At 68.1% G+C, this 49994-nt stretch carries 43 protein-coding genes and 10 pseudogenes; 24 read left to right on the forward strand and 29 right to left on the reverse strand.

Annotation, left to right across the window (positions count from 1 at the left end; translation table 11 throughout):
- Positions 1–155 precede the first annotated feature (155 nt).
- On the reverse strand, positions 156–929 hold the full coding sequence (locus tag IF67_RS0134875) for a class I SAM-dependent methyltransferase (protein ID WP_030992562.1): 774 nt from the start codon (positions 927–929) through the stop codon (positions 156–158).
- 158 nt (positions 930–1087) lie between these two features.
- Positions 1088–2164, reverse strand: a complete 1077-nt coding sequence (locus IF67_RS0134880) for a serine/threonine-protein kinase (RefSeq protein ID WP_030992564.1) — start codon at positions 2162–2164, stop codon at positions 1088–1090.
- A 768-nt stretch (positions 2165–2932) separates the two neighbouring features.
- Here IF67_RS0134880 and IF67_RS0134890 point away from each other — a divergent pair.
- Positions 2933–3643 carry a haloacid dehalogenase type II gene (locus IF67_RS0134890; RefSeq protein ID WP_030992566.1) on the forward strand — a complete coding sequence of 237 codons (711 nt, stop codon included), beginning with the start codon at positions 2933–2935 and terminating at the stop codon, positions 3641–3643.
- A 289-nt stretch (positions 3644–3932) separates the two neighbouring features.
- On the opposite strand, the gene IF67_RS42400 is transcribed toward IF67_RS0134890, so the two are convergent.
- From IF67_RS42400 to IF67_RS0134905, 3 genes are all read right to left on the reverse strand, one after another.
- Positions 3933–4352 (reverse strand): hypothetical protein, encoded by a 420-nt coding sequence (locus IF67_RS42400; RefSeq protein ID WP_078889812.1) that lies wholly within the window; start codon positions 4350–4352, stop codon positions 3933–3935.
- 262 nt (positions 4353–4614) lie between these two features.
- Positions 4615–5541, reverse strand: a complete 927-nt coding sequence (locus IF67_RS0134900) for an immunity 49 family protein (RefSeq protein ID WP_324608902.1) — start codon at positions 5539–5541, stop codon at positions 4615–4617.
- Between the two features lie 247 nt (positions 5542–5788).
- Positions 5789–6091 (reverse strand): hypothetical protein, encoded by a 303-nt coding sequence (locus IF67_RS0134905; protein ID WP_030992572.1) that lies wholly within the window; start codon positions 6089–6091, stop codon positions 5789–5791.
- A gap of 1352 nt (positions 6092–7443) precedes the next feature.
- On the opposite strand from IF67_RS0134905, the gene IF67_RS0134910 reads away from it, so the two are divergent.
- The 3 genes and pseudogenes from IF67_RS0134910 to IF67_RS46075 form a co-directional block, all read left to right on the forward strand.
- A complete protein-coding gene (locus IF67_RS0134910; protein ID WP_030992573.1) occupies positions 7444–7767 on the forward strand; it encodes a hypothetical protein in 324 nt (107 codons plus the stop codon).
- Positions 7768–7853: 86 nt separating this feature from the next.
- Complete coding sequence (locus IF67_RS0134915) at positions 7854–8345, forward strand: hypothetical protein (protein ID WP_037840236.1); 492 nt, start codon at positions 7854–7856, stop codon at positions 8343–8345.
- Positions 8346–8472: 127 nt separating this feature from the next.
- Positions 8473–8598 (forward strand): annotated as a pseudogene (locus tag IF67_RS46075) (IS630 family transposase); the annotation flags it as partial.
- A gap of 74 nt (positions 8599–8672) precedes the next feature.
- On the opposite strand, the gene IF67_RS0134920 reads toward IF67_RS46075, so the two are convergent.
- Positions 8673–9626 carry a GNAT family N-acetyltransferase gene (locus IF67_RS0134920; RefSeq protein WP_030992576.1) on the reverse strand — a complete coding sequence of 318 codons (954 nt, stop codon included), beginning with the start codon at positions 9624–9626 and terminating at the stop codon, positions 8673–8675.
- A 551-nt stretch (positions 9627–10177) separates the two neighbouring features.
- Positions 10178–10627: a pyridoxamine 5'-phosphate oxidase family protein gene (locus IF67_RS44035; RefSeq protein WP_051818937.1), complete on the reverse strand. Its 450-nt coding sequence runs from the start codon at positions 10625–10627 to the stop codon at positions 10178–10180.
- 777 nt (positions 10628–11404) lie between these two features.
- Here IF67_RS44035 and IF67_RS40905 point away from each other — a divergent pair.
- Positions 11405–12196, forward strand: a complete 792-nt coding sequence (locus IF67_RS40905) for a TetR/AcrR family transcriptional regulator C-terminal domain-containing protein (RefSeq protein WP_234341543.1) — start codon at positions 11405–11407, stop codon at positions 12194–12196.
- Positions 12197–12331: 135 nt separating this feature from the next.
- On the forward strand, positions 12332–12667 hold the full coding sequence (locus IF67_RS0134935; RefSeq protein ID WP_030992581.1) for an STAS domain-containing protein: 336 nt from the start codon (positions 12332–12334) through the stop codon (positions 12665–12667).
- A gap of 211 nt (positions 12668–12878) precedes the next feature.
- Here IF67_RS0134935 and IF67_RS0134940 read toward each other — a convergent pair whose 3' ends face one another.
- The gene (locus tag IF67_RS0134940) at positions 12879–13763 is read right to left on the reverse strand and encodes a SigB/SigF/SigG family RNA polymerase sigma factor (RefSeq protein WP_051818939.1); all 885 of its coding nucleotides are present in this window, start codon (positions 13761–13763) and stop codon (positions 12879–12881) included.
- A gap of 1045 nt (positions 13764–14808) precedes the next feature.
- Here IF67_RS0134940 and tap point away from each other — a divergent pair.
- Positions 14809–16926, forward strand: coding sequence for a telomere-associated protein Tap (gene tap, locus IF67_RS0134945; protein WP_030992585.1), 2118 nt, complete (start codon positions 14809–14811; stop codon positions 16924–16926).
- A gap of 9 nt (positions 16927–16935) precedes the next feature.
- Positions 16936–17493 (forward strand): telomere-protecting terminal protein Tpg, encoded by a 558-nt coding sequence (tpg, locus tag IF67_RS0134950; RefSeq protein WP_030992587.1) that lies wholly within the window; start codon positions 16936–16938, stop codon positions 17491–17493.
- Between the two features lie 97 nt (positions 17494–17590).
- Here the strand turns inward: tpg and IF67_RS42415 are convergent, their stop codons facing one another.
- Both IF67_RS42415 and IF67_RS43375 read right to left on the reverse strand, forming a co-directional pair.
- Positions 17591–17920, reverse strand: coding sequence for a deoxyxylulose-5-phosphate synthase (locus IF67_RS42415; RefSeq protein WP_078889813.1), 330 nt, complete (start codon positions 17918–17920; stop codon positions 17591–17593).
- A 22-nt stretch (positions 17921–17942) separates the two neighbouring features.
- Positions 17943–18751, reverse strand: a protein-coding gene (locus tag IF67_RS43375; RefSeq protein ID WP_199812832.1) for an IS5 family transposase whose coding sequence is annotated in 2 segments (ribosomal slippage) — positions 17943–18401 and positions 18404–18751 — 807 coding nt in all. Because the reading frame shifts where the segments join, the coding sequence is not laid out codon by codon here.
- Between the two features lie 53 nt (positions 18752–18804).
- On the opposite strand from IF67_RS43375, the gene IF67_RS0134970 reads away from it, so the two are divergent.
- On the forward strand, positions 18805–19284 hold the full coding sequence (locus IF67_RS0134970; RefSeq protein ID WP_030992594.1) for an OsmC family protein: 480 nt from the start codon (positions 18805–18807) through the stop codon (positions 19282–19284).
- A 131-nt stretch (positions 19285–19415) separates the two neighbouring features.
- Positions 19416–19925 (forward strand): annotated as a pseudogene (locus tag IF67_RS42420) (IS5 family transposase); the annotation flags it as partial.
- A gap of 13 nt (positions 19926–19938) precedes the next feature.
- Here the strand turns inward: IF67_RS42420 and IF67_RS0134975 are convergent.
- On the reverse strand, positions 19939–20514 hold the full coding sequence (locus IF67_RS0134975) for a TetR/AcrR family transcriptional regulator (protein WP_030992595.1): 576 nt from the start codon (positions 20512–20514) through the stop codon (positions 19939–19941).
- Positions 20515–20584: 70 nt separating this feature from the next.
- Here IF67_RS0134975 and IF67_RS0134980 point away from each other — a divergent pair, with 70 nt between their 5' ends.
- The 5 genes and pseudogenes from IF67_RS0134980 to IF67_RS46085 form a co-directional block, all read left to right on the forward strand.
- Positions 20585–21478 (forward strand): NADP-dependent oxidoreductase, encoded by an 894-nt coding sequence (locus IF67_RS0134980; protein WP_030992597.1) that lies wholly within the window; start codon positions 20585–20587, stop codon positions 21476–21478.
- A gap of 926 nt (positions 21479–22404) precedes the next feature.
- Positions 22405–22938 carry a GNAT family N-acetyltransferase gene (locus IF67_RS0134990; RefSeq protein ID WP_324608903.1) on the forward strand — a complete coding sequence of 178 codons (534 nt, stop codon included), beginning with the start codon at positions 22405–22407 and terminating at the stop codon, positions 22936–22938.
- A 294-nt stretch (positions 22939–23232) separates the two neighbouring features.
- A pseudogene (locus IF67_RS45440) lies at positions 23233–23829 on the forward strand (helix-turn-helix domain-containing protein); the annotation flags it as partial.
- Positions 23830–23932: 103 nt separating this feature from the next.
- A complete protein-coding gene (locus IF67_RS45445) occupies positions 23933–24337 on the forward strand; it encodes a transposase (protein ID WP_234341548.1) in 405 nt (134 codons plus the stop codon).
- Positions 24338–24372: 35 nt separating this feature from the next.
- Positions 24373–24507, forward strand: a pseudogene (locus IF67_RS46085) (IS5/IS1182 family transposase); the annotation flags it as partial.
- Between the two features lie 26 nt (positions 24508–24533).
- Here the strand turns inward: IF67_RS46085 and IF67_RS0135005 are convergent.
- From IF67_RS0135005 to IF67_RS0135015, 3 genes are all read right to left on the reverse strand, one after another.
- Positions 24534–25244 carry a hypothetical protein gene (locus IF67_RS0135005; RefSeq protein WP_030992601.1) on the reverse strand — a complete coding sequence of 237 codons (711 nt, stop codon included), beginning with the start codon at positions 25242–25244 and terminating at the stop codon, positions 24534–24536.
- Between the two features lie 315 nt (positions 25245–25559).
- Entirely contained in the window at positions 25560–26054 is a 495-nt protein-coding gene (locus IF67_RS0135010) for a DUF3237 domain-containing protein (protein WP_030992602.1), read from the reverse strand.
- Positions 26051–26596 carry an ester cyclase gene (locus IF67_RS0135015; protein WP_078889815.1) on the reverse strand — a complete coding sequence of 182 codons (546 nt, stop codon included), beginning with the start codon at positions 26594–26596 and terminating at the stop codon, positions 26051–26053. The genes IF67_RS0135010 and IF67_RS0135015 overlap by 4 nt, the downstream gene beginning before the upstream one ends.
- 238 nt (positions 26597–26834) lie before the next feature.
- Between IF67_RS0135015 and IF67_RS0135020 the strand changes: the two genes are divergently transcribed.
- On the forward strand, positions 26835–27446 hold the full coding sequence (locus IF67_RS0135020) for a TetR/AcrR family transcriptional regulator (RefSeq protein ID WP_030992605.1): 612 nt from the start codon (positions 26835–26837) through the stop codon (positions 27444–27446).
- Between the two features lie 391 nt (positions 27447–27837).
- Here the strand turns inward: IF67_RS0135020 and IF67_RS43390 are convergent.
- The 7 genes and pseudogenes from IF67_RS43390 to IF67_RS45450 form a co-directional block, all read right to left on the reverse strand.
- Positions 27838–28505, reverse strand: a pseudogene (locus tag IF67_RS43390) (hypothetical protein); the annotation flags it as partial.
- Positions 28506–28929: 424 nt separating this feature from the next.
- The gene (locus IF67_RS0135030) at positions 28930–29748 is read right to left on the reverse strand and encodes an urease accessory protein UreD (RefSeq protein WP_037840237.1); all 819 of its coding nucleotides are present in this window, start codon (positions 29746–29748) and stop codon (positions 28930–28932) included.
- A complete protein-coding gene (ureG, locus tag IF67_RS0135035; RefSeq protein ID WP_030992609.1) occupies positions 29745–30446 on the reverse strand; it encodes an urease accessory protein UreG in 702 nt (233 codons plus the stop codon). Before ureG ends, IF67_RS0135030 begins: the two co-directional genes overlap by 4 nt.
- Before the next feature lie 39 nt (positions 30447–30485).
- Positions 30486–31160 carry an urease accessory protein UreF gene (locus IF67_RS0135040; protein ID WP_030992611.1) on the reverse strand — a complete coding sequence of 225 codons (675 nt, stop codon included), beginning with the start codon at positions 31158–31160 and terminating at the stop codon, positions 30486–30488.
- 73 nt (positions 31161–31233) lie between these two features.
- Positions 31234–33207 (reverse strand): urease subunit alpha, encoded by a 1974-nt coding sequence (locus tag IF67_RS0135045; protein WP_051818949.1) that lies wholly within the window; start codon positions 33205–33207, stop codon positions 31234–31236.
- A 5-nt stretch (positions 33208–33212) separates the two neighbouring features.
- Positions 33213–33926: an urease subunit gamma gene (locus tag IF67_RS0135050; RefSeq protein WP_199812833.1), complete on the reverse strand. Its 714-nt coding sequence runs from the start codon at positions 33924–33926 to the stop codon at positions 33213–33215.
- 442 nt (positions 33927–34368) lie between these two features.
- Positions 34369–34515: pseudogene (locus IF67_RS45450) on the reverse strand (short-chain dehydrogenase); the annotation flags it as partial.
- 348 nt (positions 34516–34863) lie between these two features.
- On the opposite strand from IF67_RS45450, the gene IF67_RS0135055 reads away from it, so the two are divergent.
- Positions 34864–35214: a hypothetical protein gene (locus tag IF67_RS0135055; protein ID WP_030992614.1), complete on the forward strand. Its 351-nt coding sequence runs from the start codon at positions 34864–34866 to the stop codon at positions 35212–35214.
- Positions 35215–35369: 155 nt separating this feature from the next.
- On the opposite strand, the pseudogene IF67_RS39820 reads toward IF67_RS0135055, so the two are convergent.
- The 3 genes and pseudogenes from IF67_RS39820 to IF67_RS0135070 form a co-directional block, all read right to left on the reverse strand.
- Positions 35370–35729, reverse strand: a pseudogene (locus tag IF67_RS39820) (thioredoxin family protein).
- A gap of 45 nt (positions 35730–35774) precedes the next feature.
- Positions 35775–36160, reverse strand: a pseudogene (locus tag IF67_RS39825) (MerR family transcriptional regulator).
- A gap of 199 nt (positions 36161–36359) precedes the next feature.
- A complete protein-coding gene (locus IF67_RS0135070; RefSeq protein WP_030992616.1) occupies positions 36360–37688 on the reverse strand; it encodes an aspartate aminotransferase family protein in 1329 nt (442 codons plus the stop codon).
- An 87-nt stretch (positions 37689–37775) separates the two neighbouring features.
- On the opposite strand from IF67_RS0135070, the gene IF67_RS0135075 reads away from it, so the two are divergent.
- Complete coding sequence (locus IF67_RS0135075) at positions 37776–38705, forward strand: LysR family transcriptional regulator (protein WP_030992618.1); 930 nt, start codon at positions 37776–37778, stop codon at positions 38703–38705.
- Positions 38706–38922: 217 nt separating this feature from the next.
- On the opposite strand, the gene IF67_RS0135080 is transcribed toward IF67_RS0135075, so the two are convergent.
- The 3 genes from IF67_RS0135080 to IF67_RS0135090 form a co-directional block, all read right to left on the reverse strand.
- Positions 38923–39693: a hypothetical protein gene (locus tag IF67_RS0135080; RefSeq protein WP_234341550.1), complete on the reverse strand. Its 771-nt coding sequence runs from the start codon at positions 39691–39693 to the stop codon at positions 38923–38925.
- Entirely contained in the window at positions 39690–40319 is a 630-nt protein-coding gene (locus IF67_RS0135085) for a hypothetical protein (RefSeq protein ID WP_030992621.1), read from the reverse strand. Before IF67_RS0135085 ends, IF67_RS0135080 begins: the two co-directional genes overlap by 4 nt.
- A 683-nt stretch (positions 40320–41002) precedes the next feature.
- Positions 41003–41464, reverse strand: a complete 462-nt coding sequence (locus IF67_RS0135090; RefSeq protein ID WP_051818943.1) for a hypothetical protein — start codon at positions 41462–41464, stop codon at positions 41003–41005.
- A gap of 482 nt (positions 41465–41946) precedes the next feature.
- On the opposite strand from IF67_RS0135090, the gene katG reads away from it, so the two are divergent.
- Positions 41947–44136 carry a catalase/peroxidase HPI gene (gene katG, locus IF67_RS0135095; protein ID WP_030992625.1) on the forward strand — a complete coding sequence of 730 codons (2190 nt, stop codon included), beginning with the start codon at positions 41947–41949 and terminating at the stop codon, positions 44134–44136.
- A 171-nt stretch (positions 44137–44307) separates the two neighbouring features.
- Here the strand turns inward: katG and IF67_RS46090 are convergent, their stop codons facing one another.
- Positions 44308–45054, reverse strand: coding sequence for a LysR family transcriptional regulator (locus tag IF67_RS46090; protein ID WP_051818945.1), 747 nt, complete (start codon positions 45052–45054; stop codon positions 44308–44310).
- Positions 45055–45063: 9 nt separating this feature from the next.
- The gene (locus tag IF67_RS0135105; RefSeq protein ID WP_078889819.1) at positions 45064–45753 is read right to left on the reverse strand and encodes a TetR/AcrR family transcriptional regulator; all 690 of its coding nucleotides are present in this window, start codon (positions 45751–45753) and stop codon (positions 45064–45066) included.
- 76 nt (positions 45754–45829) lie between these two features.
- Here IF67_RS0135105 and IF67_RS0135110 point away from each other — a divergent pair, with 76 nt between their 5' ends.
- The 5 genes and pseudogenes from IF67_RS0135110 to IF67_RS0135130 all read left to right on the forward strand — a co-directional run bounded on the left by IF67_RS0135110 (position 45830) and on the right by IF67_RS0135130 (position 49330).
- A complete protein-coding gene (locus tag IF67_RS0135110; RefSeq protein ID WP_030992632.1) occupies positions 45830–46522 on the forward strand; it encodes an NAD(P)-dependent oxidoreductase in 693 nt (230 codons plus the stop codon).
- Positions 46523–46998: 476 nt separating this feature from the next.
- Positions 46999–47333 (forward strand): annotated as a pseudogene (locus IF67_RS39835) (lipid II flippase MurJ); the annotation flags it as partial.
- 127 nt (positions 47334–47460) lie between these two features.
- A pseudogene (locus IF67_RS45465) lies at positions 47461–47855 on the forward strand (IS5/IS1182 family transposase); the annotation flags it as partial.
- A gap of 437 nt (positions 47856–48292) precedes the next feature.
- Positions 48293–48535 (forward strand): hypothetical protein, encoded by a 243-nt coding sequence (locus IF67_RS0135125; RefSeq protein WP_030992635.1) that lies wholly within the window; start codon positions 48293–48295, stop codon positions 48533–48535.
- A gap of 15 nt (positions 48536–48550) precedes the next feature.
- Positions 48551–49330: a hypothetical protein gene (locus tag IF67_RS0135130; RefSeq protein ID WP_051818947.1), complete on the forward strand. Its 780-nt coding sequence runs from the start codon at positions 48551–48553 to the stop codon at positions 49328–49330.
- The last annotated feature ends 664 nt before the right edge of the window (positions 49331–49994 follow it).

A 49994-nucleotide genomic window follows, 5' to 3' on the forward strand; every position in this document is an offset into this window, starting at 1 on the left:
CAATGGCTGCATACCTACAATCACCACCGCGGACACACCGCGCTCGCAGGCAAACCACCCGCCAGCCGCGTCCCCAACCTCACAGGGCAATACAGCTAGAGCGGTCGACGAGGTGTCCTGGTGCGCATCAACGAGGATGAGCGGGTAGCGACTGGCTAGTCGTCCGAGCCGGTAGCCGACGGCGGTACCTCGACGACGAAGAACAGGAAGCAGGGTTTGGTCGAAAGGCCGCGGAAGTCGTCGGGGAACAGTTGGCGGGCGGCCGGGTCGGGCTGCGGTTCGCTGATGACGGAAAGCCGGAAGCCGGCGGTGGTGAAGGCCTCGGTCATCGCGTGCAATGGCTTGCGCCAGAACTTCATCGGGACGGTCTGCCCGCCGAATGTCCAGTCGAAGGTATAGCTGGCGGTCGCAAAGTAGTCGGGCCGGGGATCCTGGATTGTGTAGGCCACGAAAGGGTGGTCCACCGACGCGATCAGCTGGCCGCCGGGCCTGAGCACTCGCCGCAACTCGGCCAGCGTGGGCCCCCAGTCCTCCAGGTAGTGCAGTACCAGTGACGCGACCACGTCGTCGAACGCTCCGTCGGCGAACGGCAGGGGGTCGCTCAGGTCGGCCATGTGCAGGGCTGCGTCGTCCCCGAGCCGCCGCCTGGCCAGTGCCAGCATCCGGGCGCTGGCGTCGATGCCGGTGACGTCGGCGCCGCGGTCGCGTAGTGCAGCGGACAGGGGGCCCGATCCGCAGCCGGCGTCCAGGACCCGGTGGCCGGCCACGTCTCCGGCGAGGGCTAACATCGCGGGCCGCGCGTAGTAGGCGTTCACGAGGTTGTTCTCGTTGTCCGCCGAGTACGCCTCGGCGAAGCTGTCGTAGTCATTCACCCGGGCCGGATCAACAGGCTGCGCGAGAGTCTCGGGCACATCGGTTACTCGGTCCATCGTCGCAGCTTAGAGGAGTAGTTCCATGGTCCGAGCTGTTGTGCGGGTTGATGTTGCATGCGCGCGTGGTCGGGCCGGCGTCGTGCCCGTGGGTGCTGCTGGAGGGCGACGTAGGGTGACTGATCCAAGTCGAGTGCCGACCTCCAGGCGTCCGACCGTCAGCAAAGGGAGGAGCCGTACATCCCGCCAAGCTGATGGATCTCCTCCACCGGGTATGGGGTCTGCCTGCTCTGGCGCTGGAACTTGAGATTGAAGTCGGACATCACTGCGGCGATCGGCGCGTGCCGGGCGAGGATCGCCGCGGCCACCTCTGGGATTCCTGCGGGGCGCTTGCCCTCTGCGTAGCCGCGTACCAGCGCGTAGCGGCCCTCCCGGTCTTCCCTCCGGTATCCGTACAGAGCGGTGACCAGCCAGTTCACCAGATACGTGGCGGTGTAGCAGCGGTCGTAGGTCTGATGCCGGTCGAAGAAATCGGCCTCGTCCTGCGACAGCTCGAACCCGGAGGACATAGCGAGGCCGTAGTCCGCGAAGTAGAGGCGCCGGCCGTCGGTCAGGATGTTCTCGAAGTGCGCGTCGAAGTGCAGGAGCCCGCGGCTGTTCATGAACGAGGTGCCGGCTGCCAGGTCCCTCTCCACCATGGCGCAGGCTCGGTCAGCGGTCTGGTCTCCTGCTCCGACCTGGGTGTCCAGCCATTGGTGCAGGTTCTGCGGAATGTACTCCAGGAACAGCGCGACGCTCGCCGAAGACTGCTGGAGAGCCTCGATCCGGCGACGCACCTGAGATCCCCTGCCCCAGTAGGCGACGGCCCGTTCGAGGTCGGCCAGTTCTTCGGGCAGGGGCGTTGAGTCCGGCAGCACGCGCCAGTGGTACATCAGAGGGAAGCCCTCGTATTCCGCCGCGAGCACCCAGTTCGTCGTCATGGTGTGCACGGCGAGCTCTCGCCAGGCCCCCCAGCCCGGGCCGCCGATGGTCCCGATGCCGTAATGGCAGAAGACGGGCAGCTCGAACAGATTCGCCGTGGACCGGGCGTGCTCAGGGTGCCTCTCCGGATCGGTGAGGGGCACCCGTTTCACGAAGACCGGGGTTCCGGCGACCTCCAGCAGGGCCGACTTCCCACCGATGCCGGACCCGATCGGCACGGCCGTGTCCACGAGTTCGCGCAGGGCGCGATCACTGCACAGGGCCAGGGATGTGGAGACGGCACTATGGGCGGTCAGACGCGCACCGCGCGACATGTCAGGACACTTCACTGCGGCCTCCACCTTGGTGCCGACCTCAATTCTGCAATCGCTGCGCAGTCCCGCCGAGCGCAACGACGCGTGGCTCTGCGGTTTGGCCTCCGGAGCGGGCAGAGGGCGCCCAAGATCCGTGTGTGATGACAGACCTGAACACCCTCCTGTCCGCACTCTACGTGAAGATCGACGACGAAATGAGAGGAGTCATCACCGGCCGCCCTTCCAGGAGTTGGGGCAGATGTCGCGACCCGGCCGGGGGCGGTGCCGGCCCCTGGTCGCGAGCAGTTGTCAGAGTTCGGTGTGGTTCTCGACCCGGACCTGCCACCTGCCCTCAGAGCCGCAGCTGCCGTCGGCCTCGGCGGGGTTTTCGGCGTCGCAGCGGGGCACCAGGTATGCGTCAGCCGTCATGCCGTCACCCCCAGGGGCGCATTGCGAGGCGCAACGTCGACGCCCGCCGACCGAGACACCCGAGCGGAATCCCAGCCAGACCACTGTCTGCTACTGCGCCTCGAAAGCGAGACGCCGAGGAAGGAGGAAGGCGGACACGGCATTTGCCGCGATACCCAGAGGTGAGCTCGGCGCCGGGCTCTGCGTTCCACGCGCACTGTCGCCGCTGTTGCACCGGAACGCCCTTTCCCACGTGCGTCGTCGTTTCGCTGTTGCACCGGAACGCTCCTCACCACGCACACGGAAAGGCAAGGTGCGGCATGATCGGCAGCGCACCAAGTCAGCGCGCAGCAGCACGAGTTGAAGGGACGGGTATGCCGTATGGACGTTGATGCCGCCGTGTTCGATGTTTTCGGGACGATGACCGACTGGCGCTCCAGCGTGACCGGTGAGCTGGCCGATATCGGCGGTCGGGCCGGACTGGATGCCGACTGGCCCGCTGTCGCCGATGCCTGGCGACGTCGCTACCGCCCGGTGCTGGAGCGGGTCCTGGGGGGAGAGCTGCCCTGGCGGCCGCTGGACGATCTGCACCGGCTCATGCTCGATGACGTCGTGGCCGAGCACGGCCTCGATGACCTCGGCGAGGCCGAACGGGAGGCGCTCGTGCAGGCCTGGCACCGTCTGCGTCCCTGGCCCGACGCCGCAGCCGGTCTGGAAATGCTCCACCACACCCGTGTGATCACCGCGACGCTGTCCAACGGGGGTGTGGGCCTGCTCGCAGGCCTCACCAAGCAGGCAGGGCTGCGGTTCGACTGCATCCTGTCGGCCGAGCTGGCCAAGTCCTACAAGCCCGACCCCCGTGTCTACCGCATGGCCGCCGAGCTGCTCGAGGTGGAGCCGAGACGGCTCCTCATGGTGGCCTGCCACCCCGACGACCTCGAAGCCGCCGCCGAGGCCGGGCTGCGCACCGCCTATATCCCACGCCCACTGGAGTGGGGGCCGGACGCCGAGCGCGTCGATCCACCCGCTGGGGTCGACCTCGTCGCCGACGATGTGATCGGCCTGGCCCGCGCACTGGGAGCGACGGGTTGACCAAGGCCGGCCACAGGACGTCCCGAGGGAAGCGGGACGGCCGGCAGGGCACGGCAGGCGGTAGCAGCCGAAGTGGGACACTCCGTTGCAGTTGCACCCGTAGCTCTCGGGGCGGAGCTCGTACGGCGCGACGCCGGACCGGGGAAGCAGCCGAGGAGGTGCGACACGTCACCGGCACTGGTTGGCTATGAAGGCAGCCTTCTCCGTGACACTGTTGGCGCCCCCGTGATGTCGGCCAGCGCCCTGGCGGTGACGCTCCAGGTGGGACCGGTGGGACAGCAGCGAGTGGTCATGCGCGACGACGCCGGGGGCCGGGGGACGGCCCGTAGGCCAGAGCGAGGGCATTGCGTACTGCGACGTGTCCGACCGCTTGAAAGGCATTGGGGTGAGAATCCGTGATGTGGAGACGCATGCTGCGCAGTACCACCGATACCGCCACAGTGGTTCCGACGCCCAGCTCAGCCAGCTCTTCGCGGACTCCCCGATCGACAGCGGTTTGGAAGGTGGCTATGTCCGCCTGGGCGAAAGCAGATCGATCGCGCTCGGGTATGTCCAGATCGGCGGCCACCTGGAACGTGATGCCCTCCTCCCAGGGCTCGAAGTCCACGGTGACCAGCGCGAAATCGGCGGGACAACTGCTCTGACGTGCATACACAGCCTGGACACCCCGGATGGGGTGGGGAGGGAAGGTTCTGGCCTCGGAGTCCACCTGATCACGGTAGCCCGGGAGGTGAGGTAGCCCGGGAGGTGAGGTAGCCCGGGAGGTGACACAGACGAACCCGAGAGGCGACAGACGAACCCGAGAGGCGACAGACGAACCCGAGAGGCGACAGACGAACCCGAGAGATGACAGATGCGGCTTCGCGCCTGCACCTTGCTGATCGAAACAGTGACATGACTACCCGAACCAGTCGGTCGGCGGTCAGGACTCATCCTGAGACGGCGCTCGAGACAGTGGCGAGGGCACCGGTTCAGCCACTGACCGACGGCGCGCCTTCCGGGGCACTCAGCAACGCCTGCGGCAGGTAGGCAGATTGGACGCGCAAGTCCCAGTCGTGTACTTGGACTGCCAGCGCGGCCAGTGCGATGGTCTTCTGCGGCAGGAGGCTGCGGGGCGCCGCATCGGCGGGGGCGTTCTCCCGGTGCTGGACGAGGCGCTGCCCCAGGGCCTGTTCGAAAGCCGACTGGTCGTCCTCCAACAGCACGCGCAGCAGGCGCTGATCTGGCGTCAGCGCGTCAAGGGCATCCAGCTGCCGCGTCGCCTCGGCACGTTCGTCGGCGGTCGGCTTGCACAGCGTTACCGACGGCCAGTGCCGGGGCAGATGCCCTTCGGCCTGGGTGAGATAGCCGCACAAGGCGTCCATCTCCGCCAGCTCGCCCGGGTCCGACTTCGATTCCAGCTTGGAGTGCGGCACACCGTTACGGATGTCAGGCGCATAGTCGTCGCGCAGCATCAGCCCGATGACCAGGCCCTGTTCCCAGACCATGCCGCTGATCACAGACAACGCGAATGCGTCCAGCCAGGTCCTCGCGGTGGCCGCCTGTTCCACCACTGCTTCGAAGTCATAGTCGTCGCTGCTGAGCTTCTCGCCGATGAGAGTGAAGGAGATCTCTTGGTCGCCGTTCGGATAGCAGCCCAGGCTCAGGAGTCCAACGGCGCACTCGGCCGCGGTGCGCAGGACGATGTGCGACGGGGCGGTGCCGGGCCCGGGATCCGCCACCGTGCGGGCGGCTATGTGGTCGAGGAGTTCGTCGCGCAATCCCTGCAACCTCCCATCGGAGTAGCAGTCGTATTGCATCGTGTGCCAGCGGCTGTGGGCCCGCCGCCCGATATCTGCAAGTGCTTGCTCGATCCGCTGCTCACTCACGTCGTGCCGGGCGACATCCTTGATGGTCATGAGCTTCATTCTGGCAGCCGCCACTGACACCGCAGCTGCCCAGACGTGCCACCCGGGGCTGGTAGCCGCAACGAGCAGCTCCGCGCGGCTAGAGAACCAGGCAGAAGTCGAAACTCAAGTTCAGGGAGCCCAGTTGGTTCGAGCACCTGGCGAGAGGCGGACCAGGTGCTCGAACGCGTCCGGGACGACTCCTGCCCGGCGACAACGACGGCCTCCACACGTCGCCGGTGAACCAGCCGGCGGAGGCTCATCCCGAGGCCATGGCCGCCCCGAGCAGGATGGCGTAGAGCAGAGGGAGCATTGCCAGGCCGAGCGCGGTGCCCGCGGCAGCCATGCGCAGGCCGCGCACGGAACGGCGGTGGGGGAGGAGCCAGGAGCCGGCAAGCAGCACCATGGCGATCACGATCGCCATCTCGATCCCGCTGGTATAGCCGTCGGCCCGGAACGTCATGTACTCCCACACAAGTGCGGGCAGACCAGGAAGCGACGCGACCAAAGGCGCCTTCCACCAGGTGGCATGCATACGGGGCTGGACGTCATCAATGACCATGCTGCCCACTCCAGCAGCAGCGGAAGGGGAACACATCAGGTCGCGTACTCACCCCTCCGGGGAAAAGTACCTACCCGCCGCCGTCCACCGACAGAACAAGGCGGACCAGCCCGCCCCAGGTGGGTGGCAGTTCGAGAGGGAGACGGGGCAGCTCGGCTGAGACACGGTCCGCCATCCGCGCGCCCGGGTGCAGAACAACCGAGATTCCCGGCCCCCGGTCTCTCAACTGATCAGGGGCTCAGGTTTGCCACAGCCACAGCCACAGCCACGGCTCAGTCCACAGACCAGATCACCTGCGATGGGACATCCGTCAACGATCCAGCGAACTGATCGAGCCACCGTCACCATCGTCGTCATCGACGAAGGGCTGCGAGCAGTGCTTCAGGATGTGCTCTCGTACGGACCGCCCCGGAAGTAAAGGGCCCGATAGGGCCGAGGGCGGTCACCACGCTCATGTGCGGCATCGGACCGATCGGCGGGAGCCGACCGCTGGGCCAGACCGCGCAGCGTCTCCAGGCCGACCAGGACATCAGAGCGGTTGTCAGACCTGTTCATCCACCGTGGCAGCCGCGTGAGCATCGCCCGCTTCGGACTCGCCCCGTGCTCGCGCAAAGCGGCGCCGACATAGGCCGACAGTTCGTTGACGTGCTCTTCGTTGTAGGCCCACAGGATCCGGCCGACACAGCGCGTCTGTAGCCACAGCGGCCTTCGGAAGAACGGATCCTCTGTACCGCCCGGAGCCACTGCGGCCAGCCCGGCACCCCGAACTTCTGCTTCCCAATCAGCGACGGCACCACACCCTCGGCAGGCCAGGCGGCGTGGCTGGAACAACAGCTCATAGACGTATTTGCGCTCAGGGAGGCCGGGCCGGGGAAGGACGAGTGCGCAGCCGCCGCATCGAGGACAGACCACAAGTATGTGGCCAGTGAACTGAGCCAGCCAGCCTCCCCGGTCGTAGTGGCGGGCGGGACCGGTGCTCGGCTCAGAGTCCGACGCACACCATCGCAGGTCAGCCAATGCTGTCCGCCACCGGGCCTCGAACGCGCGCCACGGGTACATGGTGTTGGCGCTTCTCGATGGAGCTCTGAGCCCTGCTGTGGCCCCTGGTTCCCCGCTCGGTTCCCTGGCGACAGACCATCGTTGCCGGTCATACCGGTCATGGCGATATCGGCGCTGTCACCAGCATCAGCATCCAGGCGGTTTCACTGGGAACACCTGGCAGGCCAGAGGAAGATGCCCGCGACGTGCACGCCGGCCAAGTAGACGGTTGTCCGTCTTCTCGTGGCGGGTGGCGATCCCGCGCCCCGGCTTGAGACGTGGTCGAGCGCGTTCGTCACCAGATCACTGAGTGCGTGTTCACCGGTGGTGAGCGCTTCTCCTTGGCGCCGGGCGACCGGGAGGCGCACTTCGGCAACCGCGGCATGCCCGACACCACGACCTGCATGGCGAAGGCGGGCTTCGACTACCCCGAGCCCATGGCCGCCGCCATCAGCGAGCGCTGGAAGACGGACGAACCCACACCGGCCGAACGCGCCACCGCCCGCGCCGACGTGGCCTGCCAGCGGTCCAGCAAGCACGCCGGCTACCACGGCGCCAAGTTCTCCCTGGCGCCGGACGAGCGCGAACCCGACTTCCGCAACGTGGGCGAGCCCGACGGCAGCCACACGTTCCACTGACAGCGAGCGGCTGCTGTTGCCCACCGTCACCGATGCGTCAAGGAAATCGGGCTGCGTCGGGATGGGGTGCCAGGCAGTATGGCGGGGTGTCTGATCTGCTGTGGGATGACGTTGCGTACTTCTTCGATCCTGATCTGATGGGTTCGCTGCCGGACGTGCGTGTCCCGGATGCCTCGGTGGGGGACTGGCAGGCACTCCTCGATCTCGTGGGTGAGCGCGGCTGGAAGTGCCAGTACTCGGAGGGCGAGACGGTGCTGCCGGTGCCGAGGGCGGAGACCGTGCTCTCCCGCCCGGCCGACGCAGAGTTCTCTGAGCTGCGGGTCTGGCCATCTACTGAGGTGCTGGCGATCTTCCGTTTTCATGCGGCGGAGGAAATCGACTTCGACGTGGATCTGCGTCAGCTTCAGGGACAGGAGCGGCTCGACGTCTTCTGCCGTTTTCTGCGGGACATCGGTCGGCGGCTGGGCAAGCCGGTGCTGATGGATGCGGAGGGCGATTGCGGTCATCCGGTGCTCGGGTTCGATGTGGAAGCCGATCGTGTGGCTTCGTTCGCCTCCAGTGACGGCGTTTGTCGATGAGATTCAGCAGTAGTTGGCCATCGACCTGCTGGGGAATGTTCACGAGCAGTGGCGGCAATGTTGTGTCGCCGAGACGGACGGGCCGTTCGGCGTTCGGCGTTCGCGAGGGGACTGTGCTGCCCGAGTCCAGTTCACCGCGCTGCGCCACTTCGCCCTGGACCGCACCGACCACCGCAGCCATACAGAGCAAGACAGCATGATCCGCCGCTACATCATTTGGCGAAACCACGACGCCGACCACACCCGCTACGTCAGGTCGTCGCCCGTCGCCCGTCGCCCGTCGCCTGAGCCAACCTGGCCGACCAGCGACACCCGAACGACCAGTCCTCAGCCCGCGGTCCTGGTTTTGATGAGCGGCACGTCCCGTGTGAACTCTCGGAACCCGACGCTGTAGTACAGCCCGCGCGCCTGGGGATGCCCCGGCGCACCCAGACAGGCGACCGTCACGTGAGTGGCCCCGGCCGCCCGCGCCCGATGCATCCCGTGCAGAAGCATCGCCCTTCCCAGCCCCAGACGCCGGTAGTCCGGATGCGTCCCGACCGGCTCGAACTCGGCAGTCCTGTTCGCTTCGTCGAGCCACATGATCGTCGAGGACGCCATCGTTCCGTCCGGCGCCTCCACCAGGATGTGCAGGTCGCCGCGGTATGGCGCCGTCTTCCGGACGCCCTGGTAGCCCTCGGCCGTGTACGTCGACGGAGCCCAGGCGTCCAGATGAGCCTGGACCGCGGCCTTCGGCCCGGCCTCGTCGGCGGTGCGGAACCGGAATCCGTCTGGCAGTACCGGTTGTTCGACGTCGGTGAGGTCCCGCTCGTTGAGCTGGGTCCAGGACCCGGCGTCGCCGAGCGAGGCGGGGTCGGTCACATAGCCGTGCGCCGCCCATCGTTTCAGGGCGAACTCATCGGCGGCGCTCGGCATCACCGTACGCTCGATGCCCGCCGCAACACCGTCGTACCAGTCGATCACCTCGTCGACCAGCCCGGCGTGGTCGGGATGGACCTGATACGCCAGATAGGCGCCGGTGACGTCCTTCACCGACCCGTCGCTCCGCCTCACCTGGTGCGGAAGATACGCCCAGCTCCACGCCGCCAGAGTCCCGCCGGAGAACCACAGCCGACGCGGCCAGCTTGCGCCGTCGCCGGCGTGCCCCTTGCCCCAGTTCCAGGCCAGCTCGCCGAATGTCGCGTCGCTGTTCACCAGGTCCGGGCGGGTGGCGGTGACACGCTGCGCCAGACCCTGCATGAGCTGTACGTCCGCGGCGGTCACAAGCTCGAAGGTCGGCATAGTGCGTCACTGTGTCAGGACACCGCAAAGCCGTCGAACCGTTTTCCGGGGACGCCGACCGCGGCAGTCAACAGCACAACGCACGAAGCGCATCGTCGTGGCGGCGGAGCCGACGGCAGGCCGGGCAGCCGTGTCCCTCGATTACGCGCCGGCCGACTGCGGACATCGGCCGACACGCGTCACGACCTACAGGGCGAACGTTGCCTGCTATGGCACCGCTGGGCCTCGGCTTGGGCTTCTCCGGGCGAAGCCCCTCACACACCGCAGTGCGGTCACCAACTTGGTGCAGCAGTGCGGGATCAGCCCGGTGAAGGGACCTGTCCAGGACGACGTCAACGCCGTGATCACACCAGCCGACGCTCCGTCCACCAGCACACTTCCGAGGCTGTGCTGGAACACTTCGAAGGCTGCGGTTTTGGCCCTGGCCCAGGGTGGGGCATCGACGCGTCCTGGCGACAGCAGCCCGCCCCCCGTCTACAGCTGGCGGGCGGGCGTCGAAGTGGTCACCAAATTCTTTCCGGAGGCTCGGAAGCACAGGATCGAAACCGTGATCACCAAGGCGTAGCTGAGGATGGACGTCGCCAACGCGGACGCGACATCCAGATCGTCGCGCCAGCGGGCTTGTCCTCTGCTCCGAGTTGCTCCAGCAGGCCGGGGTCGTCGGTGAGGAACGCGTCGCCGTTCACCCGGACCGTCTCCCGTACGCCGGGGACGAAGAAGACCATGCCCACGGCCGGGTTGCGGGTGATGTTCTCAAAGGTGTCAGCGGTGCGGTTGCCCGGACGGTCGGGGACGGCCAGGGTCCATGGGTCCAGTACCCGGACCGCGCCCGGCGGGTCTCCTTTGGGGCTGGCGTCCACGGCCCCGCTGTCGTCGGCGGTGTCGAGGCAGAAGAAGGTGCTGTGGGCGATGAAGCGGCGCATGAAATCGCCGAGGAACGGCTCCTTCTTCTCCGCGATGAAGGGCTCCGGGTATCCGAGGATCTCCCGGACGCGCGCCATGCCGATGGCGCGGTAGGCGTCGGCGGCGGTGTCTTTGGGGGGCAGGGCCGTGGAGGTCCCATAGGCCGCAGGCGTAGACGGCCGTGCCTGGGTGGGTCTGCCCCAGCAGCGGAGCCAGCGGGATGCGCCCGGACTCGTCCCAGGGGTAGGGGCGGACGGCGTCGCGGTGGGGTGCCAGCTCATTGCGGAACGCCATGGAGGCTGCGGACCGCCCACCGCAGACGAGGCTCCACCTCGCACCTGAGGCGGCAGCCTGACGCACCATCGGCAGGATCGGGGTGATGCCGATGCCGCCCGCGATGAACAGGTACGAGTCGGCCGGCTCGAAGCGGAAGTGGTTGCGGGGGCCGCGGATCCGCAGTGGCTGACCGGGCCGCAGGAAGGAGTGCACGTACTCCGATCCCCACGGCTCGCGGGCTGGTGCCGCACCGCCACGCGGTACCCGGACAGGTCGTCGGGAGAGCCGCACAGCGAGTACTGCCGGACGATGCCGGTGGGCAGTACCAGCTCCACGTGGGCGCCGGGCTGCCAGGCGGGCAGTCGCCCGCCGTGCGGCCGGGCCAGCAGCACGGAGACCACTCCGACGGCCTCCCAGCGGAGCTGCCGCACCATCACCGAGGTTTCCTGCCGCTCGGTCTCCGGGGCCTGTGGTTCAGCGGCGGCGGGAACGGTCCTGGTCGCCATTCCTCCTCCTTCCGACGGGCTCCTCGTGGGCTGCCTATGCATCAGTAACGGCGTTAACAGCAATGGAGTGACGCTAGTGATAACGTCGTTAACATGTCAATGCAGGAAAGCAGCGGAGCCGGTACGCGCAAGAGCCCGATCCGGCCGGACACCGTGGTGGACGCCGCGTTGGCCCTGGTCAACCTCGGTGGTCTGGAGTCACTGACCATGCGGCGCCTGTCCGACGCACTGGGGACCCAGCCGCCCGCCCTGTACCGGCTGTTCCAGGACAAGGACGCGCTGGTGGACGCGATGGCCGACGCGGTACTGGCCTCCGTACTCGGCCCGCTCCCCGAGGCGAACTGGGAGACCCGCGTCAGCGTGCTGGCCGGACGGCTGCGGGCTGCCATGCTCGACCAACGCGACGGAGCCCGCATCGTAGGCGGCGCTTACACCACCCGGCAGCCCACGTTGACGGTCGCCGACTCCCTGCTGGCTGCCATGAAGGAAGCGGGTTTCACCGGAGCGGCCGCGGTATGGGCCATCACCACGGTCTTCTCCTACGTCCTGGGCGAGGCACTGGAACAGCAAGGGCGCACCGAGGTGGACGTGGAGGGAGTGCAAGCGACGCTCTCCGCCGAGGACTACCCGCATCTGGCTCGAAGCCCACTGCTGGCCCTGCTCGACTTCGACGCCAGATTCGCGTTCGGACTCCGGATGCTCACGACAGGACTCCGGGAGGGAGCGCAGACCTTCCACTCGGGTGAAACCGTCCCGGGAGCGGCATCGAGTGCGACTACGGACAGTCCCACCGATGGAACACCAGCACCAACGTCGAGAACTGCACCTTCTCCTTCACCTTCCTTCCCCTCCCGGAAGGCTGCTGCGGCGGAGCCTGGGCCATGAAAGTTCCCGCATACCCCCGCAGGCCGACCTCGCACGGCCGAGCCACGGTCGACCAGCGGGCCATCTGCACCGTCCGTTGAGAACATGGAGGCACGTTCGCGACGTGCTACTAGCTAGGAGGTCGCCGTGGCATCCATGCCCCCTCAGTCCGCTCAGCCGGAGCGCGCACCTGTAGCGTTCACCGAGGCTGATGAGCAGCATGCTGTCCTGACGTTCGCCGGTGTCCTGGACGCGCACGCTCTGCCTGAGCTGGAAGAGCTCCTCAGCGACCGGCGCCTGCGGCAGGCAGGCACCTGGGTATGGGACATGAGCGGCGTGCAGCGGATCGACCTCGCGTGCGCCTATGCCCTGCTCCGCGCGGTCACCCGTGCGCCGGAAACTGTCTCCGTCACAGTCCACGGGGCCCGCCGTGCCATTCAGCGCACCTTGCGGCATGCCGGTCTCGACGTCGTGGCGAGCATCGGGGAGTAGCGGAGCCGGCATGCGGCGGGTCTGCGGTCGGACGGCGGCGCTCGCGGGCGTCTTCCTCTGGCCCGCACGGTGATCTCGCTATAGCTGACACGGCAGACCGCATCCGCGAGCCACCCTCAACGCCTACCTACCTCGACCACCACCCCAAAGCAGCGCGTTGGCCGGGCGTTTGCCCGGCCAACCAGCTGGTTCGCACACAAGAGTCAGTCGGTCATGCCTCGGCGAGGAGGCTTTCGCGCAGGGTGGCGTAGGTGCGGGTGAGGAGGCGGGAGACGTGCATTTGGGACAGGCCCATTTCCTCGCCGATCTCGGTCTGTGTCATCTCCGAGCCGAAGCGGAGCTCGAGGAGAGTGCGCTCCCGCTGATTCAGCTGGGCCAGGTGCGGTTTGAGGGCCTGGAGGTCCTCGGCCAGTGCGAGGGCGGGGTCTTCGTTGCCGATCAGGTCGGCGACGAGTCCGGTCTGCTGCTTGCTGCCGCCGGCTTCTATGGGCCGGTCGATGGAACCGGCGTCGTAACCATTGCAGGCGACGAGCCCCTCGATAACCTCGTCCTCGCCCAGCCCCAGCTGGGCTGCGAGTTCGGCGACGGACGGCTCGGGGTTGCCCCGCCCTTCAAGTACTTCTCGGGCGCGGGCAAGGTCCACGCGCAGCTCCTGTAGACGCCGCGGGACGTGCACGGACCAGGTCGTGTCACGGAAGAACCGCTTGATCTCACCGGTGATGTAGGGGATGGCGAAGGTGGTGAACTCGTTCTCCAGCGACACATCGAAGCGATCGATGGCCTTGATCAGACCGATCGTGCCCACCTGGATGATGTCTTCCATCTCTTGTCCGCGGCTGCGGAAACGGCGCGCGACATAGCGCACCAGAGACAGGTTCATTTCGATGAGCGTGTTGCGCGCGTACTGGTACTCGGGCGTGCCTTCCTCCAGGTCGGACAGCCGCTCGAAGAACACCTTCGACAGGCGACGTGCGTCCTGCGGGGCGACGCGCTGCGCCTCCTCCACCTGCGGCACAGACGACCGAGCAGCCTCATGTGCGGCGTCCTTGTCCGAGCGGTTCACCGAAATGCGGGCCTGCGCCGCTGCCATTGCCATGGCTGCTCCTCCCTGATCTCCCCGTCATGCCGTCACGCCCTCACCTACCCGATGACCACACGCAAAACTGCCATGAGGCAATTATTTCCGTGAGGCAACTATGGCGACGGCTTTTCGGTGACCGGCTCGCCGTGAAAGCCTGACAGCTATGCAGGTCAGAGGCCCAGTGGACGGGAAGATCGAGGTCGGAGGGGCGAGGGTTTCCCTTCGTCGGGGCCGGCGTGCGGAGCACGGGTGATGTGCGAGCCCAGCGGCGGGCCTCTGCTCTCCGATCGAATGTAGGGGGAGCCGACGCCGCTGACGACGCCGTCCGATTCATGCTCGGGTGCTACGCCCATCCGCAACAGCAGTGCTGGGAGCGGACGCTGAGCGGGTCGACGATCACGGAGCTGGTGCGCGAATCCGCTTAGGGTGTGTCGGTGTGTCGGTGTGTCGGTGGGGCGGTGCGTCGGGATGGAGCTGCGCCACGGGGTCGGAGCGTCCTGTCCGCTGCCCTTCCGGAGTTCCTCGGCGCTCTCGCCGCAACAGCCGTGACTGCCCTCTGCCCGTGAGGCGTACGGGCTCTTAAGAGGCCGGCGTCTGCCCACCGAGGCCAATCCAACGACGCCGGTCCCGGTGGGCCCGGACCGGCTGATAGGAGGGGGATTTTCCGACCGGCCGAAGAACCGCTCCAGGTGAGCGCCAAGCTGTCCGGCGATAGCTGAGCAGGGCGTCTGACGGCGGCCGAGTTGGAGAGTCAGGGCTCACCGGGCTCACTGGGACAAAGCAGACCAACTCGTACTGGTGAGCATCCGCCCCGAAACGCGCCTGCTCCCAGTCCCGAGTCCCGTGCTGCCCTCTCCCGTATCCGAGCGCGTACGGTGCCCTCGTCGTCCTGGCTCTTCATCCGGCGACCGACCGTAACAATGGCGCCGCGCCCGGGCCGCGGCCCTTTGCGCTACGAGGCTGCCGTGGCGGCCTGCGGCGAGTTGACCTTACTCTCTTAGTTAAATGTAAAGATAAAATCGAGGCTAAATTGGTGCTAGGATCGGGGTGGAGGTGAAGCATGCCCACCGAGGAAGAGCTGTTCACGGCGGTCGATGCGCTGCTGGAAGGTGAGCCGCAGTTGCCGTCACCGGCGGAGCGGGCCCGGCTCCGGGAAGCGGCCGGTGTCACTCAGGCGCGCCTGGCCCAGGTGCTGAAGTCGACGACGCAGACGGTGAAGAACTGGGAGAACGGTCGCAGCGAACCGCGACCGCCTCGCCTTCAGGCGTATCAGCGCCTGCTGGAGGGCTGGGCGGCCAAGTACCCGCTCGCGCCGGCACCCGAGACACTCCCCAGCCCTGTGGTGGAACAGCCGGCCTCCCCCCAGCCCCTGGACGAACCGGCCCGGCCCTCCACGGCGTCGGCGTCGGCTCCAGATCCCGTGCGCGTGGCGAGTCCCGGCAAGCCGTCGACGTCGCGTCGTCCGGCCGCGAAGCAGGCCGCCTCGAAGCCTGTCGCGTCTCCGGCCGTCGTCGATGAGCGGTTCACGAACGGTCCGCTCGCGGTGCTGGACGGTGACGGATCGGCGTACTGCGTCGGTGGCCTGGTCCTGGACTGCCCGGCCAAGACCTTCCCCGCGCTGGTCGATTGGGCCCTGACCGAAGCAAAGCTGGGCGCGCCCCGCCTCCACCGCCACGGCAAGGACGCCGACCCCCTGATCGTCCTCACCGACGAAGCCGCCGAACGCCTCGGCCTCCCCGCCGTCCTGGAGGACCGGCGCGGCCTCCGTCTGCCCGAGGACCACAAGGTCATCAAGCAGCTCACCAAGGCCAAGTGGAAACTGACCAAGCGCGGGTTCGGCCCCTGGGCCCGGGTTTACCGTCCGGCCGAGGGCGGCAAGCGGCAGTGCGTGCAGTTCGCGATCCTGCCGTGGGGCGCCCTCGACGCCCGCTCCTGGGGGGACACCGGCCAGCTGCCGCCGGCCGACGTCGCCGCAGTGCTCGGCTCCTACGCCACCCGCGTCCTCACCCCGCGCGGTTCCACGGCCGTCTGCGGCCTGGAGCTGATGAGCGCGCTGCGCCCGCCGACCCGCGCGGTCAAGGACGCGGCCACCGGCTCCTGGGTGTCCGGGCCGAACCCGGGCTCGCTGGCCGAGCCGGTCGACCCCACGCCGCCCGAGGCGCCCGCCGAGCACCCGCTCGTCGCCGCCCTCTACCCCCGCCACCACGTGCGCACCCCGGACCAGGTCATCGACGAGGAGGCGTACGACTGGTTCCGCCCCCTCACCGACGAGGAGTGCACCCAGGGCTACACCCACGCCGTCGGCATCGACGTCAACATGGCCTTCGCCGCAGCCGCCAACCGCCTCGTCATCGGCACCGGCCCGGCAACCCACGTCAAGAGCCCGGCGTTCGACCCGAAGCTGCCCGGCTCTTGGCTCGTCGACCTCTCGCACATCGAGACCGACCCGCGCCTTCCCAGCCCGTTCACGCCGAGAGGCACCCGCCCGACCGGGCCGGCCTGGTACTCCACCTCGACCGTCGCCTACGCAGTCGAACTCGGCGCCCCCATCCAGCCGTCCGAGGCATACGTCCGCTACGAGCACGGGGCCTATTTCGACGCCTGGTACACCCGCCTGCGCGACGCCTACATGGTTACCATGGCCGACCTCGGCGTCGAAGCCGGCATGAGCGAGGCCGACTTCCTCACCGCGATGGCCCGGCACAAGAACGTCGACCCGGGGCAAGCGGCCGTCCTCTCGGCCATCAAGTCGACGGTCAAGGGCGGCATCGGCAAGCTGCGCGAACGCCCCCAAAGCATCAAGTACAAGTTCGGCGAGCCGTGGCCGGCCCTCCAGCGCCCGACCTGGAGCCCCCACGCCAGGGCCGAGCTGATCGGCAAGGTACGCACCAACCAGCACCGCAAACTCATGGCATGGGCCCGCGCGGGCCTGTTCCCCGTAGCGATCCTGTCCGACTGTGCCGTCTACCTCTCCCACGGACCCGGCCCACTGGACTTCATGCCGCACACCTCTGAGGGCAAGCCGCTGCCCGGAGGGTTCCGCCTCGGCGTCAGCCCCGGCATGGTCAAGCACGAAGGCACCCGCGACTTCCTCTGGCTCGCCCAGACCATCGAGGACGATCAGATCAACCCGGCCCGGCACATCAAGGGCGACGACGCCCCCGACAGCGGAGAGTAGGAGACCGACGTGGGCATCCTCGGCGAGAGCCTGGAGAAGGCCGCGGCCGCCAACACCACCCGCCCGATCCCCAAGAGCGCGGGCGCTCAGATGCGGTTCCTGGTCAAGCAGCACAAGGGCTCCACCAAAGCCGTATCCCAGCTGCTGGGCATCTCCCAGCGCACGGTGGAACGCTACGTCAAAGACCAGATCAAGCGGCCCCGCAAGGACCTCGCCGCGCGCATAGAGCGTGAGGTCCGCCGTCGTTGGCAGCCCAGGGTGCGCGAGAAGGCCCAGCGCCGCGCCGCACAGACCGGCGGTATCAGCATCGAGACCCGGGCCCGCTTCGGCTTCACTGCTGCCCCTGGAACAACGGACGACGGCCGGATCAGGTTGATCACCCAGCACCTCCCGCCCGCCTACGCCGCCCGGCTCTTCGACGCCCAGGCCGCCGGTGCTCCCGAGGAGCAGTTGCAGAACATCGCGGCCGAGGGTTTGCAGGAGATCTACTTCAAGGACCGCGGGCGCCGCGCCGACGGCCTCCTGGTCGAGTTCACCGACATCGACTACGTGGAGCTCGACTTCTGAAACGGCGGCATATGTGAGGGCCGGGACCCGATGTGTGACTGAGCGCTTCAGTTGGCCAGTGCGTGTTTGAGCTGGTCGGCTGAACGTTCCGTGGTCGTCATGGCACATCTCGCCGTACGAGCGCCTCGGCGACCGGCGTACCGCTGCGCCGCGCGTACGTCATCCGTTCGCGCACGTCACGCAACGTTCGGGGCCGGTATCCGGGGCCGCCGCAGCAGCTCTTGTGGAATCCCACGCCTGCGTTCAGCAACACGGTGAGGGTCCGCCATGCCGCGACGTCTCGCCGCCGGGGCGCCGCGAACGCCGACCCGGCATGGATCATCGGCTCCGCACAGCGCGGGCAGATCCGCTGTCTCGCCCTGTCGTGGGGCTGCTTGTACGAGACCCGGCAGGAGAGGCAGGCATACGAGGTATTCCCATTGGTCATCCGCTCAGCCTAAGACGTCGTTTCATTTGGTGAGGCGACGGTGACAGATGAGGGCTGCGGCTATGCCGACGAAGGCGAGGAAGTGGTCGGCTTTGCGCTCGTAGCGGCGGTGGAGTCGGCGGCAGCCGGCGAGCCAGGAAACGGTCCGCTCGACGACCCAGCGGTGACGGCCGAGCCGCTGCGAGGACTCGATGCCCTTGCGGGCGATGCGGTGCCGGATGCCACGCGTACGGAGCCATCGACGCAAGCGGTCGTAGTCATAGCCCTTGTCGGCGTGCAGCTTCGCAGGCCTGCGGCGGCGCGGCCCACGACGGGAACGGATGGGCGGAATGCCACGGACGAGCGGCTCAAGGCCCTGACTGTCGTGCATGTTCGCGCCGGAGATACCCAAGGACAGCGGCAGTCCGTTCCGGTCCGTGACCAGGTGGATTTTCGATCCCAACTTGCCACGGTCGGTCGGATTCGGTCCCGTCAAAGGCCCCCTTTTGCCGCCCTGACACTGACGGAGTCGATCGCGCATCGCGACCAGTCCAGCTCGCCCCTGGCCCCGAGTTCATCAAGGACGACACGGTGGAGCCGAGCCCAGACCCGGTCCCGGCTCCACTGGGCGAAACGCCGGTAGACCGTCTGCCAGCACGGACCGAACACAGGAGGAAGCTGCCTCCAGGTGCAGCCCGACGTGGCGACGAACACGATCGCCGCCAGCGCCTCGCGGTCACCTGCTCGGCGCCGGCCTCCGCCCTGCGGACGCCTCACCTCCGTCGCAGGCACCACCCGCCTGAAGAGCACCCACAACTCGTCCGGCACCAACCGCTCAACCAGATCCGCCATGCACTGCTCAACGACCACCAACACCATAAGAAACGATGTCTAAGCTCTGACCCATGACGACAACGCATACCTACGACGTCACGGTCGAGTGGACGGGTAACCTCGGATCAGGCACGGACAGCTACCGGTCCTTCAGCCGAGATCATGAGGTGTTGGCGGACGGCAAGGCCGGGATTGCCGCCTCCTCCGATCCCGCCTTCCGCGGCGACTCCACACGCTGGAACCCCGAGGAGTTGCTCGTAGCCTCCGTCGCCCAGTGCCACATGCTCTGGTACCTCCACCTCTGTGCGGTCGGCGGGGTCACCATCACCGACTACGAGGACCACGCCCATGGAGTCATGACCATGGACGAGGGGGGCGGCGGAGGCCAGATCACTGAGGTTGTCCTGCGCCCCGAGGTGGCAGTCGCCAACGCGTCGATGGTGGAGAAGGCCCGCTCGCTGCACGGCGACGTACCTGGCGTGTGCTTCATCGCCCGCTCGGTGAACTTCCCGATCACCCACACACCCGTCATTCGAGTCCAGGAGGACTGAGCGGAGTTCCGGCAGCACCCAGCCACAGTAGCCAATCCGACCAGCCCCCTCCACGCACTTCCGCGGAGCAGCACTGGGCACCGTCTGACGGGGCGTGTGGCCAGGCCGTCATTCACATCGTTCCGGTCAGTATGGGGCGTGGTGACCTGACGGATCGGGAGTGGAGTGGGCTGGAGCCGCAGTTGCCAAAGAACAGCGGAAGCGGCGGGCGTTGGAAGAGTCATCGCAGGGTGATCGACGGCATTCTTTTCCGGCAGCGGACCGGTGTCCCGTGGCGTGATCTGCCGGCACGGTTCGGGAAGTGGAAACCGTGGACGACAGGCACCGCAGGTGGTCGGCCGACGGCACATGGGAGAGGATCCAGCAGGCTGGTCCAAGCCGATGCCGATACTGATACCGATACTGAGGGCCGTATCGCTTGGAGCATGGCCAGCGGTATGGATTCGACCTCCTGCCGTGCCCATCAGCACTCCGCAGGTGCCTTCAGCTTCGAGCCGGGTCCTCCCTGACGGCCTGGTTGGATTGGTGGACCTGCTGAGTTTCTTTCAGATGAGGCCCTGGGGCGCTCCCGTGGTGCGTTGGCCTGTCTTCCACGGCACCGTGACCGTTGCTGTTGTTCACCTCTGGCCTCGCTCGTGACCCGCCGGGCGGACCTCAAGGGCAGGTGACCTCCCAGGCCGCCTCGATCATCCGGAAGATCTCGTCCACCGCGGCCTCCGGATCGGCCGCCTCACGGGCCAGTGAATAGGCGTCGATCACGAACCTCGCGATCGTCCGGCAGGCCGTTGTGGTCTGTGACAGGTCGGGGTCGGCGGCGATGGCTGTTGCCAGCGATTCTGCATGGCGCAGCCGCATCGATTCCTCGTACTCCCGCAGGGCAGGTGATGCGTCGATCATGTGCCGGATCGGGGCGGCGCTGTCCGCCGTGCAATGTAGCACCAGGGCCTGGATCTCGCGGCGCAGCGCAGAGATGAGCGGCTCGTCCGGCGCCCGGCTGGTGACCGCCTGGGTGAGACGTTGCTCGAAGTCATCGTCCTGCTCGAACACCAGGGCCTCTTTCGAGGCGAAGTGGGAGAAGAGCGTGGTGACGGCCACGTCGGCCTCAGCGGCCACGTCACGGATGCCCACCGCGTCGTAGCCGCGTTCCAAGAAGAGCCGCAGGGCGGTGTCAGCGATCTTCCGGCGGGTCGCGGCCTTCTTGCGCTCACGGCGTCCGGACGGCTCGGTCATGCCCTGACGCTATCAAATGCAAAACCAGAACAGTTTCAAAACGCTAACCGTTAGTGCTACGTTCGGCCGCATGAAGAGAGTGAGCTTCGCCGAGTTCGGCGGTCCGGACGTTCTGCAACTCATAGACGCCGAGGAGCCCCACGCGGGCCCCGGTCAGATACGCATCGCCGTGCGGGCGGCGGGCGTGAACCCCGTCGACTGGAGGGTCCGTGAAGGTCAGATCCTGAAGGCCCATCCGATCGAGTTGCCCGCTGGGGTCGGGCTGGACGCCTCCGGGGTGGTGGACGAGGCCGGCGAGGGTGTCGAAGGGGTCGAGGTCGGCGACCACGTGTTCGGCGAAGGCTTGAGCACCTATGCCGAGTTCGCGGTGCTGTCGGCCTGGGCCCGTATGCCCGAGGGGCTGACGTTCGAAGAAGCGGCCGGGTACCCCTCCGTGGTGGAGACCGCGCTGCGCGTCATTCGCGAGGTGGGTGTGCAGTCCGGGCAGACGCTGCTGGTCAGCGGTGCGTCCGGGGGAGTCGGATCGGCGGTGCTACAGATCGCCCGCGACCGTGGCATCACGGTGATCGGCACGGCTGGGGCCGCGAACCAGGACTATCTGCGTAGCCTGGGTGCCCTCGCCACGACATACGGCGAGGGCTGGGTCGAGCGTGTGCGGCAGCTCGGTCATGTCGACGCGGCTCTCGATCTGGCCGGCTCGGGCGTGATCCGCGAGCTCGTCGAGCTGACCGGGGATCCGCAGAAGGTGATCTCCATCGCCGATCTCGGTGCGCCGGAGTTCGGTGTCCGGTTCTCCGGCGTGGCCGGGAGCGTGCCGGACGCGCTCGCCGAGGCCGCCGGTCTCATCTCGCGGGGGAAGCTCCACATCCCGGTCGAGAAGTCGTACACGCTCGCCGAGGCCGCGGCGGCGCACATCGACAGCCAAGCCGGTCACACGCGAGGGCGTCGGGTCATAGTCGTCTGAGCCGTTTCCTGTGCAGTGGCATGCACGGCCCGGCAAACTGGATTCCTTGGCGGTGGTGAAGGTGCTTCCCGTCGCTGAGTCCGCCGAGTCCGCCGGGCCGGCCTTGCTGGTCGGCGTCGGCCTGGACAGCCCACGAGATCCTCTCCCATGTGCTCTGCCGACCAGCGCCTGACGGTCGTGACAGGTCTGCCGGCTGCCGAACCGCGTCGGCAGGTACTGTCACGGGATACCGGTCCGTTGACTGCGGCCGGTGTCCAGCACTCCGTGGCCGGCACCCACCTGCTCGACCAGGTCGCCGTCGACCCACCCCACCATCCGCAAGGTGTGGGTCGACGGCGCCTTGCCGCAGGCACTTCGTCGAGCACGCCGCGACCCTCAACATCGACCTGGAAATCACCCGGTGTGCCCCCGGGACCAGGGGGTTCCCCCCGAGCCCGAAATGCTGGACGGTGGAGGGACCTACGGATCCGCTCATGCTCCACCGTTGCCTGGCCCGCGACTAAGTGGTCGGCTCTGGAAGTCCTTCGGGGGTTGACTCCTGAGCCTGTCTCGTGCGCGGTGCCGGGTCAGACGTTGGGGTCGGCGGGGTAGAGGCTGCAGGCGCAGTCCAGGGCGTCTTCGGGGCTGCCGGTGGGTAGGGCGGTGTCCTCGTAATGGTTGCTGGCTGGTGGCGGTTCCTCTGCAGTGCTGTTTGTGATCTTTCACGACTGCCCTTCAGGAGCTGCACGCCGGCAAACCGGATGCCGCAGACTGCACGGCGACGTAATGTGTGATCCCGACTTTTGTCTATTACCTGGTCGTTGGTACGGCCACGGCTTCGGGAGGGCTTGATGGTTGCGGACATAGTGAGGACTTGGGTGGCTGGCTGGGCCGTGTCCCGGCGGACGCCCCCGCCTGTCGAGAAGCCCTGGGGGTTCTATATCGAGGTGGCTGGCAACGCCGACGAAGTGGGACGCCACGTCCTCCCCGAGGCCGAGGAGTTGTTGGTTCGCAGCGCCGCGGCCTCGGTGTCCGTGCCGCGGACTTGGATGAAGATGCCCGCGGAGCCGGAGGAGATCGAGTCCTGGCTGCCACAGGGGTGGGCCTGGGAGGAGAGCGGCCATCTGATGGCCGTTGACCTGATGGCCACGGACCCGGTCGCGCCTGAGGGGTACACCACGACCGTGGAGACCATTGGAGCCGTCACCTACGCTCGGGTGCTGGATGCGGCGGGCGAGCAGGCGGCCCAGGGGCAGATGGCATCCCTCGGGGAAGCCGTAGTCGTGGACCGGGTGGTGACCGAGGAGGCCCATCGGCGGCGCGGGCTGGGCAACTTCGTGATGCGTACGCTTGCCGACCGCGCCCTGGAGACGGGCGCGGTCCTCGGCGTTCTCGGCGCGACCGACGCCGGGCGCGCGCTGTACGAGACGCTGGGCTGGAAGAAGCACACGACGCTGGCGGAGTGCGTCTACCGGCCCTGAAGCAGGAGCATCGGCCGCACGCGGGGGTGGCCGAATCCCAAGACGCCAACAGCCCCCGGGCAGTCGCCGCTCTGGCCTTCACGCAACTGCGGTCAGGGCCATCCTGTCCCCACCCGGTGCTCATGGCGTGGGACGCCGCGCCCAGCCACGACGTCTGGGCTCTGCCCCGGCGGCGGGCGGGGCAGGCTGTGGCTTGCCAGTGATCCACTTCGGCCGATCGGTTCGCCCGCCATGCCCGTCCGCACTGCCCGTCCGATAGCCCTGAGCGCCGCCGAACGCGTGCGGTTGAAGAAGATGGCCTACGGCCACAAAACCGAGCACCGGCTGCGGGTGCGTGCGCAGGTCGTCCTGTACGCCGCGCGCGGACGCTCCAACGCGCGCATCGCCCGGGAGGCGGGGCTGCACCTGGACACCGTGCGCCGCTGGCGTGGCCGGTTTGCTCAGGCGGGCCTGCCCGGGCTCAAAGACCGCAGGCGCTGCGGCCGTCCCGCTTCGTTCACGCCGCTGCAGGCCACCGAGGTCAAGGCGCTGGCCTGCCAACTACCCGCCGAGACCGGAGTGCCGATCTCACGCTGGTCGTGCCCCGAACTGGCCCGCGAGGCCATCACCCGCCAGATCGTGACCGCGGTGTCGCCCTCCACCGTGCGACGCTGGCTGACTGAGGACGCGCTCAAGCCCTGGCAGCTCCGCTCCTGGATCTTCATCACCGACTCCGCCTTCCACACCAAGGCCGCCCGGGTGCTGGACCTGTACGCCCGCACCTGGCAGGGTCAACCCCTCGGCGAGGACGAGTACGTCATCAGCGCCGACGAGAAGACCTCCATCCAGGCCCGCTGCCGCTACCACCCCACCCTCGCTCCCGGCAAGGCCCGCGCCATGCGGGTCAACCACACCTACGGCCGTAGCGGCGCCCTGGCCTACCTGGCCGCCTACGACGTCCACCAGACCCAAGGTATTCGGCCGCACCGAGGCTCGGACCGGCATCGACCCGTTCATGGCCCTGGCCGCCCAGGTCATGAGCCAGGAACCGTACGCCAGCGCCAAGCGCGTCTTCTGGATCGTCGACAACGGCTCCTCCCACCGCGGGAAGAAGGCCGCAGACCGGCTGACCGCCGCATTCCCGAACGCGGTCATGGTCCACACCCCGGTGCACTCCTCCTGGTTGAACCAGGTGGAGAGCTTCTTCTCCGTCGTGCAGCGCAAGGTCGTCTCGCCCAACGACTTCACCGACCTCACCGAGGTCGGGGTCCGGCTCCGAGCCTTCGAAGACCGCTACAACGCCACGGCACAGCCGTTCCAGTGGAAGTTCACCACCTCCGACCTGGATGATCTGCTGGCCAGGCTCGACCGGCACACCACCGGTCACCAGGAAGAGTCCTCCGTCACGCTGGCAGCGTGATCAACCCGCGAAGGACTTCCGGAGCCGACCACTAAGAGACGCTGTCTTCCTGCTCCGTAGCCATGATCCACCTCGCGATGACCGACCTCATGGCCCGCCGTCTCGCCGGCGAGAACACCATCTCTTGGCGCGACCCCACAAGGCCATACCAACCTCAGATCCCGGGATGAAACAACGGGAGAGAATGACCGCTCGGTTAGCCGTGCAGCCAGATCCGCAGCGGACCGATCGGCTCGAAGCCATGGCGGATGGCGGCCGCCAGGTCGGCGCCGTGCTCGTAGCCGATCACCGGCAGGGTGGGGAACAGCCGGTGCACCGCGTCCAGTACGACTGGCCAGGCTGCGTCAGGGGCGCTGTCCAGCGCGAAGACATTGGAGATCCCGACCACTTGGGTGCTTCGGCTCGCCACTGCTCCGGCGACCACGCTGCCGTCAGGGGACTGTCCGGCGAGCACGAAGGTGGCGGGGTCGTCGAGCAGTTCGGTCCGGAAGAGGTCCGCGTTGCCGTCCCCATCGGCCCAGGCGAGCGCCCAGGCGCGCAATGTGTCCGGGGTGCTCGCCACTTCCCAGGCAAGGTCCGACGCGAGTGCGGGTGCACCCGCCGGGCGGTGGATCCACTGCGCTTCGAACAGCACCTGGAAGCCTTCCGCCGTCAGGTCGAGGTCGGCGAAGCTGTCCTTGACCGAGGCGCCGGGCGCGGTGGTGTCGATCCGGGCGGTCAGCGCGGCCGGATCGGCACCCGGCACCAGCGTCACCGCGTCGGGGTAGTAGGGCGGCGTGCGAGCCGGTACGGCCCAGGATTGTGCCCCGAACTCGCCGGCCAAGCCGTGCGATCGGCTCATCGCCGCGCACCACTCGGCGTTGTTGCGGGCGGCGGCCTGGACCAGGAGCTGCTTCGGAGTTGTCACAAGTGCGGATCATGGCCCGTACCGCCCGGCCTGTCGATCGGTTTTCCGCTGCCCGCAGGAGGGACTGCATCTTCCAGTGCACGGAGCTCGCCAAGACGCCGTTGCGGGTGAAGGGCTGTCCGCTAAATGCTCTCTGAGGTGAGTCCGGACCCTCGCCCTTCCGCGCGCCGGTCGCCCTGGCAAGGACGAGATTGCGCAGAAGGGCGATGCCGAGCATGGCGTGGATGGAAGCCGTCGCTTTAGGAACTGATTCTGCACTCCTGACTTGTCGTCAACTCCACCACCGCACGCTCAGCACCGCGTGGTGGCAGTCGTTCACACGACCTGTGAGACTTTGTAGGCGATTCCGCCTTCGACCAGGTATCCCGACCCCACACAGACGATGTCGTTCAGCCATGCGTATCGCTTCGCCCCCGTTTCGAAGAGCGGATTCGTCCGGAAGTAGTAGCGAGCGGGGTCGACCTGGTGCCTCTTGTCGGCATCGGCCAGGTCGGCCCGCAGGTCGGGCGGGGTGACCCAGCGGCCACCGTAGGTCATGTGCAGCAGAGCATCATCGTGTGTGTGGAGTGTCAGTCGGACGTCGAGCGTCATCACTCCGTCGGGACGGAACAACGTCCAGTCGCCGCCGCCCGCCAGCACTTCGCCCCGTAGCCCCGGTCCTGCGAAAGTCCCCCCGGCGGCGCCGAAGAGAACCCGTTGTCCCATCGGGCCGTCGCCGATGTTCAGCCGCGGATTCAAATCGACGACCATGTCGAAGAGATGCACCGTCTTGATCTCGCCGACGTTTTTCAGCCGTGGATCTGCTGTCATGTTTCCTCGCCTCTGATCGGTTCGATTCGGCTGGTCGAAGACGGGGGATGCGGGTGGCGCGCGTCCAAGAAGCCTGATTGGCGCTGCCCATGCGGCAACGCCTCGGGCTCCACGGCGCCCCCGAACACCGTTCGCCTGACCGCGTCGGTCGAGACACCTGACTGGGCGCAGAGTGCCGACAGGTCGAAGAAGAACTGCTCGCCGGCGATCAAGCCGTCCTTGAAGGCGAACTGGATGAACACCGGCAGCTCGGCACGCCTCCCGTCGGGGACCACGCCGAACCGGTCGCCCGTCATGGTCATCCTCGCTGTCCCCCAGCAGACCAGCGCGTCGGCATTGTCGGCATGGCCTTGGAGTTCGATGCCGTAGTCCGGAAACGAGGCAAAGAACCCGATCAGCGCCTTCTCGTTCTCATCCGGGCCGCGGGCCGTCGTCCCGAATGCCGGAGCCTCCAGCACCATGTCCCGGTGGAAGAGCTTCATGGCCGCGGGCACGTCCTGCCGGCTCTTGGCGACAGCCAACTCCTGCGCCAGTTCGAACATTCGATGGCCGTCCAATGTGCGCACACCCCCGGTTGCCGTGCGGACCCCGAGCCCCGAGACCCGAGTGCGCCAGAGGCCGGAGTCCGCGATGAAGGGCGCTCAGGTGGCCGCCCAAAGAAAACGTACGATCGGTCGTACGTTTAGGCAAGGGGTCTGGCAAAATGACGGCGATGAGCGAACTGAGGCAACGGTCGGATGAGGACGCCGTCGTCCACCCAGGCGGCGGCGAGGGGGCGACATGGTGATTTCGGACCAACGCCTGCTGCGTGGCGCGCGGTCCAGGCGGACGATCGTCCGCCATGCCGTGGACGTGGCCTCGCTGGAGGGGCTGGGCGGGCTCAGCCTCGGCCGGCTGGCCACCGATCTCGGGATCAGCAAGAGTGGCGTCCAGACCCTCTTCGGGACGAAGGAGAACCTGCAAGCCGCCGCTGTCGAGGTGGCCCGTGACGTGTTCAACGAGGCCGTCGTCCACCCCGCTCGGACCGCGCCTCGCGGCGCGGCCCGAGTGCGTGCGCTGATCGAGCGGTGGATCGAGTACGCAGAGGTTCCACTGTTCCCGGGAGGCTGCTTCTGGGCGGCGAATCTCGCGGACTTCGACAGCCGCCCCGGGCGAGTCCGCGACGCACTGTTCCATTGCCAGCGGGACTGGCGTGACCTCATCGCCGGCGAGCTGCGCCACGCCGCCGACGCCGGTGAGGTCGCCGAACTCGATGTCGACCTCGCGGCTTTCCAGATCGACGCGGTCCTCATGGCCGCGAACACCGCGTTGCGGATTGGCGACGAGGAAGCCGGAGACGTCGTGGACAAGGTCCGCCGGGTGGCCGAAGGGTTCCTCGCCCCTCCACGCTGATCCGTCGTCGCGGGCACCGCTCCGGGGCATGTCCCGGCATGTCCCCGGCGCGTGAAGTGCCAAGGGGCAGCCCTCAGATCCGCGCCTGGGGCGCGGCGGTGGTCGATGTCGCTCTGGCGGCTGTCGACGTCACCGCGAGGGTGTTCGTGTTGAACGGCGGTGGCCGGTTCCACCGCCGGCACCTGCTTGCCGAAGCCCGCCGCCACCTCACCCTCGTCCTGCGCGGCCGCCCTCGCGAGCCCAGCCTCAAAGGCATCCGTCAGGACGCCGGCGCACCAAGCCCAGAAGCTGTGCCCTGCGGTGTCTTTCGCAGCCTCCTTCCGCCCTGCGGATGCCGGCGCCCCGTCCCAGTCCGTTCTGCCTCGTGTGCACGCTTCGAAGCTGCCACCGGTCAGGGGCGCACGGTGCAGATCGGCGGAGGCGCGGCCGCCCGCCTCCGAAGATGACGCGCGGTGGGTCTTACGTGGCGACGTCGGGGCGGGTGGGGTCCAGCGGTTGGTGCGGGGGGTGGCGGAGGTGACGCCGAAGTCGTGGCGGCCTGAACCCGTTCGGTGATCATGTGCTCGATGCGGGCGGGGGCCTGGGTGGCGTGCATGATCTCCCGAACCCGTGCGACCGAAACCTCGTCGAGGCTGCGACGCCCCAGCATCTTGCGCAGCGGGGTAGCCCGAAATCCGTGAAGAGCTCCCGCAGTTCTTGGGAGGCCCCGGCCAGCGCCCCGCCGATGTGCAGGGGGTGCTCGACGGTGTACTCGGCGGTCTCGTAGCGGATCACCTGCAATGAAGCAGCCGTATCGGGGCGCCCGCCCGTGCGCAGGATTTCCAGGCATTCCCCGGCCACCAGTTCACGGGCCAGCACCGCCCATAGCGGGCGCGCTCGCGAGAGATAGGCGGCGGGCAGGCCGCAGGTGGTGAACAGCTGCCCGGCCCACGACATCAGCAGGTCACCCACCAGCATCGCCAGCGAACGGGCCGCGGCCTTCGGACGCGGGCTCTCGGCCGCTGCGGTCCGCAGCCCAAGGTGGGCTGCCCGCGCACGCCACGCAGGACGGTCGTCAATCCGCTGACCGCCATGTCGGCGATACCCGCCGCCAGTAATGCCGCATCATTCCCCCTGGAAACGTGCCCCGACCCGATTCCGTGCGTCATGCCGCCCTCTCATTCACAGGCAAGCTGCCGACAGGCAGTACCAACGGGCCGACGCCTCTGATAAGCCACCGGTGCCCCCGCAGGCAGCCTGCCCCGGAAGCTCCCGCGACACGACGGGAACCACTGGTCGGGCGACTCGCCAAACGAGCGTGCTGGTGCGTTGTTGATCACGCACTTCGCCTGTCGGATGTGGTGAGTTCCATGCGGCGGCGTTTCTCAACAGTCCCCATCCGACAGGCCCGTGGCCATGGCGGACAGCCCGGGGATCACCTGCACCAGCCGTTGAAGGCAATGCGCACCAGGCCATGTTGGGCGCCGACCGTCGGCGGATCGATCTATGTCCTCCTCGGTGGCCTCGTCCGTGCCGTGTCGAGGAGGCGACGCAGGCGGAGGCCGTCCGGGGCGATGGCAGTGACGAGCGCGGCGGGTCCCGCGAGTGGTGTCAGGATGGCTTGGCCGTCTTCCGGCTCGTCGACGAAGAGCTGGACTTCGGGGGGCTTGTATTCGAAGGCCGGGTCGACGATGAGGATGTGACCGGTCGCGCGGTGGTCTGCGAGGACGGCGGGGCCGTCCCAACCGGGTGTATCCGGACCGTACTCGGTTTCCTGGTCGAGGAGCAGGCGCCCGCCGCGTCGGACGGTGAGTCGGGTGGCCACATGGCCGGGCGGTTCGCCCGCACGTCCGAGTACCTGCTCCTCGCGCAGCACGAGCCGTGCGGTGGGAGCGAGGTCGACGGTCCACGTCTGCCGCAGATTACTGCCGGCGGCACAGATCAACGGCTTGGGGAGCCAGTGGAGCTCCGCGTCCTCCGCCACGGTCAGGTGTACGTCGTAGGTGGCGTGTTCCGGGGTGGGGCCTGGCAGGGCGAGGGTCGCAGCGGCAGAGGTGATGTGGAGGGACGCGCTCTGCTGGGCGGTGGCTTCGATGCGCAGCCGGTCGCCGCCGAGGGGGGCGCACATGGCGCCGACCACGCACACCCGTGCCTCGCTGCCGCGCGAGCGCAGCCGCCGGAGTTCGAAGGGCCCGTCGCCGTCGAGGACGGGCAGGGTGGTGGTACTGCCCCTGAAGGCTGCTGTGATGCGGGCGGTGGCTTGTACTCCTGCGGCAGATGCCGGCTGGGCGTCCGGCGCGGTTGGTTCGGTCGCGAGGGTCATGCGGGGCCTTCGCTCCAGTTGGTGAGGCGTTCGCGGACCCAGTCGGCGACTGGTTTGACGCCGCCCTCGGTCTTGAGGGAGGTGAAGGCGACGGGGAGGTCGCCGCGCTGGGCCTTTGCATCGCGGGCCATGCCCTCCAGGTCGGATCCGACGTAGGGGGCGAGGTCGGTCTTGTTGACGACGAGGAGGTCGGCGGTGGTGACGCCGGGGCCTCCCTTGCGCGGGATGTCGTCGCCACCGGCTACGTCGATGACGAAGATCTGTGCGTCCACGAGCCCCTTGGAGAAGGTTGCAGTGAGATTGTCACCGCCGGACTCCACCAGGACGAGGCCGAGCGGGCCGACCTCGTCTTCCAGGTCCTCGACGGCTTCGAGGTTGGCGGAGATGTCGTCGCGGATGGCGGTGTGCGGGCAGGCCCCCGTTTCGACGGCTTTGATGCGGTCGGGCGGCAGCACTGCCTCACGCAGCAGGAAATCGGCGTCCTCGCGGGTGTAGATGTCGTTGGTGACGACGGCGATGGACAGCTCGGCGCGCAGCGCCCGGCACAAGGCGGCGACGGTGGCGGTCTTGCCCGAGCCCACCGGCCCGCCCAGGCCGATCCGCAGGGCGCGCCGGGTGCCGTCGGGGCGCTTGGGGGCGGCGGCGCTGTAGGTGTGCCGGTGGGGAAACTTCTGGTCGAGATCGTGACCGAGGTGCATGCGCATACCCGTCTTGTGCGAGGTGTTGTGGTGTGGTGGTCAGGAGGCGAACAGGCGTACCGGCCAGGCGGCGTGGTGCTGGGCGGCAATGTCCAGCAGCGGCGCGGAGGCGGCAGGCAGGGTGTCGATGCCCTCGTCGGGGATGCGCTGGGCGGCATCGGCGGCGGCTGCGGCGATCTGGTCGAGTTCTGGGGCCAGGCGGGCGAGGACAGCGGTGGCGTCGAACGGGTCCAGGCTCAGCAGCCGGACCGTTGCCGTGGCCGGTCCGCTGACGGTTTCGTACGCCGCGGCATAGGCGGCGTCCAGTGGCGCCAGCCCGGCTGACCGGGCGGCCAGGCCCAGTACGACCGGCTGGTGCGCGCCCTGCGGCCGGGCCGTGGCCAGTTGGTCCAGCTCGGCCGACGGCCACGTGGCGCGGGCGGCGCGCATCATCTGCCGCCCGAGTTTGCGGGCGGTGGTCCGAAGCGCCTGCACGGGGGTGCGGGCGTCGGCGGCCTCGTCCAGCTGAAGCGGATCGTGCCCCGCGGCGGTCGCGGCGGCCAGCGCCGCCGCGACCAGGCCCGCAGTATGCAACCGTCCCCGGCAGAAGTCCTCCAGCGTCTCCGCATCCCTGATGCGGCCTGCGGCGACGGCCGGTTCGGCTCCGCCGGAGTGCGCGTGCCCTCCGGCCGGGAACCGGCCGTCGGCCAGGACGAACAGCGCGGCACGGTTCATGGAGCGCAGGTCACCTTTCCTTCGTTTCTCCGCTAGTGGTCTTCTGCGTCACCGGTGGGTGTCTCTTGGTGGATCAGAAGAGGAAGTACCTCTGGGCCATGGGAAGTTCAGAGACGTGGGCACGGTCGACGATCCGGCCTTCGACAAAGGTCGTCACATCCGTCACCTTCGCTCCGCCGATGATGACCTCGTAGGTGTCGGGGTCGATGCGGACGTCGGGGGTGGCGTTGTTCTCCTTCATGTGCTCCTTGAAGACGCCACGCGTGTCCTTGATGGCCTTGAACCGCTTGTTCAGCGTGCGGCCCTTGGACAGGTTCTTCTTGACGGCCCGCTCGGTGACGAAGTTGTAGGAGATGGAGCCAGGCGCCAGGCCGGTGGCCCCCCACATGGGGCGCGGCAGGACCGGCTGCGGCGTGGGAATGGACGCGTTGGCGTCGCCCACCTGCGCGTAGGCGATCTGTCCGCCCTTGATGACCATGTGCGGCTTGACCCCGAAGAACTTCGGCTCCCACAGCACCAGGTCGGCCAGCTTGCCCGTCTCCACCGACCCGACGACGGCGTCGATGCCCTGGGCGAGGGCCGGGTTGATGGTGTACTTCGCGATGTACCGGCGGGCGCGCCTGTTGTCGGCCAGCGGCGGCTCAGGCTCCGGCGTCTTGTCCACCGGCGCCTGGCCCTTCGCCTTATTGCCCTTCGGCTCGTTCTCCGGCTTGTCCGCCGGCTGGTCTTCTTCCAGGAAGCCGCGGCGTACCTTCATCACGTGCGCGGTCTGCCAGGTACGCATGATCATTTCGCCGATGCGCCCCATGGCCTGGGCGTCCGAGGACATGATGGAGATGGCGCCGAGGTCGTGGAGGATGTCCTCGGCGGCCATCGTGGAGGGCCGGATCCGGGAGTCCGCGAAGGCCAGGTCCTCGGGGACGGCGGGGTTGAGGTGATGGCAGACCATCACCATGTCGAAGTGCTCCTTGACCGTGTTGACGGTCAGCGGCCGGGTGGGATTGGTAGAGGCGGGCAGCACATTCGGCTCGCTCACCATCTTGATCATGTCGGGGGCGTGGCCGCCTCCTGCGCCCTCCACGTGGAAGACGTGAAGAGGGCGTTTTTTGATGGCGTCGAGGGTGTCCTGGACGAAGCCGGCCTCGTTCAGCGAGTCGGCATGGAGCGCGAGCTGGACACCGGTCTTCTGACACACCTGGAGGCACTTGTCGATGACGGCGGGGGTGGCACCCCAGTCCTCGTGCACCTTGAGCCCGATGACGCCGGCATCCACCTGGTCGAGCATGGACTCCGTGGACATCGTGGCGCCCTTGCCGAGCAGCCCGATGTTGACCGGGTAGGCGTCCAGCGCCTCGAACGTACGGTCGATGTGCCAGGACCCGGGGGTCACGGTGGTGGCTTTGCTGCCCTCCGCCGGGCCGGTGCCGCCGCCGATGAGCGTGGTGACACCCGCGGCCAGTGCCTCATCGATCTGGTCGGGGCAGATGAAGTGGACGTGCGTGTCGATCCCGCCGGCGGTAAGGATCCTGCCCTTGCCCGCGATGACCTCGGTGTCGGGGCCGATGACGAAGTCGGTGGGCTTCGGGCCGATGCCGTTGTGGCTGACCCCGACGTCGTGCAGACGGTTCATCGTCTCGGGGTTGTACGCCTTGCCGAGCGCGACGATGTCGCCGTCGCGGATGGCGACATCGGCCTTGACGATGCCCCAGTGGTCCAGGACGACAACGCCGGTGATGACGGTGTCAGGGGGGAAGGTCGCAGTACCGCCGGCTGACGTATCCGTCTTGCCCTTGCCGGGGTCCCGCGGCACGACGGACTGCCCCATCGATTCACGGATGACCTTGCCGCCGCCGAACACCATTTCGTTGCCGCTGCGGCCGGGACCGCCCGACCAGTCATCCTCGATCTTGATCCGCAGTGCAGTGTCGGCGAGACGGATACAGTCGCGGGTCGTCGGGCCGAACCGGTCGGCGTAGTCGGACCGGGGCAGCGGGCCGAAAGGGTTCGTCTCTTCCGGGCAGCAGGAGCAGTTGGGGCACTCAGCCATCGAATTCACACCCGCTCCTTGTCGAACGAACCCTTGGTGTTGTCCAGCGAGCCATTGATCTTCTCGGGCAGACCCTTGATCTTGCCGCGCAGACCGTGGACCACGCGCTCACCCTCGATGGGGACGAGCTCGACTTCTTCGGTGATGCCGGGCTCGAAACGTACAGAGCTGCCGGCGGGAATGTTCAGATGCTTGCCCCACGCCATCTTGCGGTGGAATTTCAGCCCGTCGTTGGCCTCGGCGAAGTGGTAGTGCGATCCGACTTGGACGGGACGGTCGGTCGGGTTTTCGACCGTCAGCTTCGTGATGCGGTCCCGTTGCCCGGGGCCTTCGTTGAAGGCGACCTCCTCGTCGCCCTTCCGCTGGGAGAAGTCCACCTTCCCCGGGGAGATGTTCGGCTCTTCGTCCTTGCCCACTTCGGGGAAGGGGCCGTGGATGGTGACCAGCTTCGTGCCGTCGGGGAACGTGGCCTCCACCTGCACGTTCTCGATCATCTCGGGGACGCCCTCCATCACCTCCTCCCGGGCAAGCACCTTCCGCCCGGAAGACATCAGGTCGGCAACGGTCCTGCCGTCCCGGGCCCCCTCAAGGACGTGCACGATCAACAAGGCCATTGTCTCGGGGTAATTGAGCCGCACCCCCCGGGCCCGCCGCTTCTCGGCGACATCCGCCGCCAAATGAATCATCAAGCGCTCTTGCTCATGCGGAGTCAGGTGCACTGCCACGTCCCTGTGTTCGCCCCTTCCCCAGAACTTCTGTCCTGGGCCCGCGTGCTGGGACCGGCTATTCGCCATCGGCACGGGGGCCTCCACGGCAATTCACCCCATGCCACCGGCGCAGCACAGCTTCCGCCCTCGATCGCTCGGCCCCAACCCGACGTGGGACCATCTTGATCACGCCGGCAGAGCAGAAACGGCACTCCTCCCGAGCGGCACCCAAAAGAGTGGTAGCAGCTTGCAAGTCGGGCCTGACCGCGCTGCTCAAGGAGCAGGTGTGAACGATCAGAGTCGCTTCGCTTTCGTATCCACTACCTCAGCCTGACAGTGGCCTGGAAAGATCGAGGTATGCCTGACATCTCATCATCCTCACCAGTCCTCGGGCCGGAGACGGTGCTGCCGTGGGCGCGGGAGGTGGGGTTTGGTGACGGATGCCCGCGGGGACCGCGAAGCGGCCCATGGTCACCATGCGGGCCGCCGGTGCAGCCGACAGCAGTGGCCTCAGCCACTGGGGCAACGTGAAGTGCCCGAGATGGTTCGTGCTGAACATGAGTTCGTGACCGTCCCCGGTCTCCCTGCGCGGCGGGGTGTCGCTGGTACCGCTGGTAGACAACGACAATGGGATACCGAGAGTGGCCGGCACCAACGTGTCGGGCCACCCGTGTGCGTGCATATCCACGTAGGCTCTGAGGGGCCCGGTGCAGGAGTTTTTCCCGGCGCTTCAGGAGCTGTTCGTACACCCCGACGCCGTTTGCTGATCCACCAGGGATTCGAGACGGGTCTTAGTGAGGCCTGGTCCGGTGGTTGGTGGTCGTCGAACGCGTGAAAAATTCAACGAGCACCGGGTTGAGTTCCCAAGGCGGGGCACGCGGACAGCGAGGAAGCGCCCTCGAATGAGAGCACTGTTTCCCTCATCGCAGTCAAGGAAGGAGACGATTTCATGAGCGACATCTGGGGCTATCAGCCGACCGCTGGTTACACCGCGGGCGCGAGCCTGACGGGGTACAAGGTCGAGGCCACCGACGGAAGCATCGGCAAGGTCGACAAGCACTCGGACGAAGTTGGGGCTTCGTATCTGGTCGTCGATACCGGAGTGTGGATCTTCGGTAAGCATGTGCTGCTGCCCGCCGGGACGGTGAGCCGCATCGATGACACGGAAGAGAAGATCTACGTTGAGCGCACCAAGGCAGAGATCAAGGATGCGCCGGAGTTCGAGAAGGACAAGCACCTCGGCGATGCCGGATACCACGAGCAGGTAGGCATCTACTACGGGCGTCAGCACCGCGCCTGACCGGTGACGGTATAGGCCGTCCGAAGGCGCACGACCGTCCACATCCGGCATGCTGGCCACTGTGCTCCGGTAGGTTGCGGCGGGAGCCGCCTTCGAACGCTCCCGCCGCGAACGAGGGCCAGGCAAGGCCGTCTTCGTCTCTGACCGGCTTGGGATTAATCCGTCTGACCGACGTGTGGCAGGACGTCCTTCAGTTCCTGCATCAGCCGCCGTTTCGGCCGCGCGCCGACCATCTCCTTGACCAGCTCGCCATCGCGGTAGAGCTGAAGGGTGGGGGCGGCAAGGGCGTTGCAGGCGATCATTGTGGCGGGGTTCTCGTCGGTGTTGAGCTTGCGACGGTCAGGCGATCGGCCTCCTCATGGGCGAATTTGGTCCAGGACCGGCGCCAGCTGTCGGCACGGACCGCACCAGGGTGCCCAGAACTCGACGAGGACGGGCCGCGCGCTTCGCAGCACCAGATGGTCGAAGGTGTCGTCGGTTACGGTGACGACGGCGGGGGCGTTGGTGGCCGTCAGGGCGTCCCTTGCTCTGGGGCGGGCAGGTCTGGATCATCCGGAAATTCAAGGGGAGAATGCGCAGCGCGGTTCGGCCGCTCGGGCCACAACAGCCCGCTCCAGTTGCCCGGCGACGCGCTCGCGCACCTCGCCGAGGCGGGTCATGCAGGCGTCCAGCTCGGCGAGCTTGTGCTGGTAGACGGCGATCGAGTCAGGACAGCGGTCGCCGGTCTCGTGCCCGTCGCGCAGGCACTCGACGAACGGCCGGTCTCCTCCAGCCCGAAGCCGAGCTCCAGCAGCGAGCGGATCTCCCGCACCATCCGCAGGTCCTCGTCCCCGTACTCGCGGTAGCCGTTGGCGGCCCGCCGGGCCCTCAGCAGCCCCTGCGCCTCGTAGTAACGCAGCGACCGCGTGCTCACCCCTGCCAGCTCGGCCAGTTCCCCGATCCGCATGGCAGCTCCTCCCTGTTCACCCGAGACGCTAGACCTTGACACCGGCGTCAAGGCCGGCGCCGGGGTCGGCACGTCATCAACGACCAGCCAAGTGACAGGAGATGCAGGTCAAAAATCCCCCACGCCTCGTGGAACGACCATCCGTGGGCTGCCCATGCCCCACCCCATGCCCCACTCCTGGCCGGCACCAGTAGCGTGATCAGAGGCCGGCGCAGGCGTCGCCGATCGCCGTATCCAGCATCGTCAAGGCGAGCGAGAGCTCGTCCTCGGTGGCGGTCAGCGGGGGCGCGATCCGGAAGACTCCGCCCATGCCGGGGAGCTGGACGATGTTCATGTGCAGGCCGAGTTCGAAGCAGCGCCGGGTGACCCGCGCGCCCAGTTCGTCCGAGCTCTGCTTCGTCTCGCGGTCGACGACGAGTTCGAGACCGGCCAGCAGGCCCCGGCCGCGGATGTCACCGACGACCTCGTGGCGATCGGCGATGTCCGCGAGACCGTGGCGGAGGAACGCGCCGAGCGAGTGCGCGCGCTCGTCGAGTTTGTCGTCGATCAGGACGTCCAGGACGGTGTTGCCGACCGCTGCCACCAGTGGGTCGGCGACATGTGTGGTGAAGAACAGGAACCCGCGCTCGTGCGCCTCCTGCTCGATCTCGGCGCTGGTGACCACGGCCGCGAGGGGCAGTCCGGCACCGAGCGTCTTGGAAAGGGTGAGGATGTCGGGGACGACACCGTCGCGTTCGAACGCGTACCAGGTCCCGGTGCGGCAGAGGCCGGTCTGGGCCTCGTCGAGGATCAGCAGCATGCCGCGTTCCCGGCATTTGGCTTGCAGAGCCGCGAAATACCCGGCCGGTGGTTCGATGATTCCGCCCGAGCTGAGTATCGGTTCGACGAGGCACGCGGCCAGGCTGCCGGTCGACTGGGCATCGATCAGGTCGAAGGCGAAGTCCAGCTGGCGCTGCCAGTCCAGCGAGCCGTCGGCGGTGGTGAAGTCGGGCCGGTACGCGTTCGGCACCGGGATGGCGAAGTTGCCGGGCGCACCCGGGCCGTAGCCCTTGCGCCCCGCGCTGTAGGTGGCGGACGCGGCGGCCTGTGTCATGCCGTGCCAGGACCGTGCGAACGAGACGATCTCGTGCCTGCCGGTGACGAGCTTGGCCATCCGGATTGCGGCTTCGTTCGACTCGGCGCCGGTCGTCAGCAGCAGCGCCTTCTCCAGCGGCGCGGGCAAGGTGTCGGCCAGCCGCCGGGCGAGGTCGACCACCGGCCGGCTGAGCATGCCGCTGTAGAGGTGGTCGAGGGTCGCGACCTGCCGCTGGACCGTCGCGACGATCTCCGGATGCGAGTGGCCGAGGATCGCGCTCATCTGTCCGGAGGTGAAGTCGAGGATCTTCCGGCCGTCCGCGGTGTACAGGAAACTCCCGGCCGCGCGGTCGATGATCTCGTGGGTGAATTCGCCGCCGTAGCGTACGAGATGCCTCTCGGCATCGGCCCAGAAGGTTGCGGTGGACGGCGCGGTGGTGGTCGAAGCAGCCATGTCCCCGACGGTAGGTCGCCCCCGAGTGGCACGTCCATCTCACAATTGCGGCTGCCCTGTTCGGGAAAACCGCACAACAATGAAGACATGATGAACCCCTGGAGGCTGCGGCTGCTGAGCCAGCTGGACACGCTGGGCACCGTCCGGGCAGTCGCCCAAGCTGCCAACCTGAGCCCGTCGAGCGTGTCTCAGCAGCTCGCCGTGCTCGAGGCCGAAACGCGCACACAGCTCCTTGAACGGACGGGACGCCGGGTGCGGCTGACCTCGGCCGGGCTGATCCTCGCGCGGCGGGCGCGGGCGATCCTCGATCACATGGACACCGTCGAGACGGAGCTGCGCGGGTTCGGCCAGGAACCGGCCGGGCTGGTGCGGCTGGGGGCGTTCCAGAGCGCGATCCACACCATGGCCGTGCCGGCGGTGACCCGGCTGGCGCGCGAGCATCCGCACCTGGACGTCGAGCTGCTGGAGCTGGAGCCGCACGCGAGCATGCCCGCGCTGCGGGTCGGCGACGCGGACGTCATCATCACCACCACGGACTTCGACGAACTGCCGTTGGGGCCGGACCTCGATCTCGTACCGATGGCCACGGACTCGATCGTGCTGGTGGTCCCGGCCGAGCATCCCGCGGCCGGGCGCGGCGCGGTGGACCTGGCGGCCTACGCGGATGAGCCGTGGGCCTTCGACATGCCGCAGTCCTACATGGCGAACCTCGCGCTGCGACTGTGCCGTCATGCGGGGTTCGAGCCGCGGGTGGTGTGCCGGTTCAGCAACTACATGATGACCCTTCAGCACGTCGAGGCCGGGCTGTCGATCGCGCTGCTGCCCGCCCTGGCGGTCGACCACCGCTATCGCGTCGCCACCCGGGAGCTCGCGGCCCCTGTGACGCGCACGATCACGGCGGCGATCCGCCGCGGCTCACCACCTCGCGCGGCGGTCCGCGTCGTGTTGGACGCGCTGCGGCACCCTCCGGTCCTGCCGCTGCTGGGTCGTGAGCGGCAGACCGAGTCCGAATCCTGATGATCCCTGGCACGATGACGGGCGCGGTGGCGTACCCGTGTCCATGAGGTGCCGATCGCGGCGGCGTTCTCGCAGGGCAGCGTCCACTGCGACGCCCCCCCCGGTCATCGCCGACCGGCCACAGATCTCCCGCCCTGCGAACCGTCGGGCCGATCGTCCGGAGCCCGTGGCCGGCGGTGCGTGCCGACTCGGAGCAGGTACCCGGCAGATGTCGTGGTCAGTGGCGGGTGCTGTTGTCCGGATCGGTGATGTCGGCGCAGGTGGTGGCCGGGCTCTTGTCCTTGGCGAGGAAGATGGTCTGGGCCATCATCCGGTACCCCGACATTCCCTCGCGCAGCGTCTCGAGGGATTCCTCCGGGTGCACCGAGTCGATCACCGCGTTCGGTCCCACCGCGTTGAACTGGTGTGACACCCCGCGCGGGATCTGCATGTCCACCCAGGCGTTCGGCGGCACGATCACGTTGTGCCGCTCCCGGTGTACCCCGGTGGGCGTACCGGGCAACGCGTCGGTGAAAGCTCGCAGCGGACCGGCCCAGCCCGCTGCCGCGGGGCGCACGGTGATCGGGGACAGGCTGGAGACCCGGATCGTGGTCTGCGGACCGGTCATCATCCGCACGAACCGTAACCCGGTGTGCAGGTGCATGCGCGAGCAGATGTCCCGTTCGGCGGTGTCGTAGAAGTCCATCAGGTAACGGTCGGCGAAGAAGCCCTCGAAGGGGGGCGCCAGCATGAAGACGTCGCCCTCCTCGAACTCCTGCGCCTGTGTGAGCACATCGGCGGGGGCGGGGCGGGCCTGTTCCGTGCGGTGTGCCGACCGGACCAGACCGGCGAGGGCGTCGACCACGCTCAGGGCGACGTCCGGTGGCAGTTGCACCACCGGAGTCAGTCGGTTCCGGCCGGGGTCCTGATGCCGCCGGACATCGAGGATCTCGTCCTCGTGGTCGGGGGACTGCTTCATCCGCCCGGTCGTTTCGGTGCCGTGTGTCATCCAGTCGCTCCAGCGTGCTCGTTCGGTCCGGAATCCGGCTGTCGTGCCCACAGCACGCCGCCCAGGTCGTGTCGCCCGGCGCGTAGTACCGAGCAGCCCGTGGCCGGGAATCCGCGGGCGCGCAGCCGGGCCAGCCACGCCCAGCGATCCGTCCCGCCACCCCCGGTGGAACTGTCGAGAAAGGACAGCAGCGGGCCCAGCGGCCACACCGGGCTGTCGGCCGGGGGCCCGTGCGGGAGCACGAGAAGTGTGCCGCCGCCGAAGCGGGCTTCGGTGCCGAACAACACCGGCGGCCCCTCGAAGCCGTGGCGGGCCGATACTTCCGCGGCGAGCTCGCCGTGCACTGCCAGAGGCCACTCGGTGAGCAGCGTCGTGCGCCAGTGGGCCTTGGCCCGGGACAGTTCCGCGTCGTCCTCGTGGTGCCAGTGCTCGCGCAGGAAGTCGAAGGCGCCGAAGACGGCCTCCTCGTCCGCGTGCGGGCGGTCCCCGGCCTGTGTGGCGAGCGCGCGCAGACCGGAATGCTCGGCTCCTGCGCGCAGCAGGTCGTGCGCGGTGGCCGCGGCGTAGCGCAGCAACCGTTCGTACCGCGCGGGAGCCAGCCGGCGCGCGGCGAGTACCCGGCTCATGGCCTTGCGCCGGGGCTTGCCGGTGGACGTCGCCAGGAGGCCGCCGAACTGGAGGGCCGCCGGGCGCAGCGGCGCCCGCTCGTACAGTTCGCGTACGGAGGGCGTGCGGCGGGTGCTGCGGTCGGCGGCAGCCGAACGCCACCGCCCCGGCTACCGCACCGCCGATGCGCCACAGCCCCAGCGGCACCCCAGACTCCTGCGCAGCTTTACATCCTCCCGCTTCCAGGCCGGTAACGCCCGCACCAGGGTGTCCTGCGAGATGCCGCACAGATCGGCCAGGACCTGCCTACCCGCCGTGTTCAGCAGCATTTCGGCATCGGCCCGCGCGCCACCCCCCTTCGTGCCGAGGACGGTTGGCCGTGTAGGCGAGAAGGGGAGTCCAGTCGACGACTTCGGGAGTCACCCTTCGAGGGTTGTGCCCATGACCGATGTCGATGAGTTCGCGAGCCACCATGGCCTTCGCCGCGGGCCGATGATGGCCGTTGCTCACCGCTCCTTCAGGTCGTTCGCGCATTGCGGGGCGCCACGCTTCGCCCTCTCGCCCTCTCGCCCTCTCGCGGCGCTCCACCTGGACCATGACCTCAGTACATCGGCAGTGGGCAAGATTGATCTTGGTCGGCTGATGTCCGCCGAACAGGTTGGTCCACCCGGTGCTGTTGGGCAGGTAGCTTCCGTATTGCTCATCAGCCGTTCCTGACGGCGGTGACGCGGCGGCGATAGTAGGCGTACGCGAGGATGAGGACCAGCGGGCCCCAGAGGTTCATCAGGCCGCTGACAGTCATGGGCAGGCTGTTCCAGCCGGGGGCGTACGGCCAGGCATCCGGGCCGATGGCGAGCACCTGGCACAGCCAGACGCCGAGGATCGCGGTAAGGGTGAGGCCTCCGGCCGTGGCGGGGACGAGTGCGGCGGCGGGCGGGATGCGTGTGCCCCGGAGCCGAGGCACCCAGGCGGGCACCCGCTCACCCCAGCTGCGTACCAGGCCGAAGCTGAGGAGCGCGGCGATCTCGGAGAGGACGCTGAGCGCGACGACGTACGCGATGTGGCCCACGGTGGGTGACAGCGGCTCGCCGCCCATGCCATGGCTGATGACCGGCAGGCGCCAGACGCACACGGGGAGGGCGACGAGCGGGATGGCGTGGGCCACGCGGTTGGCCCAGGCTGGGAAGGGCTAGGAACCCCGTCGATGGTCTTGCCGGGGTGCATATGGTCGTGGCGTCGAGCGCGTTCTTCCGTGCGTGGTGCATGGCCATGATGACGGGGAAGCGTTCGGCGCGCAGGCCGGTCGGCTTCGCAGGCCATGCCGCGTTCGCCGGCGATGGTGCCGCCAAGACGACCGGATCTTCTTTGATCTTTGAGTCATACGCGGTGGTGCTCTGCGTGTTCTCGTGCCAGTGCGGTCTGCGGTGCGCGACCATACGGACGCCGACCCAGGCTCGATCATCGGCGTCGTGCATGAGGGAAGTTTCTCGCTGGCCCGCATTGGTTGCCGTGGGTCGGGCCAGGCGTTTCCAGCCGGCGGGCGCCCTCGCGCGCTACGAGCGCGGGTCGCAGTGCTCGACACCAGCAGGCAACCGACGGTACGTGCAAGCAGCCAGCAGAAAAACTGAGACAGGAAGAAGGACGGACGTGTCCGGCAGCGAAAGCGAGAACCCAGTAATCCCGTCCCCGGCCCCCACGTCGACTCGGCCCCGGTCGAACCGGGACTGGTGGCCGAATCAGCTGGACCTTCAGATTCTCCACCAGCACTCATCCCGGTCCAATCCGATGGACGAAGGCTTCACCTACGCGGAAGAGTTCGCGACCCTCGATCTCGACGCGCTGAAGCAGGACGTCTTCGAGGTGATGACGGCATCTCAGGAATGGTGGCCTGCCGACTACGGTCACTACGGGCCGCTCTTCATCCGGATGAGTTGGCATGCCGCCGGAACGTACCGCATCGCCGATGGCCGGGGCGGTGGCGGCGCCGGTGCTCAGCGCTTTGCCCCCCTCAACAGTTGGCCGGACAACGCAAGCCTCGACAAGGCACGCCGTTTGCTCTGGCCGGTCAAGCAGAAGTACGGCCGGAAAATCTCCTGGGCCGATCTTCTGGTCTTCGCCGGCAACTGTGCCATGGAATCCATGGGGTTCAAGACCTTCGGGTTCGGCTTCGGGCGAGAGGACATCTGGGAACCCGAGGAAATCTTCTGGGGGCCGGAGGACACCTGGCTCGGAGATGAGCGCTACAGCGGCGACAGGGAACTCGCCGCTCCTTTCGGTGCCGTGCAGATGGGACTGATCTACGTCAATCCGGAGGGGCCCAATGGCAACCCGGATCCGATGGCTGCGGCCAGGGACGTCCGCGAGACATTCGGGCGGATGGCGATGAATGACGAGGAGACGGCTGCGCTCATCGTCGGCGGTCACACGTTCGGGAAGTGCCATGGCGCGGTCGATCCCTCGTACATCGGCCCGGAACCCGAGGCAGGGCCCCTAGAACAGCAGGGCCTCGGCTGGCGGAACACCCATGGCAGCGGCAAGGGCGCCGACGCGCTCACCAGTGGCCTCGAGGGCGCATGGACCTCGAAGCCGACGACGTGGGACAACGGGTACCTGGACAACCTGTTCCGGTACGACTGGGAGCTGACGACGAGTCCGGCCGGCGCGCACCAGTGGACTCCCACGGACCCCTCGGCCAAGGACACTGTGCCCGATGCTCACGATCCGTCGAAGAGGCACGCTCCCATGATGCTGACGACGGACCTCGCGCTGAAGCTGGATCCGGTCTACGCGCCGATCATCAAGAGCTTCCACGAGAACCCGGACAAGCTCGCGGTGGCGTTCGCCAAGGCGTGGTACAAGCTGCTGCACCGCGACATGGGTCCCCTCTCGCGCTACCTCGGCCCGTGGATCGCCGAGCCGCAGCTGTGGCAGGACCCCGTCCCTGAGGTCGATCATGAACTGGTTGCGGACGAGGACATCGCTGCCCTCAAGGACAGGATCCTCGCCTCGGGGCTGTCCGTCTCCCAGCTGGTCACCACCGCTTGGGCGTCGGCGGCAAGCTTCCGTGGCACCGACAAGCGTGGCGGGGCCAACGGGGCACGGATTCGCCTCGCGCCGCAAAGGGACTGGGAGGTCAACGACCTGCCCGAGGTGGCCGAGGTGTTGCAGACCCTCGAGCAGATCCGGCAGGACTTCAACGGCTCACAGACCGGCGGACGGAAGGTCTCCCTCGCCGACCTGATCGTCCTGGGTGGATGTGCGGCCGTCGAGCGGGCTGCGAAGAACGCCGGGCACGACATCACCGTCCCGTTCGCACCGGGGCGCACGGACGCCTCGCAGGAGCAGACCGACGTGGAGTCGTTCGCCGTGCTCGAACCCAGGGCGGATGGCTTCCGCAACTACCTTCGGGCGGGAGAGAAGCTGTCACCGGAGACGCTCCTGCTGGACCGCGCCAGCCTGTTGACGCTGACCGCTCCCGAGATGACGGTTCTGCTCGGCGGGATGCGCGCCCTGAACACCGGCTTCGCGGGGTCCATGCATGGCGTCTTCACGCACCGGCCGGAGACATTGACCAATGACTTCTTCGCCAACCTGCTCGACATGGGCACGGAGTGGAAGGCGTCGGCCTCAGCTGAGAACGTATTCGAAGGCCGAGATCGCGCCACGGGCGAGGCCAAGTGGACCGCCACCGCCGTCGACCTCATCTTCGGTTCGCACTCCCAGCTCCGAGCCGTCTCGGAGGTCTACGCGTCCGCCGACGCGGGAGAGAAGTTCGTGCGCGACTTCGTGGCAGCGTGGGACAAGGTGATGAACCTCGATCGGTTCGACCTGGCCTGAGCCGGATGCCCGGGTCGGCCACTCATCGGCCGACCCGGGACATCCGCGGATCAGGTCAGCATTACGTGTTCGCCTCGAAGACGAGCTGTTCGATCGCGCTGCCCCGCCAAGGGATCGGCGAGGGGCAAGGGCGCCCGCAGGGCCGTCGGCGCGGGACCACGGATGTCGGGGTCAGAGACCCGCGGCTTCCTTGCGGCGCAGCAGCACGTCTGCGGCGGTGCAGGCCAGAGCCTCGGCGGAGGCCAGCATCGCCTTCCTGCCGTCGGGACCGCCGGCCGCTTCGGCGAACCGGGGGGTGTGGTCGGACTCGTCCGGGCCCAGGATGGCGACGAAGGGGTGGATCGCGGGGACCCGGGCGCTCACGTTGCCGATGTCGGAGGAGCCGAGGTAGATGCCCGGGGTAGGTTCCCCCACCGTTATGCCGGTGTGCGAGAGGTGCTCGGCGAAGGTCGCGGACAGCACGTCGCTGCTGCGGAAATGTTCGTAGCGCGTGGATGCCTGCGTGAGCTCCACCCTGGTGCCCGTGGCCAGGGCGATGGCCGCGGTAGGGACCTCCATCAGGTTGAGTACGGCGTGCCGCGAGACGGCGGCCAGCGGCGCGAGCGCGTCGTTGATGGTGGTCACCGTGCAGGCGACCGTCAGGCGCGGCTCGCGCCCCTCGGCGAGGGCGCGCATCATCGCCACCGCCTGGTCGTGCCGGGTCACCAGATCGCGGGCGACGGGCAGCAGGCGGGCTCCGGCCGGGCTGATGTGCAGCCGCCCGCGGTGCCGTACGAAGAGTTCGCAGCCCAGCGACGTCTGGAGCTGACGAATCTGCCGGGACAGCGAGGGCTGGGCGCCGTGCAGGGCTCGCGACGCCGCCGAGATGGACCCGGTGTCGACCACCGCGAGGAAGTAGCGGATCGTGCGGATCTCCATCCCGTCTGCCTACAGGGGTAGCCGAACCGGCGCCATTGACGGGGCAGGGCCGGACGGCGCCTCCACCGGAGTCGGTGCGCCACGGCGGCCTGCTCTGGTGGTTGCCACGGTGCGCCGTGTCGGGGCCAGTGCCGCGCGCAGCGCCGGTGTGAGCACGCGGCGCATCTCGGACGGGGTGAGGGCGGCGGGGGTGGGGAGGGGGTTGAGGTAGCGGGTGTAGATGAGGCCACCGAGGACCGTCACCACAGCCGTGGCGCGGGCGGTCGCGTCCCGGCCGCCGAGAAATTCAACAAGCCGGGTCAGCAGCTCGCGTTCCAGGTATTCGCGGATCACCTCGGCGGCCTCCTCACCCCGGGTGGTCAGCCGCCGGAAGTCCGCGTCCTCCCACAGGTCCGTCACCGCGTCGATCAGACGGTCGGGGAGGGTGGCCGGGTCTCCGCTGAGCACGGCGTCCACCGTCAGCGCGTTGGCACACTGGAACTGCATCACGTCCGCGAACAGGCCCTTCTTCGAGCCGAAGTGGTACGCGATCAGCGCCGGGTCGACCCCGGCGGCCCTGGCCACCCCACGCAGGGTGGTGCGCCGATAGCCGTGCTCCAGGAACAGCGCACGGGCCGCGGAGACGATCGACTCGCGGGTCGGCGGGTTGCCGCGGGGACGGCCTCGGGGCCGGACGGGTGCGGGAGCAGCGTTATTCATCAGGCGTGAGCCTGCGTTTCGTGACCGGCACAGTCAAGGGCATTCCGGGAACCACAGGAAGGGATGCCCCGACACCATGCGTATCGCCATCTTCGGCCCCAACGGACCGACCGGCCGCCGGCTCACCGACCAGGCCCTCGCCGCCGGCCACGAGGTCGTCGCCGTGACCCGCCGCTCCGGCTCCATCCCCGCACGGCCCGGCCTCACCGTAGCCGTCGCCGACGCCACCGACCCGGCAGCCGTCGACGCCGCGATCGACGGCACGGACGCCGTCCTGTCCGCGCTGGGCGCCCGCTTCAGCAAGGAGACCATCACCACCTATTCGGCGAGCGCCACGGCCATCACCGGTGCCATGGCCCGCCACGGCATCAAGCGACTGCTCGCCGTCAGCTCCAGCATCGCGGACCCGAACTGGCGCCCCACCGGCGCCCACTTCTTCAATCATGTACTCGACCCACTGGTGAACCGACGCCTCGGCCGTACCCTCCACGAGGACATGCGCCGCATGGAGGACGTGATCCATGAGACGGACCTCGACTGGACCCTGGTCCGGCCCTCAGGCCTCTTCGAACACCCCGTCGTCACGGCCTACCACACCGCCGAGAACAGCGCCGACGGCGTCTTCACCGCCCGTGCCGACCTCGCCGCCGGCATGCTGCACGAGTTGGAGGAGCGGCGATATGTCCGTACGGCCATGGGCATCATCACCACGGCCGCGCAGCCGAACATCGCCAAGCTGATCTGGAACGAGGGCGTGAAGAAGAAGTGAGCCGGTGCGCGCCGAACCCTCGGCCGACGCACGGGCCTTCCTAGCCCGTCGCGAAGCGCCCCGAGCATCCGGGGGAGAGGCCTCCAGCCGAGGCGCGGGGCGCCCGCGACGGCAAAGACGTCGTCGACGAGCCCGGCAACTGCCGGCCGGCACTCCAACGGGGCCGTGCTGACCGACCACGCCCGGTTCACCGGCGGTGACGCGCCGCTGCCCTGCTGGCGCCCGCCGTCGGCGGCGGTTCGCTGATCTGCACGCCACCACCTGTGCATATGGGCCATCGCAAACTCCTGCTGCGGTGTGCGGCGCTGTATCGGGGTGTCGCTGGCCCAGTTGGAAACCGAGACCGTCCTGAGGGAGATCCTCGCGGCGGCCGTCCCCGAGCCGGCCGGCCCTCTGGAACCTGCTCGGCTCGTGTCGGTGACCATTGTTCCCGCCCAGGGGGGACGGGTCCGGCTCCGTGCAGGCCGGTAGCTCCCTACGAGGACACCCGCACGCCTTTTACGACACCTTCGTCGTTGCCCTGGTGAATGCTTCTGCCTCCGAGCTGTGCTTTGTGCTCCTTTCCCCCCCGCGCTGGGCCGTCGCCGGTATGGCCGCCTCCTACGGACCGGCCGTCACCATCGGCAGCGCAGTTGCCTGGCGCCGCCTGCGCAGACAACCGGGCGGCGACCTGGACGGCACACGCATCCTGCGCACCTACGCGCGGCTGACCAGCGCCGCGGCCTGGGCGCTGCTCGAAGGCTTGGGCAGCAATGCCTTGGGGTCACTCGCAGCCCTGCTTGCCGGCGCAGCCATGCTGCTCGGCGTGTTCGTTGGCCTCGCCGGATCCACGACTTAGCGCATGTTGGCCATGATCCTCGGACGCCTCGGACGCCTCGGACGCCTCGGACGCCTCGGACGCCTCGGACGCTGAAAGGCGTCGGCGCCTGCGTCCAACTACGCCCGGTCAGTGGGGCGACGCCCGCAGCTGGTCCCGGTCCTGGATCGTCTCCGGGTCAAGCGCCGCTGCGGTGGTCATCCGCGCACGCGTCCCGACCGCCTGGAGGTAACAAGGTGTACAGCTCCCGCCCCAATCGCCGCTACCTGCGCAGACGTCAGGTCAAGCACACCATCCCGAGCCGAGGGACCAGCGGTCAAACCGCCGGCGCAGGGGCGACCGAGAAGGCCGACCCGCGGGCTTCGCCACGGAGACGTACAAGTGCCGGAAGGAGGTCGAGCGCCGATCAACCAGCTCAAGCACTCCCGGGCTGTGGCGACGCGTTACGACAAGCGCGCCTACGTCTTCCACGGCACGGTCACCGTCTTCTCGATACGCTTCTGGCTCAGGCCTTGAGCAGCCCGCTTCCAGCACATCGGCCTGCTTCACCAGGTCGGCTGCGACGTCGTCCCAGTCCGGGCCGTGCATCCAGCGGTTCTCGGCGGCCTCTCGCATCAGTGCCGGCTCGTCCGCCCGCTGCAAGAGCACCAGGCGATAGGCCAGGTTCCGGAGCCAGACCAGCAAGTGGCCGTCAATCACGTGCGGGCAGAGTGCGCGCAGCATGGCGAGGATTGAATCCGCGTCAGTGAAGGTCAACTCCCTCGACGAAGTAGTGCCCCCGGTGTTCGAGCCCGCACTGCGGCGTGGGTCCGTACTCGTCTCCGTAGAGACACCGGGCGTGCTCCGACAGGGTGCTGTGCATGGTCTGGAGCCTATGACGCCATGATCCGCCGGACCGAACCTGGGGACGAGTTCACGGTCTTGGGAGGAACTCCGTCAGACGCTGGCACGTCGTGATCACTGTGACGAAGAACGAGACGAGCCCGGCCCCCCATCCCGTCGACGTCGACATCAAAGACATCGAGGAACTCGTCGCGTCCTGGGAGGAACTCGCCTTCAGGTACGACTACGGCCAGAACAGTGCCTACGACCGGCGTGTCCTTGACTGCGCGGCACGGCTCGCCGCCGACCCGGGCGGCTCGCTGGCCTACGTATGGGTATTCGGCATGGTGGTGGCCGGGCGATATCTCAACTGACTGCCGGGCGACGGCGTGAAGGAGGCCGCGCTCCGGGCGCTCCGGACGGCGGAGGCGGCCCTGTCGGCACAGGGCTGTGCCCATGCCTCCCATCCGTACGAGATCCATGACGAGGAGGAGGACGAGGAACTGGCGAGCTGGCTGGTGCCGCTCCTCGACGAGTCGGAGGAATGGTACGAGGACTGGTCACGCGACCAGTGGCGCTGCCCGTGCAACGCCGCCGGATTCGCGCGGATCGCCCTGGACGCCCTCGACCCTGGCTCCGTCGCCAACGTCCCGCCGCGCCTTCCGCAGGAGGCCCACGACACCCTCGACTCGCTGTCTGCCTTCCTTGAGGGCTATCCGCAGTGCGGCACCGACGTCGAGGTGGAGATCGAGGAGCAGGGCTGGGCCCTGAAGGCCGCCGAGGACCCGGACGACCGGTCCGGGCGGATCATGGTCGTCCGGGCAGTCGGCTGGTACGCCGTCTCCGGGTTGGTACGCAGGAAATCGGTCCTCGACGGGCTGATCAGCGCGCTGGAGAAGGCGCTGTCCCGTTACGACGCCGGTACCTGCCCACATGGTGACGACGAGCACCCCGTCCTGCCCGACACCGCGCCCGCGGCCGCCGCGATCGGCATCGAGCTCAGCTATCCCGGTGGTCGGGCCCTGTACGAACGCCGCCGGGCGGAGAACGACAAGCGCAGCGCCTCACTGGAGCTGCTGCTGTGCCCCGGGTTCATCGTCGAGATCGGGCAGGAGTCTCTGACACTGCTACGCGAGCGCCGAGACCACTTCTTCGGGCCCTGCTCATAAGGACCGGCTTCGAGGTCCGCTTACCGCGCTCGCCGCCGTTGAAGGCCTGTTGCCGCGCGCCTACCCGGCGCGCGTGACCGAGACGCTGCTCACGCCGGCCGTACCGAGCGAAACGCCCGCATCGGCGACACCTGCTCCGGGGCGTACACCAAATCTGCCGCAGCCCCCGAGAACGAGTCCCAAGGGTTCAGCGAACCTTGATCACCCCAGGTCACACCCCACCCCGCTCACCTATAGAGAACGCCGTGTGGGCGCTGACTTCGGCGACCAGGACGGGCTCCTCCAGGTCGGCTGAGAGCGTCTGCCACACAGAGCCGTCTCCTCCCGAGAGACGTCGGCGACCAGCGTGGCCACTCCGTCGAACTCCGCGGAAGGGTTCACTGGTTCCAGGCGCGGTGAACTGGAGACCGGGCGGTCGCTCGGGTGACGACGTCAAGCGGTGATGGCGGGTACGGCCATGCCGCTGCATCGTTGAGGTACGAGGCGCGGCGGCATTGTCGAGGAGCACCCTCGTCATGCCGAGTGCGGCGCGACGGTGGTGAGGAACTTACGGACATGCCCTAGCTGTTCTGTCCACGGAGGTTGGTGACGCAGGTCTCGGCTGAGTGATCTTGAAATGGGTGAGGGCCTTCTGGCCTGGTGTGGATTGCGACATCTGCACCGG

The organism is Streptomyces sp. NRRL S-1813 (assembly GCF_000719605.1).
Classification (GTDB): Bacteria; Actinomycetota; Actinomycetes; order Streptomycetales; family Streptomycetaceae; genus Streptomyces; species Streptomyces decoyicus.

Excerpts from the sequence above, each read along its gene's own strand:
- IF67_RS0134900 (WP_324608902.1), bottom strand. The coding sequence starts at position 5,541 with ATGACCATCAAGGATGTCGCCCGGCACGACGTGAGTGAGCAGCGGATC.
- IF67_RS0135045 (WP_051818949.1), bottom strand. The coding sequence starts at position 33,207 with ATGGCTGAGTGCCCCAACTGCTCCTGCTGCCCGGAAGAGACGAACCCT.
- IF67_RS0134940 (WP_051818939.1), bottom strand. The coding sequence starts at position 13,763 with ATGGCAATGGCAGCGGCGCAGGCCCGCATTTCGGTGAACCGCTCGGAC.
- IF67_RS0135080 (WP_234341550.1), bottom strand. The coding sequence starts at position 39,693 with ATGACACACGGCACCGAAACGACCGGGCGGATGAAGCAGTCCCCCGAC.
- IF67_RS0134975 (WP_030992595.1), bottom strand. The coding sequence starts at position 20,514 with ATGACCGAGCCGTCCGGACGCCGTGAGCGCAAGAAGGCCGCGACCCGC.
- IF67_RS0135085 (WP_030992621.1), bottom strand. The coding sequence starts at position 40,319 with ATGAGCCGGGTACTCGCCGCGCGCCGGCTGGCTCCCGCGCGGTACGAA.
- IF67_RS0134875 (WP_030992562.1), bottom strand. The coding sequence starts at position 929 with ATGGACCGAGTAACCGATGTGCCCGAGACTCTCGCGCAGCCTGTTGAT.
- IF67_RS0134880 (WP_030992564.1), bottom strand. The coding sequence starts at position 2,164 with ATGTCGCGCGGTGCGCGTCTGACCGCCCATAGTGCCGTCTCCACATCC.
- IF67_RS0135030 (WP_037840237.1), bottom strand. The coding sequence starts at position 29,748 with ATGACCCTCGCGACCGAACCAACCGCGCCGGACGCCCAGCCGGCATCT.
- IF67_RS0135010 (WP_030992602.1), bottom strand. The coding sequence starts at position 26,054 with ATGACAGCAGATCCACGGCTGAAAAACGTCGGCGAGATCAAGACGGTG.
- IF67_RS0134905 (WP_030992572.1), bottom strand. The coding sequence starts at position 6,091 with ATGGTCATTGATGACGTCCAGCCCCGTATGCATGCCACCTGGTGGAAG.
- IF67_RS0135040 (WP_030992611.1), bottom strand. The coding sequence starts at position 31,160 with ATGAACCGTGCCGCGCTGTTCGTCCTGGCCGACGGCCGGTTCCCGGCC.
- IF67_RS0134970 (WP_030992594.1), top strand. The coding sequence starts at position 18,805 with ATGACGACAACGCATACCTACGACGTCACGGTCGAGTGGACGGGTAAC.
- tap (WP_030992585.1), top strand. The coding sequence starts at position 14,809 with ATGCCCACCGAGGAAGAGCTGTTCACGGCGGTCGATGCGCTGCTGGAA.
- IF67_RS0134980 (WP_030992597.1), top strand. The coding sequence starts at position 20,585 with ATGAAGAGAGTGAGCTTCGCCGAGTTCGGCGGTCCGGACGTTCTGCAA.
- IF67_RS0135055 (WP_030992614.1), top strand. The coding sequence starts at position 34,864 with ATGAGCGACATCTGGGGCTATCAGCCGACCGCTGGTTACACCGCGGGC.
- IF67_RS0135015 (WP_078889815.1), bottom strand. The coding sequence starts at position 26,596 with ATGTTCGAACTGGCGCAGGAGTTGGCTGTCGCCAAGAGCCGGCAGGAC.
- IF67_RS0134935 (WP_030992581.1), top strand. The coding sequence starts at position 12,332 with ATGCCCCCTCAGTCCGCTCAGCCGGAGCGCGCACCTGTAGCGTTCACC.
- IF67_RS0134920 (WP_030992576.1), bottom strand. The coding sequence starts at position 9,626 with ATGCCGACCTTCGAGCTTGTGACCGCCGCGGACGTACAGCTCATGCAG.
- IF67_RS45445 (WP_234341548.1), top strand. The coding sequence starts at position 23,933 with ATGGCCCTGGCCGCCCAGGTCATGAGCCAGGAACCGTACGCCAGCGCC.
- IF67_RS0135075 (WP_030992618.1), top strand. The coding sequence starts at position 37,776 with ATGATGAACCCCTGGAGGCTGCGGCTGCTGAGCCAGCTGGACACGCTG.
- IF67_RS46090 (WP_051818945.1), bottom strand. The coding sequence starts at position 45,054 with ATGGAGATCCGCACGATCCGCTACTTCCTCGCGGTGGTCGACACCGGG.
- IF67_RS0135020 (WP_030992605.1), top strand. The coding sequence starts at position 26,835 with ATGGTGATTTCGGACCAACGCCTGCTGCGTGGCGCGCGGTCCAGGCGG.
- IF67_RS0135070 (WP_030992616.1), bottom strand. The coding sequence starts at position 37,688 with ATGGCTGCTTCGACCACCACCGCGCCGTCCACCGCAACCTTCTGGGCC.
- IF67_RS42415 (WP_078889813.1), bottom strand. The coding sequence starts at position 17,920 with ATGACCAATGGGAATACCTCGTATGCCTGCCTCTCCTGCCGGGTCTCG.
- IF67_RS44035 (WP_051818937.1), bottom strand. The coding sequence starts at position 10,627 with ATGGCGCGCGTCCGGGAGATCCTCGGATACCCGGAGCCCTTCATCGCG.
- IF67_RS40905 (WP_234341543.1), top strand. The coding sequence starts at position 11,405 with ATGTCAATGCAGGAAAGCAGCGGAGCCGGTACGCGCAAGAGCCCGATC.
- IF67_RS0134890 (WP_030992566.1), top strand. The coding sequence starts at position 2,933 with ATGGACGTTGATGCCGCCGTGTTCGATGTTTTCGGGACGATGACCGAC.
- ureG (WP_030992609.1), bottom strand. The coding sequence starts at position 30,446 with ATGCACCTCGGTCACGATCTCGACCAGAAGTTTCCCCACCGGCACACC.
- IF67_RS0135105 (WP_078889819.1), bottom strand. The coding sequence starts at position 45,753 with ATGAATAACGCTGCTCCCGCACCCGTCCGGCCCCGAGGCCGTCCCCGC.
- IF67_RS0135110 (WP_030992632.1), top strand. The coding sequence starts at position 45,830 with ATGCGTATCGCCATCTTCGGCCCCAACGGACCGACCGGCCGCCGGCTC.